We start from the raw sequence: 57671 nt of genomic DNA on the forward strand, positions 1-57671 counted from the left end.
CCGCCTCCGCCGCCGCCGCCCCCTCCCTCGGTCACGTCGAGCGAGTATCTGCGGAACTACGGCTTGGCCAATATGAAGGTCCAATCCGCCTGGCAGGCTGGTGCGACCGGAGCCGGCGTCACCGTCGCCGTCGTCGACTCCGGCATTGCCAATACCTTGCCCGAGTTGGAGGGGCGTATTTCCAGCGCCTCGACTGACGTGGTCGTCGGACGCAACACGCCCTATGTGGCGTCAAGCAGCCACGGCACGCGCGTGTCGGGCGTGATCGCCTCGAACTTCAATGGGTTCGGTACGATTGGCGTGGCGTACAACTCGACCATCCTGTCGATCCGCACCGATATCTCTGACTGCACGGACAAGAATACGGACGTCTGTTTCAGCAGTTCGGATCTGGTGCGCGCGCTGGACTACGCCGTCGCCAATGGCGTCAAGATCATCAACATGTCGCTGGGCGGCGATGGGCGGCTGGGCTCGGCGTTTGAGGCGGCGCTGCTGCGCGCGGTCAACTCCGGCGCCGTGATCGTGGCTTCGTCGGGCAATGACGGAAACGCCAATCCGGGCTGGCCCGCGCGTTACGCCATCGACCCCCGGTTCGCCGGCAGCGTCATCGCGGTCGGATCGCACGGCGCGACCGATGCGATGTCCAGCTTCTCGAACCGGGCAGGGGATACGGCGGCCGGGTATATTTCAGCGCCGGGCGAGGATGTGATCACAGGGTGTGAGGGCACGTCGTGCTGGCGCGTCAACGGCACATCCTTCTCGGCTCCGCATGTCTCCGGCGCGCTCGCTTTGCTGATGCAGGCCTTCCCCAATCTGTCGGCGCGTGCGGCTCTGGATATCTTGCTGACGACCGCACGCGACGCCGGCGATCCCGGCACGGACATCGTCTATGGGCGCGGCCTGCTGGACATGGCCGGCGCGTTCAGACCGGTCGGAACGACCTCGACGCCGATGGCTGACGGGAGTTCCATTGTCAGCATGAGCGAACCGGGCAGCTTCGTTGGCGCCGCATTCGGGGACGCTTTCGGTCGGCAGACGGCGCTGAATACGGTGCTTTACGACGCCTACGATCGGATGTTCGCCGTCCAACTGGGCGGCGCCTATCCGACTGCGCCGAGCCGATCCTATCAGGCGGCGCCGTTCGAGCAGAATACCACGGCGACAACCAGCCTGGCTCTGCCGGGCGGCGGTCGATTGAACCTGATCGCGGCCCAACCCAGCGCCCGACCTGACCCGATCGCGCCTCGTTACGATCTCTATGATGCGCCCTGGATGGGGGACGAGCCGCGTCAGGAGGCGATGCTTGACGTCGCCACGGGCCGGATGAATTTCTCGGTCTGGCAAGGCAAGGGCGGGGCGACATCGCCGTTCAACGGCGCGGCGGGCGACGGTTTCGCCGCCCTGGCCCAGGCCGATCACGCCGTACGCGGCGCGATGCGGTTCGGCCCGGTGACGGTCTCGGGCGAGAGCGGCGGCGGCGATCGCCGGATGCCGCTGCGTCGTGTCGAGCAGGACGCCTCGACCTATAGTCGCGCGGCGATCGGATGGCGCGGAGCGGACGGCGGTCTGTCGTTCAGCGTCGGCGCCCTGGATGAACGTCTCGGGCCTTTGGGCGCCTTCCTGCCGGGCGGGTCCGACTTCGCCCTGCCGTCACGAACCAGCTTCTATGCGCTGGGCGGCGACTGGACCCTGCGGCCGGGCCTGCGCCTGGTTGGCGAGGCGGGGATGGGGTCGACCCGGATCGAGGGTCGGTTCCTGTCGATGGATCAGGCGGCGATCAGTTCGAATTGGCGGCTGGGGCTCTTGACGGGCTGTTCGATGATCTGTGACCGGATCAGCTTTACCCTGGCTCAGCCGCTCAGGATCGAGCGCGGAACCTTCTCCGCCATGCTGGCGGATGTTCCTGTCGAATATTTCGATCCGCTGACCTACTCGCGCCGCAGCTTCTCGGCGACGCCCAGCGGCCGCCAGATCGACTTCATCCTCGGTGGCGAACGTCGGCTGTGGGATGGGTCCAGCATGACGCTGCAAGCGGTCGCCAGCCGCGAGCCGCGCCATGTCGCAGACGCGCCGCCGGAGTTCGCCCTGATCGGAGCCTGGCGGCGTCAGTTCTGACCGACGCCGCCTGACGACTGCGGATCAGGCCTTTCCGTCGAAGGCTTGACCGTCGGCGGCGGGGGCGGCGCCATAGGGGTTGGGAGCCTGGGCGCCGGATCCCTTGGCGGCGACGACGACCATTGCGGGGCGCACGGTGCGGCCGAACAGTTCGAAACCGGACTGCATGGTCTGGATCACCGATCCACCGGGCACGGTCTCGGACGGCTGTTCCATCATCGCCTGGTGGAGATGCGGGTTGAAGGCCTCGCCGGCCTGGGGCGCAACGCGCTTCAGGCCGTTCGCGTCGAAGGCCTGCAGCAGGGCCTTCTGCGTCAGTTCCAACCCGGTCACCAGACCGGCGGTCGCGCCCTCGGCGTCCTTGGGCGCAGCCATCAGGGCGCGTTCCAGATTGTCGGCGACGCCCAGTAGGTCCTTGGCGAAGCGCTGGATGGCGAAGGCGCGGGCGTCGTTCTGCTGCGTCTCCGAACGGCGCTTCAGATTCTCCATCTCGGCGGCGACGCGCAAGGCGCGGTCCTTCCATTCGTCACGCTCGGCGATCACGGCGTCCAGCGGCGCCAGATCGTCTGACGGATGGGCGTCCAGACCGTGTTCGGCGTTGGTTTCGGCCATGTCGGCGTCCACGTCGTTCAGTTCGTCGTTAAGGGGCTTGTCGCTCACTTGTCGTTCCCGTCCAGCATCCGGCCCAGCACCCGGGCGGTATAGTCCACCAACGGAATGACACGGGCGTAGTTCAGTCTTGCGGGGCCTATGACGCCGATGGCGCCCAGAACCCGCTGTTGGCCGCTCATATAGGGCGCCGCGATCACGGCGGAACCCGAAAGTGAAAACAACCGTGTCTCGGCGCCGATGAAAATGCGCACGCCTTGGGCTGCATCGACGCCGTCCAGCAGGCCGATCAGCTGTTCCTTCTGCTCCAGATCATCGAAAAGGACGCGGACCCGCTCCAGATCGGCTAGGCCTTCCCGGTCCTGAAGCAAGTTGGCGCGACCCCGCACGATCAGGGCCCGCTCGCGATCCTGGCCGCCGGACCACGCAGCGAATCCGTCCTCGACCAGGCGGGCGGCCGTCTGGTCCAGTTCACGCCGTGCGATTTCCAACTCTTGGGTCATCTCTCGCTTGGCGTCGGCGAAGGGGCGGCCGCGCAGGCGGGCGTTCAGGAAGTTGGAGGCCTCGACCAGGGTTGAAGGCGTGACGCCGGCCGACAGGGTCATGATCCGGTTCTCGACCGTGCCGTCGTCGGCGACGATCACCGCCAGGGCCTGATCCCCGCCCAGGGCGACGAACTCGACATGTTTGACGCCGGAATCACGGACCGGGCTGGAGACGACGCCCGCGCCGCCGGCCAGACCGGACAGCAGGTTCGAGGCCTCGTCCAAGGCGGACTCGAAGTTCCGGCCGCGCCCGGCGAGCCGGCCGTCGATCTCGCGACGCTCTTCCTTGGTCAGGTCGCCGACCTCCAGCAGGCCGTCGACGAACAGGCGCAGGCCCGCATGGGTCGGGATGCGCCCGGCCGAGGTGTGGGGCGCCGCCAGCAGGCCCGCGAGGGTCAGATCCTGCATGGTGTTGCGGATCGAGGCAGGCGACAGGGCGATGCCGCCCAGCGACAGGGTCCGCGACCCGACCGGCTCACCGGTCTCCAGATAGGATTCCACGATGCGACGGAAGATGTCGCGCGCCCGCGCATCCAGCCCCGCCAAACCCGCGAGGGACTGGCCGGCGTCGAACGGCGGGTTTTTCGGGGCATACAGGCTCACGGTTTCAGGATAAGCACCGCCGCCACAGCTTCCAAGGTCAGACTTCCAGGATCCCTCCCATGCGCCATTCGCAACGCACCGACGATCAACTGCGTCCCGTGACCATCGAGACCGGCGTCAACCGTTATGCTGAGGGCTCGTGCTTGATCAGCTTCGGCAACACCAAGGTGCTGGTGACCGCCTCGATCGAGGACAAGGTGCCGGGCTGGATGCGCAACACGGGCCAGGGATGGGTGACCGCTGAATACGGCATGCTGCCCCGCGCCACCCACACGCGCGGGCGTCGTGAAGCCGCCGCCGGCAAACAGTCGGGCCGCACGCAAGAGATTCAGCGATTGATCGGCCGCTCCCTGCGCGCCGTGGTGGACCTCAAGGCCTTGGGGGAACGCCAGGTGTTGATCGACTGCGACGTCATCCAGGCCGACGGCGGCACCCGCACGGCGTCGATCACCGGCGCCTGGGTCGCCATGAGCCTGGCCCTGAACTATCTGCGCGACGAGGGCGTGCTTAAGGCCGACCCGATCACGGATCAGGTGGCGGCCGTGTCGTGCGGCGTCTGCGACGGCGTGCCGGTGCTGGACCTGGATTACGAAGAGGATTCCGAGGCCGAGGCGGATTCGAACTTCGTCCTGACCGGCTCGGGCCAGATCGTCGAGGTCCAGGCCACGGGCGAGAAGCGCGGCTTCTCACGCGCCGAGTTCGACCGGCTCTTCTCGCTGGCCGAGATCGGCTGCACCGAACTGTTCGCCCTGCAGAAGGCGGCCTTGGCGGCGGTGAAGCGATAGGGGGTTTCACCTCGAGGCGCGGACGGGCATCCTCGTTCGGTCAGTCCTGACCGGAGACAAGTCGATGCGTCGATCCCCCTGGCTTTCAATGGCCGCCTGCGTTCTGTTGATGGCCGGATGTCACCGCGCTGATCCAGCCGATCAGCCTGCGCCCGGAGACACGGCGGCAAGCAGCAACGTCATCGACGCGGTTCCACTGGCGCCGGACGCTCCGCCGCCTGCCGCGCCCGTCAAGCCGGCGGCTGCGGAGAAGGAAGCCGCCAAACCGGCCGAGGACCCTGAGGCCAGCATTCCCGAGGGTCCAGACATGCCCGCTCAGCCGGTGCCGATCAGCGAGGTCCCCTGCCGCGAAGCCATCGGCGCCGCCGCCTCTGCCCGGCTGGTCGAGCGCTGCACCCAAGTCAGCCCGGCGACCCGCCCGCCCTGCAACGCCGCCAACCCCTGCGACCTGATCCAGGGAGAGATCGACCGGTCCTGCAAACTGTGGGAACGCGACGGAGACCCGCCGGCGGCGTGCAAGCCCTAGGCTGAGCGCACCGCGCCCGCCACATCGGCCACCACCCGCTTGACCAGCGCCTCGTCGTCGCCCTCGGCCATGACGCGGATCAGTTTTTCGGTGCCCGACGGCCGCACCAGCAGGCGGCCCGAGCCGTTCAGCGCCGCCTCGGCCTCGGCGATGGCGGCCTTGACCGTGTCGGTCTCCAGCGGCTTGTCGGCGGTGAAGCGGACGTTCTCCAGCTTTTGCGGAACGGGGTCGAACTGGCGGGCCAGTTCGCTCATCGGCTTGCCGGATTCGACCAGGACGGCCAGCACCTGCAGCGCCGCCATCAGGCCGTCGCCGGTGGTGGCGTGGTCGTGCAGGATGATGTGGCCCGACTGTTCGCCGCCGATGTTGAAGCCGCCTTCGCGCATCCTTTCCATGACATAGCGGTCGCCGACCTTGGTCCGCTCCAGCGTCAGGCCTTCGGACTTGAGTGTTCGCTCCAGCCCCAGGTTGGACATGACGGTGGCCACCACGCCCCCGCCGGTCAGGAGGCCGCGCCTGGCCCAGTCCAGCCCGACCAGGGCCATGATCTGATCGCCGTCCACGACCCGACCCGTCTCGTCGCAGATGATCAGTCGGTCGGCGTCGCCGTCCAGGGCGATGCCGATATCGGCGCGGTAGCGTTTGACCGCATCGGCCAGGGTCGCCGGATGAGTCGAGCCGCACTCGGCGTTGATGTTGGTGCCATTCGGGGTCACGCCCACGGGGAAGACTTCGGCGCCCAGTTCGAACAGGGTGGTGGGCGCGACCTTGTAGCCGGCGCCGTTGGCGCAATCGACGGCGATGCGCAGCCCTTGCAGCGTCAGCCGCTTGGGGAAGGCCTGCTTGGCGATCTCGATATAGCGAGCCTGGGCGTCGTCGATGCGTTTGACCCGGCCCAGTTTGTTCGACGGCGCCAGGCCCTGGTCCAGACTCTGGTCCATCATGGCCTCGATCTTCAGCTCGATCTCGTCCGACAGCTTGTAACCGTCCGGCCCGAACAGCTTGATGCCGTTGTCGGCATAGTCGTTGTGCGAGGCCGAGATCATCACGCCCAGATCGGCGCGCATCGACCGGGTCAGCATGGCCACGCCGGGCGTCGGGACGGGACCGAAGGTGCGCACGTCCATTCCGACCGAAGCGAAACCGGCGACCAGGGCCGGCTCAATCGTATAGCCGGACAGGCGCGTGTCCTTGCCGATCACCACAAGATGGCGGCGGTCGTCGTCGGTGCGGAACAGTTTCCCTGCGGCCAGACCCACGCGCAGCGCGACCTCGGCCGTCATCGGATAGGTGTTGGCGCGGCCGCGAATGCCGTCGGTGCCGAAATATTTTCTGTCGCCCAAGGTGCGGTCCTTTGTTTCGGGTAACGTTCCGAAACCCCTTTTTTGATGCGGCCCGCCTTAAGATTGCATAGACGGCCGATGGGGCTTGATGTGTGGCTTAGCCCCGGATCGCCGCCAGTGCAAAGCGGCGCCCTTTTCCTGACTTCTCGGAGCCTTCGCTCATGTGCGGCATCATCGGCGTCACCGGCAACGGACCTGTCGTTCCCCGGCTGATCGACAGCCTGAAACGGCTGGAGTACCGCGGCTATGATTCCGCCGGCGTCGCCGCAGTCGTGAACGGGTCGGTCGAGCGCCGCCGCGCCAAAGGAAAGATCCGCAATCTGGAAGCCGTCCTGGCCGAGGAGCCGATGACGGCGACGGTCGGCATCGGCCATACCCGCTGGGCCACGCACGGCGCGCCGACGACGGAGAACGCCCACCCGCACAAGGCTGGGCGCGTCACCCTGGTCCACAACGGCATCATCGAGAACTTCGCCGAGCTGAAGGCCGAACTGGCCGCCGAAGGCCATGTCTTCGAAAGCCAGACCGACACCGAGGTCATCGCCCACCTGCTGGACGCCGAACTGAATACGGGTCGTGCGCCGCTTGAAGCCTTCAAGATTACCCTGGACCGGCTGACGGGCGCCTATGCGCTGGCGGTGCTGATCGACGGGACGGACGACCTGATCCTGGGCGCGCGACGCGGCAGCCCTCTGGTCGTCGGCTGGGGCGAGGACGAGATGTATCTGGGCTCGGATGCGCTCGCGGTCGGTCCTTTCACGCAGAAGATTTCCTATCTGGAAGAGGGCGATTACGTCGCCGTGACCAAGGCCGGCGCCCAGATGTTCGACGTCGCGGGCAAGCCGGTCGAACGCGCCATCGTCCAGGTCTCGGCCTCATCGGCCATGGTCGAGAAGGGCGAATATCGCCACTTCATGGAGAAGGAAATCCATGAACAGCCCGACAGCGTCCAGCACACCCTGTCGGAATATCTCGACCTGGTAACCGGCAAGGCCAAGACCAATCCTGTCGATTTCGCCGCCATCGACCGCATCCAGATCGTCGCCTGCGGCACCGCCTTCTACGCCGGCCAGATCGGTCGTTATGCGTTCGAGAAACTGGCCGGCCTGCCCTGCGACGTCGAGATCGCGTCCGAGTTCCGCTATCGCTCGCCTGCCGTGTCGCCCAAGACGCTGGCGGTCGCCGTCAGCCAGTCGGGCGAGACGGCCGACACCCTGGCCAGCCTGACCTGGTGCAAGGCGCAGGGGTTGCAGACCGCTGCTGTCGTCAATGTTCACTCGTCCTCGATGGCGCGCGAAGCCGCCGTCCTGTGGCCCACCCATGCCGGACCCGAGATCGGCGTCGCCTCGACCAAGGCCTTCACCGCCCAGGTTGCCGCGCTCTTGGCTCTGGCCGTGGCGGCGGGCGTGGCGCGCGGCCGGATCGATGCGGCTCACGAGGCCGAACTGGTCAAGGCTCTGTTCGAAAGCCCGCGCCTGATCGCCGAGGCCCTGACGATGGGCGACAGCATCCGAGCGGTGACCCACGATCTGTCAAAGGCGGACGACGTCCTGTTCCTGGGGCGCGGGGCCATGTTCCCGCTGGCGATGGAAGGCGCGCTGAAGCTGAAGGAGATCAGCTATATTCACGCCGAGGGCTATGCCGCCGGAGAGTTGAAACACGGCCCCATCGCCCTGATCGACGAAGAGACCCCGACCATCGCCCTGGCTCCGCTTGACGATGTGTTCGAAAAGACCGCGTCCAACCTGCAGGAGGTCGCCGCACGGGGCGGCCCGGTCATCATGATCGCGCCGGAAAAGGCACCCGATCCGCACGGCGCCGGCATTCGCCGCATCCACGCCCCCGACTGCCATCCGCTGATCGCGCCTCTGGTCTATGCCGTGCCGGTGCAGCTGCTGGCCTATTACACCGCCGTGCAGAAGGGCACTGACGTGGATCAGCCCCGCAACCTGGCCAAATCCGTCACGGTCGAATAGGCCTCGTCCGTCATCCGCCGCAGGGCGTCTGCATCGGTGATCTGGATCGCGCCGCGCCGCAGCCGCACGGCGCCGGCGGCGCATAGTTCGGTGCAGGCGGTCGATATGCTGGCGCGCCGCACAGCCATCAGATGCGACAGCTCTGTTTGACGCAGAGCGAGGACGTCGCCTCCATTTCGGTCGTGGACGTCGAGCAATAGGGCGGCCAGGCGCTGGCTGACTTTTAATGTGGCGTGGCGCGAAAGCTCAGCCTGAAGGGCGATGTTGCGACGGCGAAGATCAATCAGCGCCATCTCGACCAGACTGTTGCGATCGATCTTTTGCGCCAGCTTGCGAGCGGAGACGGTCAGGTATCGTCCGGTCGTCAACCAAACGGCCGACTCTGGCCCACCCCCGCCCAATACAGCATCAAAGTTGATCACGTCGTCGCTGGACGCCAGCCCATGCGACAGAGCGCCGTCGAGCCCGATCCGCGCCAAAACGCCGGACAAAATCAGCGTGACGACGGCTTCGCCATTCTGTGTGGTTGAGGTTCGCGCACCAGCCTCGGCGAAGAACGCGTCGCCTTCGTCCAGGCCCTGAACTGCGAGGGCAGACAACAGAGCGTGCGCGAGGTTCGACTGGGACATGCCCCGTCTAGACGGCCGATCGCCGGTGTGTGCGATAACATGCGTTAAGCGATCAGACGGGCTCTGATTGCAAGCGCAGATAGGTGGGGTCGAATTCAGCGATCTCGGCCAAGCGGCGCCAGTCGAGAATATCGATCCGCCCACCCGCCCAGGCGACGACACCTTCGCTGCGGAGCTCGGAAATCAGACGGCTGACATGGACAGTCGAAAGGCCGAGCGCGTCACCCAGCGACGTTTGCGTCAGGGGAAGATCGAATGACAGATCACCCGTCTGTCCGACGGCCTGGAGGCGAAGGTAAAGCTCGCACACCAGATGCGCCAGATGGCCCAGACCGCTCCGTCGGCCCATGGCTACCAGCCATTGTCGATGGATGGCGGCGTCGATGATGGTGTCCAGCCAAAGCAGTCGGCCCAGGTGTGGATGTCGTTCGGTGATATCGATCAAGCCGCTGTGCGGCGCCTCTGCGATCACGCAGTCGGTCAGGGCGACGACGCCGTGATCCATCTGCTTCATCAACAGGCTGTGCAGGTCGATGAAGTCGCCCGACACATTGATCTCGGTGATCTGACGCGCCCCATCTTCCAGAGTGGAGTAACGCGCCGAAAAGCCCGAAATCAGAAGGGTGCTGTGAAGCGGGCGGGTGTGCTCGCGCACGATATCGCATCCGGCGGAGACGGTTTTGGGCGCATCGAGGACAGCGCGTAACGCCTCTATTTCTTCGGAATTGAGCCGGTCCCGGAGCGACAACTTATCGACCAGCGTGGTGATCTTTGAGGCGCTGCCAGCCTTGGTCATCACGCGTCCCCCGTCAATGTCCAGCCCTCGGGCGCCTGATCGGATGCGGAGGCCGTGACGCTGACGACCGTTCGACCCTCGGTGTCCGTGACGATGACGCTGAAGGCGCGGGTCGTCCAGAACGACGCGCCCCGGTAGCGAAGGATTTCGCCCAGCACGGCGACGGCTTCCTCGCGCGCCGCGTCAATGCTCCTCAGTTCCTCGCCCTGATCGTCGCGGATGCAATCTCCGTTCTGGGTATGGAAAAAGTAGCGCGGCAATCTTCCCTCCTGGCCTCAGCCGAGAGGGAAGCGGTCATGGGCGCGATTGGTTCAGATCAGAGTTTGTGATCTAGGACGAAGACCAAATCTTCGGTGCGCCACACTGCCAGATAGCCATCTTCGTAAATAGGTGTCGGGAAGCTGAAAGGTTCAGTTCTGAGATTTAGAAGCCGAGACATGCCGCCAACATTTCGGGGCAAATCTTCGTTCGGAGTGGACACGCTGTTAGACGTGATCATCAAATAGGTCGCGCCAGAACGGATCATGTTGGCTAGAGCTTTCCAAACATCCCTGTCTAGAAGGTGATTCACCAAATCCTTTGAGAAGATCAAGTCGGCACGGGGTGGAACCTGCTCTGTAATATCGAGGACATAAAATTTAGCGGCCGGATGTGACTTGCGGTTTTGAGAGATCAGGCCGCCAACGATGTCATACCCCGCGTAGGCTACTGAAGGATGATTTTCCAAAAACTCGGGCATCCAGTTAAAATCTCCGCACGGAATGTCGGCCACCGAACGAACTTCATATCTTTCGACAGTTTGGGAAAGCGCAATCAAGGCTTGGCGAACCGAGCCCGAATTCCGCTCAGAACCGGGCCCCGAAAGAGATTCTGATGATCCCCAAGCAGCGGATCTGTAAACGCCTGTAAAGCGAGCCCTGAGACTCTCGGCACCATTGCCTAGCTTGGCTTTTCTTAAAAATTTCCTGATTCGACGATATGATGTTTTCAAGAAAGCGATCATCTTGATTTCCGTCCCAAAAACATGCTCGCGGCAAGCTGATGCTCAGATTTCTTGATTGAAAGCGCCGATTTCCGGGTAGGCGGCCAAGCGCGGCTTGATCTCCATGCGGAACAGATCGCGCATATCGTGCTCTGACTGCATGCTCTCGACCACCACGACCAATTCCGGCTTGTTGGACGAGGCGCGGACCAGGACCCATGAGCCGTCGTCCAAGTGCACACGGACGCCGTTGACGGTGATGGCCTCGACGATCTTGCGGCCAAGGATTTCGCCGCCCGCTGCGGCCAGATCGGAATATTCCTTCACGATCCGCTCCAGCACGCCGTATTTCAGCTCGTCATCGCAATGGGGCGACATGGTCAGGCTGGTCCAGGCGTCCGGCAGGGCAGTCTTCAGCTCGCTGAGCTTCTTGTCCGGATTGCGATCCAGCATGGCCAGCACTGCGCCGGCCGCGACCAGACCGTCGTCGTAGCCGTGGCCCAGATCGCCCGCCATGAAGAAGTGGCCCGACTTCTCGAAGCCGGCCAGGGCGCCCAGTTCGGCGGTCTTGCGCTTGATGTAGGAGTGGCCCGTCTTCCAATAGACGACCTCGGCGCCATTGGCTTTCAGGACCTCGTCGGTCTTGTAGAGGCCGGTCGACTTCACATCGACGACAAAGGTGCTGTCCGGATAGACCTTGGACAGGTCGCGGGCCAGCATCAGGCCGATCTTGTCGGCGAAGATTTCCTCGCCCGTGTCGTCCACCACGCCGCAACGGTCGCCGTCGCCGTCGAAGCCAAGGGCCAGATCGGCGCCCGTCTCACGCACCCGTTGGGTCATCTGCACCAGCATGGCGTGATCTTCCGGGTTCGGATTGTATTTCGGGAAGGTGTAGTCGAGGTCGGTGTCCATCTCGATCACCTCGACGCCCATCCGGCGCAGAGCGTCGGGGGCGAAGGTGCCGGCTGTGCCGTTGCCGCAGGCACAGACGACCTTCAGCGGTCGCTTGATCTGCACCTTGGAGGCCACGTCGGCGACATAGGTTTCGCGGAAGTCATCGACGCGCACCAGCTTGCCGCCGGGGCGGGCCACGCCCTCGCCGTTCAGAACGATCTCTTTCAGGCGGCCCATCTCGTCGGGGCCGAAGGTCAGGGGCTTGTTCGCCCCCATTTTCACCCCGGTCCAGCCATTCTCGTTGTGGCTGGCGGTGACCATGGCGACGCACGGCGCATCCAGTTCGAACTGGCCGAAATAGGCCATCGGCGACAAGGCCAGGCCCACATCCAGAACCTCCATCCCGCCTTCCAGCAGCCCCAGGATCAGGGCCTGTTTGACGCTGAGGCTGTAGCCACGAAAGTCATGGCCGGTGACGATCTTGGGCGCGACGCCGATCTCGTGGACATAGGTGGCCAGGCCAAGGCCCAGCGCTTGAATGCCGAGAAGGTTGATCTCTTTTTCCAGGATCCAGCGCGCGTCGTATTCGCGAAAGCCTGTCGGCTTGACCAAGGCTTGGGTTTCGTAAGCAGCCGTGTTCGGCCTCAGGTCCTGACAGGGTTTCATCATGGCTTGTCCTAGGGGGGCGGCTCGACGGGCCGATCGATCAGGCGGCGGCGCGTTTGCGGATGCGGGCGATGCGCCGCAGGCGACGCCAGAAGCGGCCGCGCTCAGGTTCGGGATAGGGTTGCAGGTTCTCGACGAACTGCTCGGCCGAAGCGCGCCAGCTGAACTTTTCCGCATAGGCCCGCACAGCCTTGCGATCGAGATCGAGGCACTGCAGGCAGGCGGTCTTGAGGTCCTTATCGATTGCGCCTGCGTTCGATCCGGGAATGATGTCGATAGGGCCGTGAGCCGGATAGGCGGCGACCGGCGTCCCGGCCGCCATAGCTTCGAGGATCACCAGACCGAAGGTGTCTGTCCAGCTGGGGAAGACGAAAACGTCGGCGTCGCGGAAACAGCGGGCCAAGTCGTCGCCGAATTTGGCGCCGAGGAATTTGGCGTCCGAATACTTTTCTTCGAGCTCGGCGCGGGCCGGGCCATCGCCCACGACGATCTTGGTGCCGGGCAGGTCGAGTTGCAGGAAGGCCTCGATGTTCTTCTCGACCGCCACACGGCCGACGTTCAGGAAAAAGGGCCGCGGCCAGTCCTTGCCGCCAAGCTCGTCGTAGATGCGCTCCAGGTCGGGATTGAAAACATCCGTGTCCACGCCCCGCGACCAGGGCGAGACATTCTTGAATCCGTGCTCGACCAGTTCGTCGCGCAGGGTCGGCGTCGCCACCATCAATCGGCCCGACGGCTTGTGGAACCATTTCATATAGGCGTAGCCGACCTGAACCGGGATCGGGAAACGCGCCGAGACATATTCCGGGAATTTGGTGTGATAACTGGTCGTAAACGGCAGCTTCCACTCCACGCAGATACGCCTAGTGGCGATGCCGATGGGGCCTTCGGTGGCGATATGGACGGCTTCGGGTTCGAAGGCCCGCAGCATCTCGCGGATTTCTTCTTCCGCTCCGAGCGCCAGCCGGATTTCCGGATAGGTGGGGCAGGGGATGGTCTTGAACAGACTGGGTTCGATGACCTCGACCTCATGGCCCATGCCGCGACATTCCGCGACGGTGCGCGTCAGGGTGCGGACGACGCCGTTGACCTGAGGTTCCCAGGCGTCGGTGGCCAGAACGATGCGCATTGAGGCGGGCGGACCCTGAGCCGTTGAGTAAGGGGCGAACTTCTAGACGGTTCGAATGACGAAGGCGAGACGGACTTATGTTAGGCGTTAGTGCCCTTGAGGCGCCGCTGACCGCATCTCAGAACAGTCGGAGTGACTGAGCCGTGTCTGGCGCAAGCAGGCTTACGGCTTCGCTGATCTGAACGTATGCCGCCATGATGTGGTAAAATGAGCTAGCGGGAGCGGGTTCGTCGATAAAAATCCCGTTTTCCAACATCTTGTCATGCCAGAGGCCTTGTGGCGTCAGGTATAGCCATAGCGCCCGCTGCGCGTGAGCCGCCTGATCGAGACAATGGACGCGTCGCGCATCGTCGCCAAGCGCAGCGAAGATGAGCGACGCTTTCAGCCATTCGGTCTGAGGCCACAATCGGGAACGCGGGCTACGCACGCTGCCGTCGATATTCATCGCGTCCATGGCGATGCCGCGTTTTGGATCGACTCCCTTAAGTCCGGCTTCATATAGCCGCCAAGCGTCACCGATGACCGTTGTGTCTTTCCGGCTTCGGCCATAGCGCGCCATCAGCCAAGCCCATTCGAACTGATGTCCGGGCTCGACCAACCAGCCGTCGGCACCGGCGGCGGGTCGCCAATTCGAGTCGAAGTATTCTCGCAGGTTCCCCGTTTCAACGTCTATAAAATGCGTTCGCGCCAGATGCACGATTTGGTCGGCCAGCGCTGTCCAATGATCGCCGCCGCCGACGTCCTCCCAAGCTAGGGCAGCTTCTAGGAGATGCATATGGCAATTGGATTGATAGGGATGGCTTCCGGCCTCCTTCAGCCCGCCCTTGGCATCCGCGCCTTGCATCAGCAGATCGCGGATCCCGGCGGCTTCGACTTCCAGCGCTAGATCTTCCGTGACGCTTGAAATGCACGCTAGCGCAAGGATTAGGAAGGCCTGATCATAGACCATTGCCGTAGCGTCCAGCGGTGCGCCGTCCGCCGCCAGCAATGTGCGTATCTGGCCGTCGGGGCGTCGGTAGGCAGAACTAAGGTGCACAAGTCCGCTCTCTACGACTGCTTTCCATGGCCCCTGCCAGCCTTGCCGTCCGGCTTCGGCGTAGACCTGCAGTTGGCGTGCCTGGACACGCGCGCGGCGGGAGGTGGCGATGCGCCGGCCATCAAGCGCAAGGACCTCTTCGAAGGCGCCCATCTCATTTTGGCCCAGGCTAGACCAGACGGGCAGCGCAGCCTGCCTCAGCCAAGTCGCAAAGCGCGTGGCTCCAGTTTCGAGCGTTTCGAGCGGCTCGGCCGAGGGAAAGTCGAGATGTTGCGGCGACAGCTTGCGTAGTCGGTCGACCACCTTCTTGACGTCCTGACTCTTCTTCAGATCCGTGACCAGCACCGCATCGCGTTCGACGATGATACCGACATCGGTGAGGCCGATGGCCGCGACCATCACTCCGTCGCACGCTCTAATCAGGCAACCTTCGGAGTCCTCTAAGATGTGAAGACCGACGTTGCCTTCGCCAGAAGCATGGACTGAATCCCAGGCGCCGAGGTCCGACCACATAAACTGCACCGGCAAAACCGACGCGACTGAAGTCTTCTCCATGACGGCGTAATCGATGGAAATCTTGGGGGCCGTTTTGAAGCCTGCGCCAAGAGTCATGCAGGGTCCGTCGATCTCTGCCTGATCCAGAGCAACCTGAACCGCTTCTCCTACAGCGGGTGCTCGATCAGTGATTTCTTGGCCGAGCACATCAGCACGAACGATGAAGTTGCCGCTGTTCCAGAGATAGCCTTCGGAAATATATCGACGGGCCGTTTCATGATCAGGCTTTTCGACAAAAGCGGATACCTCCGACAGCCCTGAGCCGAGAGGCGCGATATAGCCGTAGGCTGAAGAGGGTGCGGTGGGCACGACGCCCAAGGTGACGATGCGACCCTTCGACGCGGTGGCAACGGCCTCTTTTACCGACTGTCTGAACGCTTCGGCGTCGGGGATGTGATGGTCGGACGCGACGAAGAGGTTGACCGCGTCCGGCGAGCGACGCGATGTCCACAACGCAGCGGCGGCCATGGCGGCGGATGAGTCGCGACCTTCGGGTTCAAGCAGGATGACGGCGGCGACGCCGATCTCCTCAAGCTGTTCGAGGATGGATCGCTTGTGAGCAACGCCGCCCACGACAATCAATTCACCGCCGTTATCCGCGAGCACCGATACGCGAGAAACCGTTTCCTGAAATAGGGACCGGTTTCCGGAGAGTGGGATAAACTGCTTGGGTAGCGAGGGCCGTGACGCAGGCCACAGGCGCGTTCCGGATCCTCCGCACATGATGACGGGATAGATGGTGACCATTTATCATCGCTGTGATCAGTGAGGTTGATCAGCCTATTAGGTTAGACGACTGACGTCGTCATCTCATTTGCTGATCCGAAATTGCGCGTTGTGCGGGGCGCCGGATGTTGGGCGTGGCAGATGTCTGATCACAAAGGCAACACCGTTGTCGATTTCACCTCTTCCAGCACAGCATAGGTCCGGGTTTCCCGAACCCCCGGCATGCGCACTAGCACGTCGCCCAGAAAGGCGCGGTAGGCGTCCATGTCGCCGACGCGGGCCTTGATCAGATAGTCGAAGCCGCCGGCGACCATGTGGCACTCCAGCACCTCCGGCTGACTGCGAACGGCGGAGGCGAAGGCTTCAAAGACGTCGCCGGTGGTGCGGTCCAGCAGGACCTCGACAAAGATCAGCAGGTCTCGGCCGACCTGAGCCGGGTCGATCATGGCGGCGTAGCCGGTGATGATCTTTTTTTCGCGCAGCCGTTTGACCCGTTCGAAACAGGCGGCGGGCGACAGGTTGCAGCGTCGCGCCAGTTCGGCGTTGGAGATGCGGGCATCGGTCTGAAGCACCCGCAGGATGCGGCGATCAACAGCGTCTATATCGATCATCGGAAATCACAGCCTCACACCGAACGATCTTCGGTCCAGTCCTGTATCATACGAAGCACCTTCAATGAACTTCGGCATATACGGCTGAAATCCACAGGATCTGTCGCTAATGACCATTCCCGCCTTCATGCCTTCGAGCCTGGCCGCCTGGGACGGTCTGGATACGCATAAGTTCCGCGATGAACGCGAGGCCGTCGCCGCAAATCTGGCGCGCATGCCCCTGGATGCGATCGAACGGGCGGATGTGGTCGCTGAGGCGACGGCCCTGGTCGAACACGCGCGTCGCAGCCAGAAGAAGCAGGGCGTCGTCGAAAGCTTCCTGCAGCAATTCTCCCTGGGCACACGCGAAGGTCTGGCCCTGATGTGTCTGGCCGAAGCCCTGCTGCGCGTGCCGGACGAGGACACCCGCGACCGCTTGATCGCCGAGAAGATCGGCTCGGCCGACTGGGCCGCCCACCTGGGTCAGTCCGACAGCCTCTTCGTCAACGCCTCGACCTGGGGTCTGATGCTGACCGGCAAGCTGGTCGATGTGGATGACGAGGCGCGCAGCGACCTGCCCGGCTTCCTGAAGCGGATCGCCGGTCGTCTGGGCGAGCCGGTCATCCGCCAGGCGGTGGCCACCGCCGTCAAGATCATGGGCGAACAGTTCGTCGTCGGCCGCACCATCCAGGGCGCGTTGAAACGGTCGAACAAGGAGGGCTGGCTGTGCAGCTTCGACATGCTGGGCGAGGGTGCCCGGACCATGGCCGACGCAGACCGCTACGAGAAGATCTACGCCGACGCCATCGAGGCGGTGGGCAAGACGTCGAAGGGTCAGGGGCCGGAGCATGGCCATGGCGTCTCGGTGAAACTGTCGGCTCTGTCGCCCCGATATGAGGCGACGCATGAAGATGACGTCTGGGCGACCCTGTATCCCCGCATCCTGCGCTTGGCTCAGATCGCGGCCAAATACGACATCAACTATACGATGGACGCCGAGGAGGCAGACCGTCTGGCCCTGTCGCTGAAGCTGCTGGACCGGCTGGCGCACGAGCCGTCGCTTGGCGGCTGGACCGGCCTGGGTCTGGCGGTTCAAGCCTATCAGAAACGCGGTCTGGAGACGATCGAACGCGTCGCTGACCTCGCCCGTAGCTCGGGCCGTCGTCTGATGGTGCGCCTGGTCAAGGGCGCCTATTGGGACACCGAGATCAAGCGCGCCCAGGTGTTCGGCCGCGCCGACTATCCCGTCTATACGACCAAGGCGGCGACCGATCTGAACTATCTGGTCTGCGCCAAGGCCATGATCGAGGCCGCGCCGGCCATCTATTCCCAGTTCGCCAGCCATAACGCCCACACCCTGGCGGCCGTGCGGCGTATGGCGCGTGATCACGGCGTCACGGTCGAGCACCAGCGGCTGCACGGCATGGGCGAGGCGCTTTATGACGCCGCTCAAGAAGCCTGGGCCAATGAAACCGTCATCGTCCGCGCCTACGCCCCCGTTGGCGGGCACGAGGAACTGCTGCCCTATCTGGTGCGTCGCCTGCTTGAAAACGGCGCCAACTCCTCCTTCGTCCATGCCCTGTTGGATGAGCGCGTGCCCGCCTCGGCCGTCGCGGCCGATCCCATTTCCCTGGTCGAGCAGGCGCCCGACCGTCACCCCAAGATTTCGGTTCCGAAAGACATGTACGGCGATCGTCAGAACTCCCTCGGCCGCGATTACTCTCAGGCCGCTGACCGTGAAGCCCACGCCAAGGCGCTGGAACTGGTCGACCGCGAGAAGTTGACCAGCGGTCCGATCATCGGCGGCAAGCTGCGCGCCGGCCTCAACGCTCAGGACGTGACCAATCCCTTCGATCGATCACAGGTGCTGGGCCATGTCTCGGAAGCCGAGGCGGCTGACATCGACGCCGCCGTCCAGGCGGCCGCCGAGGCTCAGGTCAAATGGGACCGCCAGGGCGGCGCCAAGCGCGCTATCGTCCTGCGCGCCATGGCCGACGCGCTGGAGGCCGATCTGGATCGGCTGGTCGCTCTGCTCAGCCGCGAGGCGGGCAAGACCCTGAACGACGGCGTGGCCGAGGTGCGCGAGGCCGCCGATTTCTGCCGCTATTACGCCCTGCTTGCCGAACGCGACTTCACCGCCCCCGAGACCCTGAAGGGTCCGACCGGCGAGACCAACCAGCTGTTCCTGCACGGACGCGGCGTCTTCGCCTGCATCTCGCCGTGGAACTTCCCCCTGGCCATCTTCACCGGCCAGATCGCCGCAGCCCTCGCCGCCGGCAACGCCGTGCTGGCCAAGCCCGCCGAGCAGACGCCGCTGATCGCCGCAGAGGCCGTGCGCCTGTATCACAAGGCCGGCCTGAACCCCGATCTGTTGGCCCTGGTCCCAGGACGTGGCGAGACGGTCGGCGCAGCGCTGGTCACCCATCCGGGCATCGACGGCGTCGCCTTCACCGGCGGCACCGACACGGCCGCCGCCATCAACCGCTCCATCGCCGCCCGCCCCGGCGCCATCATCCCCTTCATCGCCGAGACCGGCGGCCTGAACGGCATGTTCATCGATACGACAGCGCTCAAGGAACAGGTCATCGACGACGTGATCCAGTCGGCCTTCGGCTCGGCCGGCCAGCGCTGCTCGGCCCTTCGCGTCCTCTACGTGCCCAAGGATTCGGCCGACGCCCTGATCGAGGGCCTGAAGGGCGCTCTGGCGGTCCAGACCGTCGCCGACCCTGCCGATCCTAAGACCGACATCGGCCCGGTCATCGATCCCGAATCCCGCCGGGCGCTCGAAGCGCACGTCGAGCGCCTATCGAAGGAAGCGAAGATCATCGCCCGCGCCGCCCTGCCGATGGGCGCTGAAAAGGGCGACCTGTTCGCCCCCACCATCGCTGAAATCCCTACGCCCGACTTCCTCGAACGCGAGGTCTTCGGCCCCATTCTGCACATCTACCGCTACGGTCCGCCCGACCTGAAGTCGGTCGCCGGCAAGCTGGCCGCGCGCGGCTACGGCCTGACCCTGGGCGTCCATAGTCGCATCGAAGCCTTCGCCGCCGAAGTCGTCGACCTGGTCCCCGCCGGCAACGTCTACGTCAACCGCTCGATCACCGGCGCCGTCGTCGGCGTCCAGCCGTTCGGCGGCGAGGGCCTGTCGGGCACCGGCCCCAAGGCGGGCGGCCCCAACAGCCTGATCCGTTATGCGGCGGAGAAGGCGGTCAGCGTGAACATCGCCGCGCAAGGTGGGGATCCGGCGCTGCTGAACCTGTAGGCGGTCGGAGTCTAACGCTTGCCGGTGTTAGATTGAGCGGGTATGGACCAGCAGCGCATCTCGCGCGGTGGTGCATGCAAGTGTGACGATCCTTGGCTTACGGCTGGCTCGAGACCTTTAAGACTGGAGCGGCACTATTTTGTTGAGCGCAGTTCGATCACATAGCAACATTATCATCGCTCTAATGTTGCGCGAGATCATTACCCGTTATGGCCGTAAGGGCCTTGGTTTTGTCTGGCTAGTTGGCGAACCTCTTCTATTCATATTTGGTGTCATACTGGTATGGTCTTTCATTAAGGCACCTTACCAGCACGGTTTGCCCGTGGGACCGTTCATCATGACGGGCTATGTTAGCTTGCTAATGATGCGTCATCTTATTTCCTACAGTATGGGGGCCGTCACTGGAAACGCGGGTCTATTGTTTCACCAGAAGATAAAAATACTTCATGTCTACATATCTAGGTACCTACTAGAATTTGCTGGTTCGACAGCCGCGTTTGTCATTACCTATGCCGTGTTGATGGCATTTGGCCAGGTAGGTTTTCCCCACAATCTCATGCTTGTATATTGGGGTTGGTTTAGTCTTTTTGTGTTCTCTTCAGGCATGGCGATGGTCATCAGTGCCCTTGCTATGGAATTCGATGTTCTTGAACGCCTCGTCCCTGTATTTATGTATTTAATTTTGCCTTTTTCTGGCGTTTTTGTAATGGCCGCCTGGTTTCCGCCAGCTTATCGCGACCTTTATCTTATCTTTCCGCTGCCCCACACAATTGAAATGATACGTGCTGGTGTTTTTGGCGAGTTTATCGAGACGCACTACGATCCACTCTATCCGGTTTTCTGGGGTGGTGTGCTTGTTTCTTTAGGGCTCATCATGCTGGCCCGCGCCAAGGATCACTTGGATGTCGATTAAGATGTTCCAAGGCCGATAGGATTTTAAGATCATGAACGACTCACGTCTGAATTTTCTTGGCCCGCTGCTCGGAAGACCACAGGGTCAACCTGAGCCTACCTCGAAGAAGTTTTCGGTTCGCTCCTACCTACCTTTTGCTCTAGTTGTGGGGGTGCCGACGCTTGTCGCCGCGATCTATTACCTCGGCATCGCGAGCCCGCGTTATGTATCCGAGGCCAAATTCCTGGTGCGATCGGCCTCGAAGGAGCAGCCGTCCTCTCTGGGTGTCGCCCTACAAGGCGTGGGGTTATCCACAAATGCGACTGACGCTTTTTCGGTGCATGAATACATCAAATCGAGAGACGCAGTTCGAGATCTCGAAAAGAAGCTTCCTCTGGCCAATATCTTGTCAGCGGCCGGCGCTGACCCGTTTTCTCGCTATCCAAGGGTGGGCCAGAGCGCCAGCAGCGAGGGTCTTTACAAGAGCTTTCAGCGTTTTTTGACGGTAGGCTACAACACAAGCTCGGGCATTAGCACCCTCCGGGTTGAGGCGTTTACGCCGCAAGATGCAAAGCGAGTTGCAGATAGTTTGCTGGATGGCGGCGAGAATCTCGTTAATGCGCTGAATGAGAGATCTACAGCTCGAGCTGTTACTGATGCCGAAGCAAATCTTGTAGAAGCTGAATCCCGTTTAACTAATATTCAGAGTCGTCTACAAAATTTCAGAAATCGCGAAGGGATTATCGATCCTATAGTCTCTGCAACTGAAGGATCGGCGCTGATTGGTGAGTTGCTGGCGAATATATCTAGTTTGAGGGCTGAACGCTCTCAACTCGCTAGCCAAGCGCCGCAAAGCCCACAACTGTCTATTTTGGATGCACGTCTCGCCGCCTACGAACAGCAAATCGAATCCGAACGAAACAAACTGGCGGGGGGGCCAAACTCTTTAGCCAGCAAAATCAGTGGCTATGAGTCCTTGGCCTTGGAGCGCGAGATGGCTGATAAGGCGCTGGCCACCGCTAGCTTGGGGTTGGACGCGGCGCGTGTAGAGGCGCGTCAGCAGAAACTCTATCTTGTGCGCGTCGTGAATCCTGGCCTGCCTGACAAACCCTCGGTGCCAAATCGGTGGGCTGCTATTCTCGCTGTCTTCATCTCCACACTTTTGATTTATAGCATAGGCTGGCTCATCTGGGCCGGACTACGGGAGCACAGGCAGATTTGATGTCTTCCCCCAAGGATAGCGTGGGTCTTGAGGTCATCGATCTCGGCAAGACCTATCTACATGCGCCGGGCGCCAAACCCCTGTTCAAAGGTCTGAGCTTCAACGTGCGTCGCAATGACCGCCTTGCAGTCCTCGGACGCAATGGCCAAGGCAAATCCACGCTGATTAAAATTCTGGGCGGGGCCCTAGCTCCAACGACAGGCAGGGTGCGCTGGCATATGTCTGGTTCATGGCCTATCGGGTTCGGCGGCGGTTTCCAGGGCAGTTTGTCGGGCTTGGATAATATTCGGTTTCTATCGCGTCTGTATGAGCGTCCCTTTGACGAGTTGCTGGAGCGCGTGGATGATTTCGCTGAGCTTGGTTCAAAGTTATCTCTTCCCGTCAAACATTACTCTTCAGGTATGAGGGCGCGTCTTGCATTCGGATTATCGATAGCCATCGAGTTCGATTGCTATTTGGTTGATGAGCTTGTCGCTGTAGGAGACGCACGTTTCCAAAGAAAATGCAGAGAAGAGCTTTTCCAGCGAAGATCAGATCGAGCATTTATCATGGCTTCTCATGATATGAATCTCATATCCAAGGTCTGCGACCGTGTGCTGATCATTGAGAGTGGCAAGGCCCGAATGTTTACCGACGTGGAACAGGCTGTGGACATTTATACGTCTCTTCGGGCCGCTTGATGGCGGTGCGGTCTGTAGGCCTGTTGTTAATGCCGTCACATCGTGAAGCGGCATGGCGTGGCGCTATTGGGGTGGCGGCCAAGGAGCGTGGTTGGACAGTGACGAAGGCGCGGGGGGACGAAGCCGTAAGGACGCCCTGCCCGAAGATCATTCTGGTCACAGATTTCCAAGCGGTGCCATTGGATGCCGTCGATGCCTGGGTCGTTATAGGAGGCGGGGCTTTAGAAGAGGTGTTGAACAGCGCCCTTGAGCGAAGGTCGGATCAGTTGGAAGCTCAACGCTTCGCATCCGTACGCTTGGGGACCGCCTCTGCTCTGATCGAAGCGGGCGCGGTTGTTCTGGACCACGAAGCCTACGCCGCTGATTTGCCGGGTCTAGGTCTGATTTCTCCGGGGGTATCCGCGCTGAGCACCGCACCATTCAGTGTGGATCCCGCAATGGCCGCGCCATTGGCCTTCTATCGGAATATGCCTCCAACCCCTGGGTTCAGCATGGTCTGGCCAACCTCGATCTTCAGTTATAGCCTACGCCGAGAGCCCACAGGCGGTTCGCCCGATATTGATCTGACTGGCGGTGCTCGCGTATTGATGCACGGTCCATGTTTCGCCCTTCCGTTAGGATGGTGGCGTGTCACGGTGCGATTTTCGGTCGATCCGGACGAGGCGGCTCACCTGATGTTCGAATGGGGGGCGGCCGACGATACCACCTTGTACGTGGGGGCATTTGACACGCCAGGCTACTACGAGCTTGTGCTGGACCATTTCTGGAATGAGCCAGCCCCTGCAGAGTTGAAAATCTCCAGCGAACGAGCCCATTTTATGGGACGGGTCGTCATCGAGGAGTGCAGGGTGGAACTTCTCCCTGAAATGACCGATACATTCCCCGGTAAAAGGTAGGGCGACCAAGGCTCCGACAGGGTGGTATTCAGATCCGGATCATGTTCCTGAGATACTGGCCGTAGGCGCTCTTACCGAGCTTGGCGGCCAGTTTTTCTAGCCGGGCTGCGTCTATGAAGCCCTTTTGGTAGGAGACCTCCTCGGGACAGGCGATCTTGAAGCCCTGACGTTTCTCCAGAACGCTGACGAACTGAGCCGCGTCGATCAGACTGTCGGGGGTGCCGGTGTCGAGCCAGGCATAGCCGCGTCCCATGATCTCGACCGACAGCTTGCCGCGTTCCAGATAAATGCGGTTGACGTCGGTGATCTCCAGCTCGCCCCGCGCCGAGGGCTTCAGATCGTGAGCGATCTCGACCACGTCTTTGTCGTAGAAATACAACCCCGTCACCGCCCAATTGGACTTGGGTGTCTGGGGCTTCTCCTCGATCGACAGGGCGCGCATTTGCTCGTCGAACTCGACCACCCCGTACCGTTCGGGGTCGTTGACGTGATAGGCGAAGACCGTCGCCCCGTCCGGTCGGGCCATGGCGCTGGTGAACAGGTCGTTGATCCCGTGGCCATAAAAGATGTTGTCGCCCAAGATCAAGGCCGACGGACTGTCGCCGACGAAGTCCGCGCCGATCACATAGGCCTGGGCCAGGCCCTCGGGGCTGGGTTGGACGGCGTACTGGATCTCCATGCCCCACTGCGAACCATCGCCAAGCAGGGCCTGGAAGCTAGGCACGTCGCGCGGAGTCGAGATGATCAGCACCTCGCGGATGCCCGCCAGCATTAGGGTCGACAGCGGATAGTAAATCATCGGCTTGTCATAAACCGGCATCAGTTGTTTCGAGGTGACCAGGGTCATCGGATGCAGGCGGGTGCCGGAACCTCCGGCCAGGATGATACCCTTCATGCGGCGGCCCTTTCGGCGTGTAACTCGTTGACGATCTCGGCGACTGCGGCCTGCCAGTGGCGAGGAACGACGCCGTAGTCGCGGGTCAGTTTGTCGGTCGACAGGCGCGAGTTGGTCGGGCGCTTCGCTGGAGTAGGGTATTCAGACGAGGGGATGCCCTCGACCGCAGCCGACGGCCCGCCGGCCGCAGCACTCAGGACAAAGATTTCGGTCGCCAACTCAGCCCAGGTGGTCTCGCCCGCGTTGACAAACTGATAGACGCCGGTCGGCGCATCGACGTCGGCGATCATCTTCAACGTGATGGTCTTCAGCGTCGCCGCGATATCGCGCGCCGAGGTTGGGCAGCCGTGCTGATCGGCGACCACCCGCAGAACCGGCCGATCGGCGCCGAGCCGCAGCATAGTCTTGAGGAAGTTGGCGCGATGCACGCTCAGCACCCAGGCCGTCCGCAGCACGACAGAGCGCGGATTGCCGCTGCGCACCGCCAATTCGCCGGCCAGCTTGGACGCGCCGTAGACACCAAGAGGCCCGACTGGGTCGGTCTCGACATAGGCGCCGTCCTTGGCCCCGTCGAACACGTAGTCGGTCGAAACCTGGATCAGCGGAATGCCCGCCTCTCGCGTGGCATCGGCTAGCACCGCCGGCCCTATGGCGTTGGCGGCGAAGGCCGCGGCTACCTCTGTCTCGGCCCTGTCGACGGCGGTGTGGGCCCCTGAGTTGATCACGGCGACGAACGGAGTGGCGGTGAAGGCGGCCCGGACCGAGGCGGCGTTGCCCAAATCCAGCTCCGCACGCGTCGGCGCATGCAGCACGACGCCATCGGGCCAGTCAGCAGCCAGCAGTTCCAGCCCGACCTGCCCGGTGCCGCCGGTTATTAGGATGTGGATGGGATCAGCCATTGGCCACGCCTAGGCGTTGGGTCGAATAGCGGGCGTCTAGAATGTCCTGCCACCAAGCCTGGTTCTCCAGATACCAGATCACGGTCTTCTCGATCCCTTGTTCGAAGGTGACCGATGGCTGCCAGCCCAGGTCGTCGCGAATCTTTGACGCGTCGATGGCGTAGCGATGATCATGACCCGGGCGGTCGGTGACATAGGTAATCTGGTCGGCGTACTGGCCTTCCGCCTTGGGCCGCAGCCGGTCTAGGATCGAACATATGGCGGTGACCACCTCAATGTTTTTGCGCTCGGAATTGCCGCCGATATTGTAGGTCTCGCCCGGCTCACCTCTTTCGAACACGGCCTGGAGGGCGTGGGCGTGGTCGTCGACGAACAGCCAGTCGCGCACGTTCGACCCGTCGCCATAGACCGGCAGGGGCTCGCCGTTCAGGGCGCGGATGATGATAAGCGGGATCAGCTTCTCGGGGAAATGATAGGGGCCGTAGTTGTTCGAGCAGTTGGTCACTAACACCGGCAGGCCATAGGTATGGCCCCAGGCGCGCACCAGATGGTCCGACCCGGCCTTGGACGCCGAATAGGGCGAGCGCGGATCATAGGGGGTGGTCTCGGTGAAGAAGCCGTCCTCGCCCAGGGATCCGAACACCTCGTCGGTCGAGATGTGATGGAAGCGGAAGCCGGCCGTCTTCGTCTCCGGCAGGCCACGCCAGTAGCCTAGGGCCTGGTTCAGCATGACGAAGGTGCCGACCATATTGGTCTGGATGAAGGCGCCCGGCCCGTCGATCGACCGGTCGACATGGCTCTCCGCCGCCAGATGGGCGACCACGTCCGGTTGGAAGTCGTACAGGGCCTTGGACACGGCGTCGGCGTCGCAGATGTCAGCCTGCACGAAGCTGTAGCGGTTCCTGGAAGCCACCGGCTCCAGCGAGCCCAGCACGCCCGCATAGGTCAGCTTGTCGAACACCAGAACCTCGTGATCGCTTTGTTCGATCAGGCGTCGCACCAGGGCCGAGCCGATAAAACCGGCGCCGCCGGTAATCAGAATACGCATCAGATGTCTCTTGGTCCGAGTTCAGGTCAGGGCGTGGGCAGCGGTTCGAGCGGCCGGCCGTCGTATTCAAAGGGACTGTCAAACTCGGCCAGGGTCGGCAGAATCTTATCCTTGTCCGACAGAACCGCACCCGAGGGTGGCAGGGGCCAGTCGATGGCGATGGCGGGGTCGTTCCAGACGATGCCGCCGTCACAGTCCGGCGCATAGACATCTGTTACCTTGTAGGCGATCTCAACGTCCGGTTCGAGGGTGACAAAGCCGTGGGCGAAGCCCACCGGCACGAACAGTTGCTCTCCGCCTTCGGCTGTCAGTTTGGCGGCGACGTGTTGGCCATAGGTCGGAGAGCCGCGTCGAACGTCCACCGCATAGTCCATGATCGAACCACGCACGCAGCGCACCAACTTGGCCTGGGCGTGCGGCGGACGCTGAAAATGCAACCCGCGGATCGTGCCTTCGAAGGCCGAGAACGACTGGTTGTCCTGAACGAAGCGCGCCTCGATACCCGCCGCCTGCGTCGCGGCTTCCGAATAGGTCTCCATAAACCAACCACGGGCATCGCCGAAACGACGAGGGCGGAGAAGAACGACGCGACTCATATGCAGATTCCCCTTATGCCACAGTCCTATACCGCGACCTTTCTTTCCTGCCACGCGAAACCTATGACGCTGCAATTGTGACCCTCTTTCTCTATAGAAAGAGGGCGGTTGAATATGGGGCGCACGTGCAGCAGGGCTGGCTTGGATTTTGGCGTGGTTTCGCGAACCTTTGGTGTCGTCCGTCCGATTTGCGGCGTGAGGGCAATCGATTAAGAGATAACGGGCTTTGGAACGAAGCGGCTCGAGCCTATCGTTATTATCTCGCCAAACGCCCCCACGATCACGGCGTCCGGATTCAGTACGGCAATATGCTGAAGGAGGCTGGCCGGTTTCAAGAGGCGGACGCCGCATACGCCAGGGTGCAAGCTGAAAATCGCGACGTCGAGGTGCTCAAGATGCGTGGTCATCTTGCCCTTCGGATGGACGCGCCTTCACGTGCCGCCGATTATTTTTTGCAGGCTTGGCTCGAAAACCCAACGAAGAACAGCGCCTCGGATCTGTTTGAAGCCACCTGCCTACCGTACGTGTCCGATGCATTTAACCGCGCCGGCTTGGACCTGCCGTTGGGACGTATTGAAACGGGCGGCGGCCGCATGGTCGTCGGTTGGGTCCGCGTTTTCGATTCCGATGAACCTTGCGAGGTCGAGTTCGTCCAAGATGACGTGATGCTCGGGCGTGTGATCGTAGATATTCCGCGCCCCGAGATTGAGAGGGAGGGGTTGGCGCGCCTCAATTGTGGATTTGCTGCCGATGTCGCCTGTTTGGACAAGGTTCCAAACTGGGATGCTCCGATTGAAGTGAGGGTAGCGCGGCGGGGCGGCGATCTGATCGGTTCTCCGTTCCGCATCGAAATCCAAGATGCAGTTCAGAAGTGGCTGCTGAGATCTGCTCTTCTTCCCGGGAAGGCTGCGGAGACGCCGCGTCTGACCTTTATAATGCCTGTCCACAATCCCGAACCGTCGTGGTTGGTTGAAGCGCTCTCAAGCGTGTGCAGTCAGGATCGAGGTGATTGGGAACTGGTCTGCATCGACGATGGATCGGCGCCTGAAGTGGCGAATATCCTCGATGAGTGGCGGGCGCGAGATTTAAGGATAAATTTGTGTCGCAACGAGAAGTCGCTTGGTGTGTCCGCCGCGACAAATAGAGGTCTGCAGGCGGCCAAGGGCGAAATTGTTGCGTTTGTAGATCATGATGATCGTGTTGAGCCGGAGGCCGCAAGGCGTATTATTGAAGCCTTCGATCTTGGAGCGGATGTTGTCTATTCTGATGAACTTCTTACGGAAGAAAATTCTAGTATAGTGAGAAGTGTTGAGCTTCGTGGAGATTTTTCGCACGATTATTATCTATCTCATCCTTATTTCGTTCATCTTGTCGCTGTTAGGCGATCTATTGCAGTAGAAATTGGCGGTTTAGATGAAAATCTAAACATATCTACGGACATCGATTTTGTTTTGAGAGTTCTTGAGCGCTCTAAGAGTGTCTCTCATGTTCCTTCGCTTCTCTATCGATGGCGGGTCCATGGTAAGAGCCTGGGCCATGCAAAAAAGCCGCTAGTCATGCGAGAGACCGTAAGCGCCATTGAGCGGCATCTACGCCGCCTCGGGCTATCGGCCGAGGTTGTTGAGGGGGCGTCCTTCAATACATATAGTATTGAGTGGCCAAAATCGAAAGAGAGAACGCTAGCAGTGATGCCTACGCGTGATGGTATTGATTTTTTATCCAAGGCCGTTGGAAGTGTTCTTAAAACGACTGGTGATGATTTAGATATTGTAATAGTAGATAATCAGTCTGTTAAAGAAGAAACTCTTTCTTATTTCTCAAATCTTCCTGCTAGAGTTAAGGTTGTTCGCCATGAAGGTAAGTTTAATTTTTCTGTTATAAATAACCGCGCTGTTCGGTCGTGCGGAGATGGATACGGTAGAGTCCTTTTTCTAAATAATGATATAGAAAGTACTGAGAAGGGATGGCATGAGCGCCTTGCCGGCTTGGCGGACCGGTCCGATGTAGGGGTTGTGGGTGCCAGCCTCATGTATCCGGACTGGAGAGTCCAGCATGCTGGTGTTGTTCTTGGTCTGGGTGGCCCTGCCGAGCATGTTTTCAAGTTCGCTCAACTGCACCCAAATTCAACACAAAAGAATGTTGGGCCAGGATGTGCGTTCGCTGCCACGCGCGATGTTTCCGCAGTCACGGCAGCTTGTATGATGATGCGTCGATCTGTCTTTCTCGAAGTAGGCGGATTCGATGAGGCGCTGGTAGTCGGCTTTAACGATACGGATCTTTGTTTACGTGTTGGAGCGGCTGGCTATAAAATTTTGAATGATGGCGGTTGCTGGCTGGTTCACCATGAGTCTGCGACACGCAAGGTGACCAACCAAGTGCTGCATCCTGACGACGCCGCACGCTTTAGATCTCGTTGGGAGGCTTCGCTGCAAGCGGGCGATCCGTGGTATTCGCCTCTGGCCAGTCTGGATCCGTCGACGCTTGAGCCTGTGTCGCTTGACCGTGAAATACCGCCACGCGTGTCTCGGGTCCGTCTTGTTGGAGACCGGCATGTCTGATTGGCGCGGGGGCGTGCGTCGGTATTTTCGCGAGCTGCGTAAGCCCAGGCCAGCGTCGGACAAGGCTTGGGCTCGACGTCTCGACTTGACTGCACGAGCCGAGCTCAAGGCCGGCAATATCGCCCGGGATGCCGGGCGTTGGGAAGAGGCGGCGGGACATTATGCGGCGCATCTGCGTCTCAAGCCTGACGCCCATGCGATTCATGTCCAGCACGGCAATATGTTGATGGAGCTCGGAGAGCTTCACCTGGCTGAAGCTGCTTTCCGTCTGTCTTTACAAGCGCATGAAACTGCAGGCGCCTATGTGCAGCTTGCAATGAATCTGTCTACGCAGGGCCGCCGCGAGATCGCGCTGCAAAGCCTTGCGCATGCGCACAGCCTTGAACCCCGCAGCTCTGAAGTTGCGACTGCGTTCGATATTTTGCGCAATCGGACGCAATGGCCAAGTCGTCGTGCTCTGGGGCTGGATAGCGCGGACGACTCGCAGTTGTCTTCCGAAAGGGCGCTGTGGCTGCTGCGAGACTATGACGTCTTTCGCCGACACGTTCCCACTCCGCCGGCTCCGGTGAAGTCCCCGGCCAAGGTTCACGTGTGGATCGATGCGGTGAACGCGGGGCCCGCAAAACTGAGGGTGACCATTCGATCGCTTCAACAGCAGGATCACCAAGACTGGCAGGCCACCATCTTTGGGGCTCCCGAGCTGATCGATCATCCGGTCGGCTCTCTGATCGTGGCGGACGAGAGGTTCTCCACAGGCGGCCGCATAACGTCCGAGGAGCGTATCTCGACGCCGCTGGTGTTACTGTCTGCCGGGCTGGCTTTGGATCCCAATGCGCTGTCCTGGCTAATCTTTGCGCTCGAACGTACAAATTCTGATGTCGCCTATTCTGATCATGAGTACGGATTTTTCGACTGGCGTGACGGCCTGGCGCGGCGGGACCCGGTATTGTTCGCCGAGGCCGACCCTATAGATATCCAAACGACAGGCTACCCGCCTGAGATCGTCATTCTGGCGCCGTCAACGACTCTCAGCGGCCTTGACGATCGCCTAGGCGAGGTAAGGCGCAACCTTGTGCGGGACGCAACAACGAGGGGGGGGGCGGCTCATATTCCTCTTTTCTTGGGCGCGGTGATGGAAGTGCAAATTGAAGTCGATGCGACTCCAAAGGTTGTGGTTCCCTCGGCATGGAAATGCGCTGTCGTGGGAACGGATAATGAGGAAGCGGAACGCGGCCGAATTCAGGTGATCATCCCGACCCGAAACGAATCGGCGATGCTGTCTGCATGTGTGGAAAGTTTGCTAACCAAGGCAGCCGACCCAGAAGACCTGTCCTTTATCATAATAGACAATCGCAGTGATGAGCCCGCTATGAGCGCTCTTTTGGAGAACTTAACTGGACGAGGTCATGAAATATTGAAAATGGATGAGCCCTTTAACTGGGCGCGTTTCAATAATCATGCTGCACATGGACGAGACGGCGTCCTGCTATTTGCGAATAATGATCTTGAGATGTTGACCCAAGATTGGGACGCATTGTTGAAGGATCATTTGCGGCGTCAATGTGCTGGTGTGGTGGGGGCGAGGCTGGTTTATGCCGATCGCACAATCCAACATGGCGGAATCGCCTTTGGCGGCGGGGAGAGCGGGCTGACGCATGAAGGGGTGGGCGCGCCAAAAGAGGCGGTCGGCCCTCTGCAGCGTTGGACTCGTGCGCGTGGAGCTGCAGCGGTCACTGGCGCTTTTATGGCCGTATCTTCGGAAGTCTTCCAACGAGCCGGAGGGTTCAATGAGAGCCTAGCCGTCGCCTATAACGACGTCGATTTTTGTATGCGGGTCCGTGCGCTTGGATTGATGGCGATCTATGCGGGAGACATTGAAGCCATTCACTTCGAATCTCGATCGAGGGGGCGTAATGACACCCCCGTGAAAATCTCCTGGGACCTGCTTGAACGTCACGAAATCTTCAAAGACTGGGGGCGCGAGCTCCTGCATGATCCAAGTCGAAATCCCAACTGGCGAGGTGTGGACGCCAACCCGTTTCTTGGTCTGGCTCAGCCAAGCCTGCCTGAAATCCTGCGCCACATTGACCGCAGTGCGCGTCCCCGATCTTGGACGGTCGCCGCCCCTTCATTTGGGTAGAGATGCGGTGAAGCCAAACGTCCCGATGGTCGCGTGTCGTTTCGGCAAGACACTAGTCCCCCGCGAATTGCTGCAGTGATCATCACGTCATAGATGACCCGCGTGACGTATTGGATCAACTCGAAGAACTTTCTTAGTTCCGCTGAGTTTGTGCGCGGTACCTAGCGGATGTCATCGGGCTGAAGGATAAAATTGTTCGCCCTAAAGAAGCCAGAGGGGTCTGTCAGATTAAGTCTGGAAATGACGGGCACGCCTCTGCGGTCTCAGGCGCGTTGGTGCCGATTGATCGCGCGATGTTCACGCATTCGAGCCGGAAGAAAAAAAGAGCGCGCATTGACGCTGTTGGTGTCCAGTCCGCCTAGGCGCTGAACGCGGCAGTCAATGTTACGTAACCTGTGGGCACTTCTGAAAGCGTAACAGCTCCGACAGCCTCGAAGCTGCTGTAACGTCGCGGCTGGGCCGCCAAATTGATCTGATCCCCCGCTTAAGTATGATGTTTTCGCCATGGTCGCTGTGGATGGCCTTCAAAGTCGTCGCACACGTCTGGCCATCTGAAATTAGGTGGATAATGGCGTTCTCGGGCAGACCCTGAACGCCGCCTGCTCCGGCTAGTATGTCCAGTATGTTGCTGACACCGTAGATCAACTGGACGCGCCAAGGGGTGGCCACGTGACCCAAAACCGTCACGCCATTGGTGGGCCACAGCGCCAGAGACACGACCACCTGAGGGCTCACGACCTCGCCTCGAAGCGCCGACAGAATTTCTCTTTCGGCCTGCTGTGCCGACAGGTGCCGCGAGGCGCACCTACCCTGCGAATGGCAGGGTGATGTTGCCGTCTTGGACAACGACGAATGGAGGCAGTCCTGCTGTCGCAACCGCTGTAGCGCCCGCGGCTTAAGCTCCGCCTACGCCGCCACCGAAAAGAGCGCCGTCCGGCTAAAAAGCGCCATGCTGACGGCGTCGCGTGCGGTTAGAAAAAATGCGACGAGTGGTCATGACTTTCGCAGCTTGTGGCGAGGCGAATCTGTTCGAGTAGGCTGGGCTGGAGTCGAAGACGCTGGCCGTCCGAAAATTGGAATGGATCTAGGATCCGTGCTTGATCTGTGGAGCCTGTTCGGCGGCGAGATAAAGGTCGCGTTCCGCCTCCCACAAATCCCCGTAATCAACGCCTTGCCACTGTTCAAACCAAGGACCGCCGTTTGTGTAGTGTATGGCGGCGGGCGTTTTGGAGAGGGGCTCGTATTCGCCGACTAGGAAGTTCCATTCCAAATCCAGGCCGCCGATGTCCCGATCGTTCGAGATCCATTCAAACCGATGGAGAAAAGCGGGCGCGGCGTCGTTGACCGTGTCTGGCCGAAGGTCACGGACACTTTTGTGGCGACCATTAAACGCCATGAATGACGACCAATTCTTGCGCGGATATACGGTTTGAGCCTTGCCGTCCATTTTAATCTGGTGGCTCGGTTCGTAGGTGTGCTGGACCACGTACAGGGCCTTCTCGTTGTCGAGTTGATCGATCAGATCGTTGATGTCCTGAGTGAACAGGAAGTCGCAATCGACGAAAACAGACCATTGGTCGTAGGCGGCGAGGTAAGGCGTCAGAAATCGGGTCAAAGAAAATTCGGTCGAGGCCGTCGCGTCCGGAGCGCGATTGTACAGGCCGATTTCGCGCAGCGTCGGCTGCCGTAAGGGGGTCACCTCAATAGGGCGTTTGGCGTGCCGTAGAAGGGAGTGGCGGCATACCTGCCAAGCGATATCTTCGCGCGAATCGTAGCCGACAAAAATCTTGAGGGGACGAACGGCGTCGAACATCAGCAGGCTCCTGGTTACCTTCTGCCCAAACTATAGGCCATGGGCATGATGGTCGAGCCCGTTGTATGTTTCGAAGGCTGTTTCGGTCGGACGCCTTCGCAGAAGTTGGGTTGCGGGGGTGGCCGAGGGCCGCGGGGATGGTAGGCTCCAGAGTGGTTTTGGCGGAGGCGTTAGTGCCCTACACGATTTCGGTTTTTGGAAACTGTCAGGCAAATGGTGTTGCGGACTGTCTGGCGGCCATGTTGCCGACGGCCCGGATCCTCCCTGGTTTCGCTAGAGACATCCGAGAGGGCGTGGTTGACCTAGATAAAATCCTGTCGAGTAGCGATGCTGTCGTCACGCTGACTTCAATGCATGCGCGCGTAATGTCTGCGCTGAAGGCTCTCGGTCGTGATGCTATCCCCGTCGTTTCGTTGCCGACCATTTACTACACGGGATTTCATCCCGATTTCATCCATGCGACGGTCGATGGACAGGGGGTAAAATCTCCCGTTGGAAGCGGAAATTCGGCCATCGCCCTAGCTGCGTGGCGAGCAGGGTTAACGGTCGAGCAAACCTTGTCGCTGTTTCGTCGAGAGACGTTCGAGTATCTCGGCTATTTTGACTATGACCGCCGAGCGCAAGAGGGCTTCTTGGCGCAGGCGCTGGCTCTGGGTTTTGATTTCAGTGAAGATGTCCAGCGTTGGCGTGCGTCGGGATGTTTCGTTCATACGCCGAACCATCCGAAGCTTTCGGTCCTCGCCTCACTGGCGCGAGCGGCGCTGAAACGCCTGGGTATAGCTCCTGCGTTTCAAAACGTAGAACATCTTGTTCCAGATATATTCTCAACTAACGTAAGTTGGCCAGTGTACCCAGAAATAAGCGATAATCTTGGTGTTTTGGGTGAGTATGTATTCAAGCCGGCGGCGGGCAGTCGAAAATTAGCTGCGCCCTTGAAGGTGTTTGATCTTAGGGGGTTCGTCGAAGGATCGTTCGAAAATTATAAGTTGCTAGAGCCTAAAAAAATTGAGTCGGCTAGGTTCGATGATTTGAGATATGGTAGTCTCGCTGAAATTCTGAAGCCTTCGGGTGGTCATCCTTATAAAGGGCTTCCCGATCATCAGTTCTGGAACAAGTCCGTTCTTGGAGATTTCAAAAGAATCGATCCTGTCGCTCTGCCTGGTCATGCCCTTGAAAGGGACGATTTGATCGCAACTGCGGGAAGTTGTTTTGCGCAGCACATAGCCCGTGCTCTCTCTAAGAGCGGCTACTCCTATTATGTTGCTGAATCCGCCGATGGCCTCTCCGAAGATGAGGCGACGAGGCGGCAGTTTGGAGTGTTCTCAGCTCGCTATGGAAATGTCTACACTGGTGAGCAACTAGCGCAGCTTTTTGATCGTGCAGATGGCAATTTCGTCCCGGCCGACGACGTCTGGAGGCGCCCGGATGGAAAATTCGTCGACGCCTTCCGACCTCAGGTAGAGCCCGATGGTTTTGACAGCGAGGAGGCCGTTCTGCGGGCTCGGGCTGTGCATTTCGAGGCTGTTCGTAAAATGCTGCGAGAACTCGATGTATTCGTTTTTACCCTGGGTCTCACAGAGGCGTGGCGATCTCGCGCGGATGGTGCAGTCTATCCATTGGCCCCGGGGGTCGCGGCTGGGGGCATGGACCCTGAAAAATACGAGTTCCACAACTACACCGTCGAAGAAACCATCTCGGCGTTGGAACGTGCTTTAGACCGGCTTTGGAGCGAAAATCCGAATGCCCGGGTGATCCTCACAGTGTCGCCGGTTCCTTTGGCGGCGACCTATGAACCTCGTCATGTGCTTCAATCGACAACCTACAGTAAATCTGTGCTGAGGGTGGTAGCGGAAAAATTGAACCAAAAATACGAACTGATTGAATACTTCCCTTCTTACGAAATTATAACAGGCTCTTTCAATCGAGGTGCTTACTTCGAGGATGATCTTCGAAGTGTAACCGCCGACGGCGTGTCCCATGTGATGGAATTGTTCATGAAGCATCATGCACAAGGTGAGCGCATGGATGAGCAGCAAAAACTATCAAATGCCCCGAGTTCGAGAGAGCAACAGGAAGGTGAGGCTTTGGTCTGTGAAGAGGAGCTTCTCTCTCGCGTTTAAAGTAGAGGCTGGCCTGCGAAGTTCATCTCGTGTCGAGGCCAGCCTGCCGATACCTGCGGGCGTTTTCTATTTGTCATGCTCTGCCATGGCCCACTGGGCGAGGAGGCTCGCGCCTTTGGCGAAATCCGTCTGGGGAGACCAGCCGAGGTTTGCCTTGGCGGCGGAGATGTCCGCGATTGCGTGGCGAATATCACCTGCCCGAAATTCGCCGGTGATTTCCGGAGACGTGGTGTTCCCAAGCGCCTCGAGAATGCGTTCGGCGGCAAACCGGATCGAGATGCGCTCGCCGGAGCCGATATTGAAAACTCGGTTCGCCGCCTCTGCGCTGACACATCCCAAGATGAAGGCCTCGACGACATCGTCGACAAAAACGAAGTCGCGATAGATTTCTCCATCTTCAAATATGCGCAGCGTTCTGCCTTCCAAGACCTGCTGGCAGAAGATGGACAGGACGCCTGTATAGGGATTCTGAAGCGATTGGCCTGGCCCGTAGACGTTTTGTAAGCGCAGACGCACAGTCTCCCAGGGCACCGGTGTTTGCTGCAGTAGATATTCCTGCATCAATTTACTTGAGCCATACACCGAGCCGGGTCGCAGAGGGCAGTCTTCCGGAGTGGGGATGGGTGTCAGCCGGTCGCCCATTTGGTCGAAGAGATCAAACTCTCCTCGCGCCATTGCTGCTGAATCACGCGGTTGGGGGACGACAAGCTCGCCCTTTTTGTTCTGATAGGCTCCTTCACCGTAAGCGGCGCGGGTCGCGGCTAGAACGATCCGGCGCGGAGGTGTCGGAAGTCGTTTGAGGCTCTCGAGCAGATAGGTCGTGCCCATGACGTTGACGTCACAGTAACGCGCCGGTTCGTCCGCGGACTGGCCGGTGCCTGTTTCAGCCGCCAGATGGATGACGACGTCCGGGCGAGATGCTTGAAGCGCATCGTAGAGCGCCGCGCGATCACGAACGTCGCCGACCACCAAGTCGCACGCCGTAAACGGGGCAGGATTTTCGCCGTGCACCTGAGGGTGCAGGTTGTCGAACGCCGTCACCGAGGCGTCGGCCTGCGTCAAACGCTTGCAAAGGCGAGAGCCGATGAAGCCAGCTCCGCCGGTCACGAATATTCTGAGATCAGAGAGGTTCAATAAAAGTCCTTTCGCGATCCTCGTCGCGCTGTTTCGTGCGGAGCGATTCTGCCTGATTGAGAACCGATTTTACTTGGGCCATCAGCCGATGTGATGTGTAGCGGTCAGCAAGTCGAGTTTCGGCCTTCCGGAGCGTTGAAGTGTGGAGATCATCATCCGTGATGAGTGAGCGGATTGAAGAAGCCCACTCCTCCTTCCGAGACGCCAACAATCCGGCGCCGCCAGCGCATGCAGACGCATAGACAGGCAGATCGGAGGCCACGGTGGCGATGCCGGCCGATGCATACTCGACCCATTTGGTGTCCGCTTTGCACCGGTTGAAGCTTGAATCTTGAAGGGGCGCCAAGCCAACGGTCCAGCCCAGAGACGCCAGCTTCTCGAGAAATCCAGTGTAATCGCCAACACCTTCATGGTGGCGGACGCGAGGCCCAAAAACTTCCAGACCCTTTGGCGGGCGAATGCTGCCAAAAGTTTCAAATCTCAGGTCAGGAAACTCGCCCATTAGATCGTAAATCACCGGCAGCACCATGTCCAGGTCGGCGCTGTGTCCGCCGGTTCCCATGTAGCCAATCACTCGGGGGATGTTCGGGCGAGCGCGATCAATGAGGCCTTGCGAAGCGCAGTAGATGTCGCCTGCAACGATGGGGGTGCTTATTCCGTGCTCCCCAAGCACGCGCTTGAGTTCGGGCGTTGAGGCATAAATTAAATCTGACGCTTCCATCGCGAACCTCAGCGCGGATAGGCGTTCCGGTGCATTGTAGCGTGCGTATTTGGCCGGCCCCAAGCTCAGGGGCACGTTCAACAGGTCATCATCAATGTGGAAAATGACAGGAATGCCCTTTCGCCGCGCGCCGGCGATCAAGGAGGTTCCATTGTCGCCCGTATAACGGGAGAGCACCATCCATGATGCATTGGACCGTTCCAGCAAGGCATCGACTACATGCCCGTCCGCCCAATCGGCCGAGTCGCTGACCATGGTCAGGTGGTGATCGTCGGATAGCGAGACTGGGCGCTCGAAGCTTATGACCTGGGTCGCGGAGACAGGATCCGCCACGACCAGAATGTTCTGCCTCGTTGTCGGTACGACTGGTGAAACGCCGATATTGAGCAAGGCGCGGAAGCGTCGCGCTACGTCTTCGCTCTCGCAGGGCAGATCGATTTCGCGCAGAAACGCCTCTTGGCGTTTCAGCAGAGCGCTTCGTTCATGCAAAGCTTTCTGGCGAAACTCGAGGACGTCGCCTGGGAGGCTGACCGCAGGCAGGCCGCGGTAGGCGTCCACGTCCATTATCCCGTCCGGATCTCGCCATACCGCGACAGGAATGCCTGCGGCGATCATGTCGATCAGAACGGATGAAGGCGGCGATATTCCATAGAGGAAAGAAGACAGATCCAGCCGATAGATGGGCTGGTCCGCAATCTGGAAATCCAGACCGATTGCCCCCAGGGAAAAACCACGCTTGCCGCCGGGGTGGGGGCGCAGGGCAATGGTCTTTCCAGCGGCGTTAAGCGCGCTGACGAACCCCACGAACATTTCCATGAAGGAGTCGCGCGACTTGCCGGACGAGTTGAAGCGAACCGAATGAAGGTTCTCGCAAATCAGACCTTCCGCCATGACGGGTGTGCGGACATCTCGCGAGGGGAGAAAGGCGGTGGGCCCGCTTTGATAATACTTCGGCCTCTGGCTTGCGGCCATGGAGTGCTGCTTATCGAGCGGCGTCCATCCGGCCACGATATCTGCGGCAAAGCGCACGCCTTGACCATGAGCGGCATTGTGGTCGCGGTTCTGAAGAAACCCTACGCACTCATAGCCATGCTGGAGTGTGATGCAGACATAGGTCGAAGGCGCCGCACGCATGACATCATGCGTTTCCGAATGCGCCGAGAGGTTCGATTCGCTCGCCGCAATTATGAGACCCTCTCCGCCATAGAGCGGGATCACGGCATCAAACGGCGTTGCATAGAGTTTCACGCTGCCGAGCGTCTCCTGGCGCAGCGTCTCCAGTTCCTTCTGCCAGAGCCCGGAGCGGTCGCGACCGCCGAACTTCTCGGAAACAAGGAACAGGATCTTGTCGTCGCGCTCAGCCGCTGCCATCAGCGCAAGGGGCCGTAGGATGTTCACGTCCTGCAGAAGGTTGATCAGGAAAACGAGGCGGCGTTTCATTGAGCCTTCTCCTGCCAAAGGAGTGCTGTGAATGCGGCGTCGCCTTCGGACACCATCACGTCCATGGAAGGCGCCAACCGCTTACAAGTCTCCGTCATTTTAGCCATGACGGTCTTGTAGCCCGGTAGTGCAGACGTGATCCTCTCGAGAGGGTGGGGCTTCAACAGATCGCTCTCTGTCTCGCTGGCCAGGGCGGACAAAGGAATCCGGCATATGATTTCGTCACGCCCTTCAAGCGTGTGAAACGTAAGATAGGCGCGAAATTCGTCTTTCAGGTGAGGAAGGAGCCGCTCAGAGAAATTGATCGCTGAAACTCCCTGCTCTCCCTCGATCCACAGGTCGTAACGAGGTCCAGGTCGACTGAATGGTCCGGCGATTGAGAAATGCCCAAGCTTTTGTATCGATCGATGGCAATCGTTGGGGCTGCTGACGCCATGCAATACGCCGAGCGGCGATATGGGGGCGGAGGTGTCGGAAAGAGTCGGCTTGAGCGCCAGCAGGGATGACAGGAAGGTGGCGAGCTGTGCGGCCTCGATGGCCGGGTTGCCGAGTTGCGTCATGCGCTTCGCAAGCTCCGGAATGACCCGCGGCCTCATGCGTAACTCGCCTCTGGCAAGGTCGCTCACAAGTGCTTTCGAACTTTCGTAGATGAAGTCGTTCAGAGCTTCGTAAAGAGGGTAGCCCGTCGACAGAATCTGGGCCCCGGCGGTGAGCGCCGTCAGAGCCCGGTTCATGGATTTTGCGATACTGAAAGGCTGTGCATTGACGGGGATGAAGGCGATCAAAGCCTCGTCAAGAAGTTGGTGTTCTTTTGCTTCGCTCCACTCTTGGACGGAAACGGTGGCGGGAAGAGAGTTAATTCTCTCGAAGCCGGCAGCGGTCAGGCTGCGGCGGTTCGTCAATACGGTGACATCCACGACATGGGAGCCGGCGAGTTGGCCGATGGCTTCCCCAAACGCATCAAGGTCGCGCAAGCCAACAGGAAAGCGTGGATTGTCTCCCTGACCAAACCATGCAACGCGAAGGTGCTTTGACTCAGCGGCAAGCTGGAATTTGCGCCCAAGCTTGGCTGCCAGGTCGTCCATCTCTGTGATGATGAAGGGGTCATTCATCACGTGACTGGGCTTGCCAGGCCAGAAATGAGCGGCAACCCCCGCCATTGTGGGGGTAGAGCAAAGGGCAAAATCGACCGACGCGTTTATTGCGCTCATCCAACTGCGCTGTTGGAGCAGACGACTATCCAATATCTGGGAAAAATTATCGTCGAAAAAGTCGATTCCGACGATTTTCCCGGCAGCATGTATGATTTTTGCGGTGGATAATCCTCGCGTATCATAGCATTTGCTTAGGATGAATGTATCGAATTCTCCAGTATGCTTCGATTTGAACTCTTCTATTGGGAGTAATGTCAGGGAGTGGCCTAAGGCCTGTAGCATTTTTTCAATGCGAAGATAACGTATCCGTGATCCTGCGCTTGATCTGTATTTTACTGATGGGGTGAGGACACAAATCTTCATCAGGACAGGCTCTTCAACACCGATAGGCCCGAGAGCAGGCGCACCCATTCTGTTGCGGGGCGAGTATCGCTGTAAATCGGGTCGATCGACTGGTTGAAGGTCTTCTGTTCAGGCGCCAAAGCGGTGATGGCGGTCGTGCAGACATTGAGCTCGCCATTCATGATCGCGTGAAGGCCAAAGGCGATGTCCTCGTCGCCAGGTTTCGATCTGTCGACCGGGAAGCCGCCGGCTGCGTCCCATGAGGACTTCTTATAAGCGGTAAGGCGTCGACGATTGGCTGCAACGGAGAAGGTCGAGAGGGGAAGGGCCGATGCAGCGAGCGGCTCGTAGAAGGTCAGGGTCGGCGTTCCCGAAAAGCTAATCTGCATAGGAAATACTCCCGAGCTGAAGAATCGGAGCATTCTGTCGCCGCGGCCGATGGAGGCTTGGACGACAGCGCAGGACGCTGTCGCGATGTTGTCGAGCGTTGCGAGAGAGGCCAGTCCCGCTAAGGTGCGGACATCGTGCAGCATCATGCCTACCTCAAGTGTGAGGAATAGTGGCGTCTGAACCTTCTCGGCGGCCATGTTGATGCTGTGCGCGACGGTTCTGCCAGCCTCCATCACCAAAAGGTCTGGGAAGATCGCTTGAAGCGGCTCAGGCACGCTGTCGACAGAGGGCGCTGCTATGATGACGCTGACTCCAACCCCTTGCTGAGCTCGAAGGGCTTCCATTGTAAGTCGCAGGCTTTCCATGTCCGTGTCCGTCTCCACCACCAGGATCGCGGTGACGATGTGAGGCAGTGGAGATGTGTCCGAGAACAAGGCGCCCGGCGCGTCGGGGGAGATCGGGAACAGCAAGGTGGCGTCTTCGGCCGTTTCGTTCTCCATGAAGCGAATCGTCAGGGCGCTCGAATGAGGGGGCGAAACAAATTCTGTGTCGGGGCCGATAGGTGACAGGCGCGCCAATGAGGAGGGGCCATGTGTCGGCTGCGCCGCAGCGGGAACTTCGACATCCCCCGGAGCTATCATCCAGCGCGGTTTGCCGCGTATCACATCTGCGATCAAAAACGCCCCATGATCGGCTGGCGTCGAAATTAGTGCGCCGATAGTCGGTAACTGGTCGTGGCCAATTTCCAATGTGCGCCCCTGTGGTCGAGGAGTCGGTGCCGCAGGTTGGGAGGGTAGCCTGACTTTGCCGTTTTCAGTGGTCGTCAGCTCGATGCCCAGCACGCCTCGGGCCCAGTCCGAAAAGGCCTGCGTCAGGACGCGCTCGCCGCCCAAGGCGTATGCGGTGTCGATCTTGATGGTTGAGATCATGGTCGTGGGATGAACTTTCGCCAACTGACGATCGGCCAAGCTCTGGTTCAACCCGCCGAGCGTCTCTGTGACCGAGGCAAGCTCGGCGTGGTGATCCCCATTTCTGGCCAGTGACGGATAGGCGATGACTTGTGCGTCGATCCAGGCTCCGTCGCCGTCATCCAGTATGATCAAGAGCGGACTATAGGGGTTCGCAAGACGGACGTCGGCGATCCCGAGGATATCGATGGCTACCGATTGCTCGGAAAGCAGGCGGAGTTCGCCACCGGTCATGTCCCATTGGAAGGCTCGGAGAGCAACATTTGAGGGAGAGGTTGACGTCAATCTCAGCCGAAGATCAAAGCGAGTGACGAACCACGCGTCCGAGATCGGGTGAGAAGACTGGAGGGATAGTGTCGCTTCCTGATGTATTTGCGGGCGCTGGCCTCGGCTTAAATCTTCAAACGTCCGCAACAAGTCTTCCGACTGCTGCTCTAAGTCTGAGGTAGTGGGAAGAAAGCCGATGGCGACGCCGCCTAGCGTTCGCAAATTATCAGTCGCAAACTCAGCAATTTTGCGCCACGGCCACGGTTGAGCCGTAGGGGAACGTGAGGTGATGGCTTTGGCCGGCGTTTGATCCTGGCGAGTGGAAGGCGGCGTATGTCTTCGCGAATTCGATCCACTGGCCGGCGTTATCTTCCTGCCTTCGTTCTGGCCGTGTCTAATAAAGTGCAGGAGCGGATTGGCCTGAGCTTCCGCAACATCGGGGTTCTGCGCAAGGTAGGCAGCGGCATCGAATTGTGGGCCGGGATTTTTTCCCTGCTTCCAGCCATGATCGAGATAGTGGGCGGCGACGTTGTGATTGCCTTTGGGTAGGCCTGGAACCTGTGCTCGATACCAGGCGGAATCGAACAGGGGCGTGGACAGCAACTCCATCACGTCCTTGCGACGTTCAACGAGCATGGCGTTGGCAGGGGGAGCGGGCTTGTGACCTTTCGCGCGCCCCTGCGTGACGAAATGAATCAGGGGATTGAGGCCTGACTTCGATATCCCTGCGTCCTGGCTCACATACCAGTGAGTATCGAAGTCGGGGCCCGGCGATCGCCCCTCGCTGCCGCCGTGGTGAAGGAAATGCTCGAGCGGCGCGGCCTTGGCCTCCCGGACATCGCGATATTTGGCGAGGTACCACTCCGCATCGAAGAGGCCGCTGGCTAGTATCATGGCCATGGCTTCGCGTTCGTTCTTCGGGGGGGATTGAGGTTTTTCCGCATGGCGCTTGAGCAGTCGGTTGGCCCAGGCCTTGAGGCGTCTCTTGATCGACCGCCTTGATGCGGCGGGTTTGGATGCTGACTTGGCGAGAGGGCGCTGCGCGGTGGAGGGGGGCCGTGGAGCGTCGCCGACTGCGATTGACTGATCCGTCGTCCGCGCGGACGCCTTTTCGATCCTCAGTTCGTTTTCAGCCGTACTCAGCTTCGCGGCCAGCGAGGTCAGTTCCCGCCCGAAATTGAGCGCCTCCTTCCGGCGGGTCTCCACTTCTTCGTTTACAGCGCGCAGGCGTTCGTCGCCCCGGGTCGCCTGTTCCCGCGCATAAGACAAGGCGGCGCGTTCGGACGCCAGGGTAACGCGCAGTTCCGCTACATCTTCGCTGAGGCGATCCGCACGGGCGATCCGGTCGGCCAGTTGGTGCTGCAGGTCCAAAATGCTCGAGACTTCACGTTCGGTGATTTCGCTGGACGAGCCCAATTTCTTGTCGTTGCCCATGAATTTCGTCTACGTCTTTCAGCGTGTGGTGGTGCTGGAGGCACTACTAAAGAATGGCTTAAGTGTGTAAACCCTGCAGGTCGCCCTGCAGCAACCTGAGACGACCTTTGCCTGCTTCCGGATCCTTTGCAGCCCCCCTGCCTCTGCCGATCTATCCAGAACGTAAGGCCTTCCACGGCCCGGGCGAATGGACCTTCATTACGCCTCGGGATTCAAAAGGTTGGATACTGGATGCGATATGTCGAGAGATCGGCGGTCGACAAGAGGGGGCTTGGGAAGTTGTCTATGGGTTAAGTTCTATACCTGAGGCGAGGAATTATTTCTTTTCTCATTACTGGAACTATTTGGATGCAATAAAGAAGCATACTCATATTTTGGATGGAAATGTCCTTGTATGGTACACGCATCCGCGGGATATTCCGTACAGTATTGATGAGCAAGTGGTTGGGTTTAATAAAGCCCACAAGGTGCTGTTTACCTGCAGTGAGTATAGGGATCTTTGGTTGAGGCGAGGGGTGAGGCCTGAGAAGGCCGTCGTGATCCTCGGCGGTGCTGACCCGCATTTGTTCTTGGGACATGAGAGAAGGGGCGGGAATGTCGTCGGGCTTTCCGCGTCCTTCTACGAGCGGAAAAATCCAGACGCCTTGCTTGAAGTCGTTTCGAGAATGCCGGAGCGCGACTTCGCCCTTGTCGGCCGGAAGTGGGAGGAATATTCGCGATTTTCAGAGCTTAAGGCGCTGAAAAATTTCACATATATTCAAGCTACATACGAGCAGTATCCAAGCCTTTATCGCGAGTTCGATGTCTTCCTCTCCATGGCCATGCTGGAAGGGGGGCCGATCCCTCTGATCGAGGCCATGATGGAGAACGTTGTTCCTGTCGCCAGCCGAACTGGTTTCGCGCCTGATCTTATCGATCACGGCGTTAACGGATATCTGTTCCCCGTGGGGGCAGGCGCCGATGTCGTTGCGCCGTTGATCGACGCCGCATTCTCGAACCGTGCCGATATCAGGCGCACCGTCCTTCCCTATAGCTGGGATGAGTTCGCTCTTGCGATCCACGCCCTTTGCGAAAAGCATGATGCGGCTGCCTCTGCTGCAGGGGGGGCTGAGCTGTCTCGACGGGACGCGAGCCCGGCCAACGCACGTGAGTTTCCTGCGCCAGACCAAGGCGATGTAGAAAAGGTGCGGCGGTTTTCGAAGCTGAGCCAAATTGAGCGAAATTCGGAAGCGCGCTTGGCCGCCGCCCTTTCTCGTGTCGAGCCTACAGGGGCGAAACAGGTCGTGGTCGTGACCGGAGCGTCGTCATTGCAAGACATAGGCAGGACGCCGGCCCTGTCTCAACTCGCTGAGGTCGGTTTGGACCTGGACCTGCTTGTCGCGACCGGCAACCAAAAGTCGGCGAGTTTGTTTGAACGCGATTTGCGGTTCTCAGCGCTGGACGGTCTGGTCGAGGTATCGGCCGCCGACGTGGAGGCTTGCATCGCCAAGGTCGTCGACTATGGCCCTGTGGCCGTGATTCCGTCTGGCGCGGAGCTGTCGCCAGAAACTGCGTCCAAGGCCCTGGCCTTGGTTGAGGCTTGGCACGCGGGTGATCATCTCTTGGAGCATGATGGCGCGCGGCTGAGAATTCCTGCTCGTTCGGCTCATCCAAAACCGAGGTTAGAGCCAATTGTGCGCGAAATAGCTCCCGCGTTGCGGTTGGAGGCCGGGGGGGGGCTTAGGATCGCTGTTGATGGTCCCGCTGGGCCGCGCACAATCGTGCGTAGGAGCGGGGGGAGGCGAGGGCGCGTTCTTGAACTCCCTACGCCGTTGGATCTTGTAAAAAATACGCCCTCTCGCCTCCGTTGGGCTGCGGGGGATGAAAGTTCGATGTTATTTTCAGGGGTTGCCGGAAATCTAGCCCCCGATATGGTGCGAGCCTATCTGAACAGGGGAGGGGCGGGCAATCCCATTGTCGAGGCGTTCGCCAACGCTATCGGCGCCCAAATTTCCCACGCAGAAGACCAAGCGGACGATGACGCCACTGGCGTGTCTGTTGTTTGGGGGGTTCTAAGAGGTAGTGACAAGGTCATCGCGCGCGCTCGGCGGGATGGAAAGCCTTTCTACTATATCGACCATGCGTATTTTGGGCGTGGGCACGGGCTGAACTACCGGATTTCGCGCGATTCTTATGATGCCGGACCGGTTCGAGTATGTCCGCCGGACCGTCTCGAAGCTCTTGGCGTTCAACCGAGATCATGGCGCAGCGCGGGAGATACTATTCTTGTGTGCCCGCCTACACAGTTCTTCTGCGATGCTCATGGCTGCGCTGATTGGCTTCAGCAGACGATGAGAGAGATTCGGCACGCCACGGACCGACCGATCGAGGTCCGGGCTAAACCAGTAGCCGGCCAACCGGTCGAGCCGCTTGATAATGCCTTCGAACGCGCTTGGGCAATAGTCACTCATTCATCGAATGTCGCCGTGGAGGCTGTCGTAGCCGGCGTGCCCGTTTTCGTTTCGGAGGCAAGTGCTGCGGCGCCAGTTGGAGAAACTGATCTCTCGAGAATTGAGGTGCCGCGTCGTCCGGATCGGAGCGCTTGGTTGGCCCATTTGGCCTATAGTCAGTTCTCGGCAGCTGAGATCGGGGATGGTCGTGCGTGGCGGCTGCTTCTTGAAAACGAATCCAGGGAGCTTCACCGTTGAATGCGAAAGGCGAGTTTCTGCTTATCGGCGTGTCGGCCTGCGCGGCCGATAATGAATCGATGGCTCGACGATTGACCGAAACGGCATCGAGGGTGAATGGCGAGGGGGTGGCCTACACCTACGGTAAATTTCCTGTCCCCGGGACGAGTCGTCAAAATCTAGATCCTGCTTCACCCGACATGTTGAGGCTGAGAGAGATTTTGGTCGCCACTAAGGACGGATCGTACCATTACGACGGCTGTGTCCTCGTTGCCCTGAATCGCACGCTGAGTTCCGTCCGTGGAAAGTCATTGGCGGTTTTGGGGCGAGACGATGATAGTATGATCGTCTTGCCTCCCTATGTGACTGAGAAGGCGGTTCGTTTGGTTCTTGCTTTGTGGTTGAGTGGCGCTGCATTGAGTCTGTCCGCCTCGACTTGGAGTGCGGCTCTCTCGAGTGCGGGTCGTGCTCTCGACATTTGAAAATTCTTAATGATAGGACGATGAGCTTCGGCGGCATGTCCAGATTGGTGATTTATGACCTTTCCCGTTTCTCCATCGATTTTTTCGGATAATCCGTATCGAGCCGAGTGGTTTGAGGAAAACTATGTTTTCACTCCAGACGGCCCCACTAACTCTCCCACGCATCATTGCAAACTCACCTTCGATATCACGAAGCCATTTATCAATAAAGCGCGCACAGCTGTGGATGTGGGCTGCCGTATGGGTGAATACACAAGGTTTTTGAGCAAAAATTTCGACAATGTTTTCGCATTCGATGCGAATCTTCATCCGAGATTTCCTTGGAACGTAGATCTATCAAATACCACACACTTCAACTGCGCTCTGGGTGACGCTCAAGGAACGATCGAGATGTTTGGGGGGACGCATCAGACCGTTGAAGGACAAATGAAGGAAGTGCCGGTGTTTCGACTCGACGACTTTGGTCTAGAAGATGTCGACTACATCAAGGTCGATGTTGAAGGTTTCGAGAGGAAGGTACTTCTTGGTGGCCAGAAAACAATCTCCGCTTTCCGGCCGCTTATCGTGATCGAACAAAATGATGTCCGGCTGGCGGATGAAGAGCCTTATGCCGCGAAGACCTATCTCGAGAGCATCGGGTACAAGCATGTGGCCACCTGCCCCAGAGGGTGGGACCTTGTCATGATGCCTGAGTAGAGCTGCTTGAACTAAAGCTTGGCGTAGGCTTCTGCTATGCGTTGTCTGTGCGCCGCGGGACTGAACTTCGACGCCTGCTGCTGCCCCGAACGTTCCAGATGGTTCACGAGATCGGTGTCCGCATCCAACTTCACGATGCCGGCCTTGATTGTGTCTGTGTCGTAGGGATCGACCATTAAGGCCGCTTCTCCCGCCACCTCGGGCAGAGATCCGGCCGTTGACGTCAAAACCGCTGTGCCCAGCAACATGGATTCCAGTACAGGCAGCCCGAATCCTTCGTAAAGAGAGGGAAACAGTGTTGCCCTGGCTCCACGTATCAGAGTGTTCAGCATCGCAGCGCTTAGGAAGTCGTGCTTTATTATTCTGCCTCTACGCAGATCGTTGTCGCTTTCTATGACTGAAGCGATGAGCGAGCCTTCGCCACCATCGAGCCAGGATCGACCGCCCACGATTACTAAGGGCGTCCGAACTCCGGAGGACAGGTAGGCTTCAACAAGGCGGTTGACGTTCTTCTTCGGCTCAATAGCTCCGTAGAAGAGAAAATATCCTTTCCAGTTCAGGTCAAAGACGTCGGCGACATATCGCTCCGCCTCTATTTCAGGCATGCTCAGTATTTCTGAAGGGATGCTGACGGACTGGTAGGTAGTGGTGATCTTGTCGTCGGGTGCCGAGAGCATAGTGACAAGGTCGTTTCGCGTGGTTTCGGAAACCGTCAGTATATGGTCTGCTCTGTCGACTATTTCACGGCACATCGACAGATATGCCGCCTTCTGCTCATTGGTTGTGTGGGGCAGCTTGAGAGGAATTAGGTCGTGAAATGTATAGACGTTCGCCTGACCTCGAGCGTGCAGGGGAAGAGGGCACGTCCAGTGCATTATGTCCGGTGCGTACCGGTCCGGAAAGAGGACAGGTGTAAAGCGGCCGTTGAGGCGATGAGCGCGCAGCGCATAGTCGAAGAGTTTCTGGGAGGCCCAGTGTTTTGATGCTCGAGGGCGGCCGCCTCCAAGCGTGGACCAAATTATCTCTTCGCTGACTTCAACCTTTGTCGGCGTACGACCTCGATGGGTGGTTCTTGTCATCCACCAACGTGTGAACTTGCCGGCGCCTGTTTTGCGAGCCGTGATGTCGCTCAGGCTGATTGTATTTAGCAGGTTGTCTTTCGAAACTTGGCCTTGGGGGCCATAGAGAACTTCAGCTGAATGGCCGAGATCGGACAGCGCATCAAGCAGATTTCGCCCATATGTTGCGATCCCGGAGCCCTTGGGCAGCGAGAGGTTGAACGCGTCGATGCAAACCTTGGCCATGCTGCTGTTTTTCAGATCGTTAAGCCACCGGCGCCTTGGCCCCGATCTTGATGGCCAGGTCGTCGAAGGCGATCAGTTCGGCGGCCAGGGCTTCGAACTGGCTCAGCGGCACCATGTTGGGGCCATCCGACGGCGCATTATCCGGGTCCTGGTGCGTTTCCATGAAGACTGCATCGACGCCGACGGCCACCGCCGCGCGCCCGAGCACCGGCACGAACTCGCGCTGACCGCCCGACGACGCGCCCTGCCCGCCCGGCTGCTGAACGCTGTGGGTCGCATCGAACACGACGGGGCAGCCGATCTCGCGCAGCACTGGAAGCGCCCGCATATCGCTGACCAGAGTATTGTAGCCAAAGCTGGCGCCGCGTTCACAGGCCATGACGTTGGGATTGCCGGCGCCAACCACCTTGGCGATCACGTTTTTCATGTCCCAGGGAGCCAGGAACTGACCCTTCTTGATGTTGATCGCCTTGCCGGTAGCGGCGGCGGCCAACAGCAGGTCGGTCTGGCGGCTGAGGAAGGCCGGGATCTGCAGTACATCGACGACCTCGCCGACCGGGCCACACTGAACCTCGGAGTGAACGTCTGTCAGGGTCGGCAGGCCGGTCACCTCGCGAATCTCGGCGAAGATCGGCATGGCGTCTTTCAGACCGATGCCCCGCGCGGCGCTGGCGCTGGTCCGGTTCGCCTTGTCGAAACTGGTCTTGTAGATGATGCCCACGTTCAACCGCTCGCCGATTTCCTTCAGGGCATGGGCCGTCTCCAGCGCGTGCTGGCGGCTCTCCATCTGGCAAGGACCGGCGATGAAAGCGATTCTTGCGCCGCCGCCGATGACGACAGGCGTCCGAAGACCTTCGGACAACGTAATGACAGCGTTGGGAGTTTTCATGTTGGCGGCCTAACATGAGCGAGGACTGTGTGGCCATAGTACAAGTTGTGACGGGCCGCGGAGCATCTGCTTAATGCGTGACACCGCCCCCATCCCCCGCTATCTCGCGCGCGTGATGAACGAAACAGAACGCCAGTCGGAAGAACGCAGCTGGGAGACGGCGAAGACGCTCGCCGAGGCCTTGCCGTATATTCAGGTGTATGACCGCGAAACCGTGGTCATCAAATACGGCGGTCACGCCATGGGCGAGAGCGCGGTGGCGCGTCAGTTTGCGGCCGATGTGGTGCTGCTGAAGCTGATGGGCGTGAACCCGGTGGTGGTGCACGGCGGCGGGCCGCAGATCAGCGCCATGCTGGACAAGGCCGGGGTGAAGTCCAGCTTCGTCGACGGGCTGCGGGTTACCGATCCGGCGACGATGGAGGTCGCCGAGATGGTGCTTTCGGGCGCGGTGAATAAAGAGATCGCCCACTGGATCACCATGGCCGGCAAGGAGGCGGACGTGCGCGGCGTCGGCCTGTCGGGCAAGGACGCTGGTCTGTTGACGGTTGAGAAGACGCGCCGCACCAAGCGCGACCCGGACAGCATGATCGAGCACGAGGTCGATCTGGGCTATGTCGGCGAGCCGACGAAGGTGGATCCCAAACTGATCGCGGGCCTCATCGCGTCCGAGACGGAGGACTGGGTGCCGGTCATCGCCCCCATCGGCGTGGCCGAGGACGGTCAGACCTACAACGTCAACGCCGACACGGTGGCCGGCGCCGTGGCGGGGTCGCTGAACGCCAAGCGGATGCTGTTGCTGACGGACGTGCCGGGGGTCAAAGGCGCGGACGGCGACATCATCCGCCAGATGACCCTGGACGAGGCGCAAAACCTGATCGACACCGGCGTGGCCACCGGCGGCATGATCCCCAAGCTGGAGACCGCCATGGCCGCCGTTCGCGCGGGCGTCGAGGCGGTGGTCATTCTGGATGGGCGTCGGCCGCACGCCATGCTGGTCGAGTTGTTCACAGAGTTCGGCGCCGGCACCCTGGTGAAGGCGTCTTGAGCGACCCCCATTCCACATCCCTTGGGCATGTGCGCGCCTGGGTGTTCGACATGGACGACACCCTGTATCCGCGCGAGCAGGGTCTGATGCGGCTGGTCCAGGCGCGCATCAACGCCTTCGTGGTCGAGGCCGTCGGGCTGGAGCCCGAGGCCGCAGCCGCGATGCAGCGTCAGTTTCTGGACGAGCACGGCACGACCTTGGCCGGACTGATGGCCAACTATGCAGTCGATACCGAGCGGTTTTTGCGCGAGGTGCACGACGTGCCGCTGGACGGTGTCGAGCCCAATCCGCGTCTGGCCGAGCGGCTGAATGCCCTGCCCGGTCGTTGCTATGTCTTCACCAACGGCGCGCGTGAATACGCCCACCGTGTGCTGGACCGGATAGGCGTCGCTGACTGTTTCGAAGGCGTTTTCGCCATTGAGGATGGGGATCTGACGCCCAAGCCCAATCCCGCGACCTTCCGCCGGATGATGGAGCAGTTCGGCATCGATCCGCACCGATCCGCCTTCTTCGAGGACACGCCCAAAAACCTTGAGCCGGCCAAGGCGCTGGGCATGGCCACGGTCCTGATCGGCGACGGCCATGGCAAGCCGATCGGGCCGCATATCGACCATGTGGCCCCGGACCTTTTCGACTTCCTTTCTGATCTGAGCTTCAAGGACGCCGCATGACCGATCTGTCGCATCTCGAATCCGTCGTCGAGGCCGCCTGGGAACAGCGCGCCGAGGTGTCCGCCGCCACGCATGGCGAGGTGCGCGACGCCGTTGAAACCGCCTTGGCCCTGCTGGATTCCGGGCAGGCGCGCGTCGCCTCGCGCGGCGCGGATGGCGTCTGGACCACGCATCAGTGGCTGAAGAAGGCGGTGCTGCTGTCCTTCCGTCTGAACGACAACCAGATCATGCGGGCGGGCGCGCCGTCCGTCATGCCGCTGTCGGTGGATCATCCCGTCGCCGTTGGTCCCTTCTGGGACAAGGTGCCCAACAAGTTCGGCGACTGGACCGCGTCTGATTATCAGTCGGCCGGCTTCCGCTCGGTGCCCGGCGCCATCGTCCGTCACGGCGCGCATATCGCCAAGAATGTGGTGCTGATGCCGTCGTTCGTGAACATCGGCGCCTTCGTCGACGAGGGTTCGATGGTGGATGCCTGGGCCACGGTCGGCTCTTGCGCCCAGATCGGCAAGAATGTGCACCTGTCGGGCGGCGCGGGCATCGGCGGCGTGCTGGAGCCGCTGCAGGCCAATCCGACCATTATTGAGGATGGCTGCTTCATCGGCGCCCGCGCCGAGGTGGCCGAGGGCGTGATCGTGCGCGAGGGCGCGGTCCTGGCCATGGGCGTCTACTTGTCGGGCTCGACCAAGATCGTGGACCGGGCGACGGGCGAAGTCTTCCGGGGCGAGGTGCCAGCCTATTCGGTGGTCGTGCCGGGGTCGCTGCCGGATCCCAATGGCGGGCCGTCGTTGTACTGCGCCGTCATCGTCAAGCGTGTGGACGCGCAGACGCGGGCCAAGACCGGCGTCAACGAACTGCTGCGCGACTGAAAACACGCTCATCTAAAGCCCCATCTCGCGCAAAACCAACGCGACGGTTGCGTCGGCCAAGGGCGAGATGTTGAGATGGGCTAACTAGCTTTCTGGAGTAATAAGATGCCGGTCGTTCGTATCCCTGCCGATGACGCCTTCGCGAGCTTAAGACGTAATCGCGTCGCTGCCTGGCCCGACGGGCGGAAGAATGGAAAGCGGTTAGAGGGCGTGGCTCAGGTCGCGGTTACGCCGACCTTTTCGTTTGGCCTGGATACGCCTGTCCTGACTATCGGCTCGTGTTTCGCACGCAACATTGAGCGGCACCTTCAGGAGTTGGGTTTTGACCTGCCAATGACGAAGGTCGATATCCCTCGAGATGAGCGTGTCAGCGAAACTCCAAACGATATTCTCAACAAATACAGCGTTCACTCCATTGAGAATGAGATTCGGTGGGCGTTCGAGGGTGTGTCGATCAAGCCGGAAAAGCTGTTCCTAGAGCTTGAGGATGGATTCTGGCACGATCCTCAACTGGCACCAAATCTGTTGCCCTCATCGTTCGAGCGGGTGAAAGCCAGACATGATCAGGTTATGGCCGCGACGCGAGAGCTGGCGCGCTGCGGTCTGGTGATCATAACCCTAGGGCTAGCCGAGTCGTGGTTCGACCTCGAAACCCAACTGTATCTGAACGGCGCGCCTCCTCCCGCAGCGCTTAAACGTTACCCGGGGCGCTTTACGCTCGACGTTCTGACCCACGACGAAATTTTGGACAGTCTTGAGCGCATTCATGCACTGGTGGCGAAATACTCAAATATGAATGCCAAGATGTTGATCACAACATCGCCGGTGCCCTTCAAGGCGACGTTTAGTGGGGAAGACGCCCTTGCGGCGAATTGCTATAGCAAGAGCGTTCAACGCGCAGCCTGTCGGGTCTTTTCCGCCGCTCATAACGACGTAGATTACTTCCCAAGCTACGAAGTCGTGACCTTGACTGATCGCGCGCGCGCGTATGAGGTAGACAATATTCACGTCCGGCCAAATGTTGTGCAAGGGATCATGAATTCGGTGGTCAAGGCTTATTGCCCCGATGTCGTGGTCGAGGACGAAGTCCGTATAGAAGTCGAGGAACAGCCGAAAAGTCGTGACGAGCTTCGTCGCTGGGCCGACAAGCATTTCAAGTTGGCGAACTATGATGATGCGGCGGCAGGATTCGGCGCTTTGTTCGACCAATACGGCCATGAGATGACTGACGAGGAGCGCGGCGATGTTCTGACGTCGAAGGGCGTCGCCTACCTTCGGGCGCGGCGACCGATCGAAGGCGTCTCCGCCTTGAAGGCCGCCCTGGCAGAGACGCCGCTTGACGCAAGGCTCCACTATAAGCTTGGCCTAGGAAACGCGCGTTTGGCACGCAGAGATCGGGCACTCGTTTTCTTCGACAATGCGTTTCGCTTAGCTCCTGATGCCCCAGACCACGCCTGGCGTTATGGAGAAGAGGCGCGTCGAGCGGGGCTTTTTGAACAGGCCAAAGCGCTGTTTCAAAAGGCACTGACGCTCGCGCCGGACGACCAGCGAGCAGCCGATGGATTGGCGCTCGTTGAGCGCCAATCCATCGGCGCATAAATTAAGGAGGCGGCCTTGCGGCCGTCTCTCGTAACTATCAGGCGATGTGGTCATGACGGCGTTGCCGGCGATTCTGTTCAAGTCTTTGCTGGTTCGGATTTTTCCTACAACCTATCGTCGTAGTTGTCGGATTATCAGTCGGCCGGCTTCCGCTCGGTGCCCGGCGCCATCGTCCGTCACGGCGCGCATATCGCCAAGAACGTGGTGCTGATGCCGTCGTTCGTGAACATCGGCGCCTTCGTCGATGAGGGCTCGATGGTCGATGCCTGGGCCACGGTCGGCTCCTGCGCCCAGATCGGCAAGAATGTGCACCTGTCGGGCGGCGCGGGCATGGGCGGCGTGCTGGAGCCGCTGCAGGCCAATCCGACCATCATCGAGGACGGCTGTTTCATCGGCGCCCGCGCCGAGGTCGCCGAGGGCGTGATTGTGCGCGAGGGCGCCGTCCTAGCCATGGGCGTCTATCTGTCGGGCTCGACTAAGATTCTGGACCGGGCGACCGGCGAAGTGTTCCGAGGCGAGGTGCCGGCCTATTCGGTGGTCGTGCCGGGGTCGCTGCCGGATCCCAATGGCGGGCCGTCGTTGTACTGCGCCGTCATCGTCAAGCGTGTGGACGCGCAGACGCGGGCCAAGACCGGCGTCAACGAACTGCTGCGCGACTAGACCTTGATCGGCTGAGGAGGGATCGCTTCGCGATCCCGCTGAGGCCGTGAATCAAGGTCCAAGTTGAATCTCGAGCCTGATTCACCGCCTTGTCGAAGCGCGAAGCGCTTCAACTCAAGCGGATCAGGCTCTAGTCAGGCGGCGACGCGAACTGCCTCGATCTGAGGCGTGTCGAAGGTCGCGTGCAGGGTGAAGGTCGATCCCTTGCCGGGGGTCGACGTCACCGTGATCTCGCCGTCCATCAGGGCGGCCAGGCGCTGACAAATGCTGAGGCCCAGACCGGTGCCGCCGAACTTGCGGGTGGAGGACCCGTCCACCTGAGAGAAGGGCTGGAACAGGCGCGTCAGATCGTCGGCGGCGATACCGATGCCGGAATCGACGACACCAAGTCGCAAGGTCGTGCGGCCCTCGCCTGCCGGCTCGCTGTCGATAATCAGGCGAACCTCGCCTTGCGGCGTGAACTTGATGGCGTTGGCCAGCAGGTTATGCGTCACCTGCGCCAGGCGCAGCGGGTCCATTCTGAGAAGCGGCGGCAGCGCGCCGCGTATGTCGGTCGTGAAGGTCAGGCCGCGCGCCTCCGCCTGCGCCTTGAACGGGCCCGTCAGCCGGGCGGCGAGGGTCTCGGCTTCGACATCGACGAAGTCCAGTTCCATCTTGCCGGACTCGATCTTGGTGATGTCGAGGATGTCGTTCAGCAGCACCATAAGCCCTTCGCCGGAGTCGCGGATGACCCCGACGAACTCCTTCTGGCGGTCGCTGAGTTCGGACATCTGCAACAATTGCGCAGCCCCCAGAACCCCGTTCATCGGCGTGCGGAGCTCATGGGAGATGACGCCCAGGAAGTTGGACTTGGCGGCGCTGGCGGCGTTGGCGCTATCGCGCGCGGTTTCGAGTTCGGCGATCAGTTCGGCCTGCCGGCGGTTGACGGCTTCCAGATCGCTGTCCTTCATCTGGGTGATGGCCACCTTGATCAACAAGGCCAGCGCCAGGACCGGGATCATGCTGACGACCACCCAAAAGCCCGGTGTGCCCCACAATTTCGCGAACAGCAGCACCACGACCACCGAATAGGGCGCTGATGCGATCAGGGCCTCACGGGGGGCGGCGCGCATCTGGGTGAAGACCAGCACATAGCCGGCCATGAGAAGGGCGACGCCCAGCGGCACGCCATAGGCGCCGCCGTAGAGGAAGGCGAGCAGAGGCGCCGCTGACCAAGCGATGCAGGAAATGGTGGCGGCCATCAGCTTGATCCGGCCGTGGAGCCCCTGATCCCGCAATACCAGCACACGTTCGGCGAACGTCCGAAGCAGACCTGACGCGGTCGCGGCTGCAAACCACAACACTGCGGTCGCCCAATCGGTGACGGTAAACAAAGCGACCGCCCAACTGACGATGATCAGATACCGCATATGACCGTTGGCAATCAGATGCTGCAGCAATGAGCGATCTTGGCCTGGCGTGTGGTTCGTCATCGTCGGATCTCGGGGTTCGATGACGCATCGTCGCCCAGATCCGACTAAGAGACTATGAACGCTAAGCTTTATGCGTGAAGTGCCCGGCGTCGGACATAGCGAGGATTGAGCGGAAAGGCAGGAAGCGGTCGTCAGCCGCCTCCCATCTCTGTATCAAGCGGCCGTCTTCATGGCGTCCGCATTGACAGCCGCGTCGGCGATGCCGGTCAGGTCTTCGTCCGTCTGGGCTTCCTCCTGAAGCGTCTCGTCCAGAAGAGCGGCGGCGTCCTTCAAACCCAGCACCAGCGCCCAGCGTTTCAGTGTGCCGTAGCGGGTGATCTCATAGTGTTCGACCGCTTGGGCGGCGGCCAGCAGGCCGGCGTCCAAAGCCGGGGTGTCCTTATATTCTTCCATGATCTCGTCGCCTTCGGCCAGGATGCCCTCAATGGCGTCGCAGGTCTTGCCACGCGCGGGCTTGCCGATCAGCTCAAAGACCTGTTGCAGGCGTTCAATCTGGCCTTCGGTCTGACCTTTATGCTTTTCGAAGGCGGCCTTCAGCTCTGGCGACTGAGCCGCACGGGCCATCTTGCGCAGGGATTTCAGGATTTTGCGCTCAGCGTAATAGATGTCTTTGAGCGTGTCGTGGAACAGGGTGTCCAGGGTCTTGTCGGCCATGGTGAGGTCTCGCATCTGTGATGGAGCGCAGGCGCGCGCCCCATCACAAGCGATCCGTCCCATTAGTGTTCCTATGCGCGAATTCGCGCGCGCAGCGGCTCAGCCCGCGCGCTTCAGATCCGGCGGGGTCGCTTCGTCGGTCAGGATGCGAATGGCTTCCTCGACCGTGACCAACGTCTGGGCCTGAGAGCCGAGGCGGCGGATGGCGACCATGCCGTCTTCCGCTTCCTTCCTGCCAACCACGGCGATGACCGGGACCTTGCCGACCGAGTGTTCACGCACCTTGTAGCCGACCTTTTCGTTGCGCAGATCGATCTCGGTGCGCAGGCCGGCGGCCTTGAACTTGGCCATCACGTCGCGGGCGTAGTCGTCGGCGTCCGAGGTGATGGTGGCCACCACAGCCTGGGTCGGGGCCAGCCACAGCGGGAAGGCGCCGGCGTAGTTCTCGATCATGATGCCGATGAAGCGCTCGAACGACCCCAGGATCGCGCGGTGCAGCATGACCGGGCGGTGCTTCTGGCCGTCCTCGGCGATGTAGGTGGCGTTCAGACGTTCGGGCAGGACGTAGTCCAGCTGGATCGTGCCGCAGGTCCATTCGCGGCCGATGGCGTCCTTGACGATGAAGTCCAACTTGGGCGCATAGAAGGCACCGTCGCCCTCGGTGACGACCGGCTCGGTTCCGGCGGCGCGGGCGGCCTCGGCCATCAGGGTCTCGGCCTTGTCCCAGAACTCGTCCGTGCCGGCACGGTTCTCGGGCCGGGTGCCAAGGCTGATATAGGCCGTCTCCATGCCCAGGTCGGCATGGACGCTGCGGGCCAGTTTGATGAACTCGGCCGTCTCCTCGACGATCTGGTCTTCGCGGCAGAAGATGTGGGCGTCGTCCTGGGTGAAGCCGCGCACGCGCATCAGGCCGTGCAGCGATCCGGACGGCTCATAGCGGTGGCAGGCGCCGAACTCGGCCATGCGCAGCGGCAGTTCGCGATAGGAGCGCTGGCCCTGGTCGAAGATCTGGACGTGACCCGGGCAGTTCATTGGCTTCAGGCTCAGTTCCTCGCCCTCGACCGTCTCGCAGACGAACATATTGGGGCGATACTTGTCCCAGTGGCCGCTCTGCTCCCAGAATTTGCGGTCCAGCACCTGGGGCGTCTTGACCTCGACATAGCCGGCGGCGTCCAGGCGGCGGCGCATATAGGCTTCCAGCACGCGCCACAGGACCCAGCCCTTCGGGTGCCAGAAGACCATGCCCCGGCCCTCTTCCTGCATATGGAAGAGCTCCATGGCCTTGCCGACCTTG

43 protein-coding genes and 1 pseudogene (1 of these 44 running past the window's edge) are annotated in these 57671 nt (G+C 60.4%); 19 read left to right on the top strand and 25 right to left on the bottom strand.

The features are described 5' to 3' along the window. Positions 1-2115: S8 family peptidase (locus tag GGC30_RS11955; protein ID WP_370451980.1), on the top strand; the 2115-nt coding region annotated here is incomplete at its 5' end. A 24-nt stretch (positions 2116-2139) separates the two neighbouring features. On the opposite strand, the gene grpE is transcribed toward GGC30_RS11955, so the two are convergent. After that, positions 2140-2727, bottom strand: a complete 588-nt coding sequence (grpE, locus tag GGC30_RS11960) for a nucleotide exchange factor GrpE (RefSeq protein WP_153924513.1) — start codon at positions 2725-2727, stop codon at positions 2140-2142. A gap of 44 nt (positions 2728-2771) precedes the next feature. After that, a complete protein-coding gene (hrcA, locus tag GGC30_RS11965) occupies positions 2772-3866 on the bottom strand; it encodes a heat-inducible transcriptional repressor HrcA (protein WP_153924516.1) in 1095 nt (364 codons plus the stop codon). Positions 3867-3931: 65 nt separating this feature from the next. On the opposite strand from hrcA, the gene rph reads away from it, so the two are divergent. Beyond that, positions 3932-4657, top strand: a complete 726-nt coding sequence (gene rph, locus GGC30_RS11970; protein ID WP_055754224.1) for a ribonuclease PH — start codon at positions 3932-3934, stop codon at positions 4655-4657. A 64-nt stretch (positions 4658-4721) separates the two neighbouring features. Further along, complete coding sequence (locus tag GGC30_RS11975) at positions 4722-5183, top strand: hypothetical protein (protein ID WP_153924416.1); 462 nt, start codon at positions 4722-4724, stop codon at positions 5181-5183. Here GGC30_RS11975 and glmM read toward each other — a convergent pair. Continuing rightward, the gene (gene glmM / locus GGC30_RS11980) at positions 5180-6526 is read right to left on the bottom strand and encodes a phosphoglucosamine mutase (RefSeq protein WP_153924417.1); all 1347 of its coding nucleotides are present in this window, start codon (positions 6524-6526) and stop codon (positions 5180-5182) included. The two genes, GGC30_RS11975 and glmM, sit on opposite strands and share 4 nt — an antisense overlap. Before the next feature lie 161 nt (positions 6527-6687). Between glmM and glmS the strand changes: the two genes are divergently transcribed. After that, a complete protein-coding gene (glmS, locus tag GGC30_RS11985; protein ID WP_153924418.1) occupies positions 6688-8502 on the top strand; it encodes a glutamine--fructose-6-phosphate transaminase (isomerizing) in 1815 nt (604 codons plus the stop codon). Here the strand turns inward: glmS and GGC30_RS11990 are convergent. The 8 genes from GGC30_RS11990 to GGC30_RS12025 all read right to left on the bottom strand — a co-directional run bounded on the left by GGC30_RS11990 (position 8463) and on the right by GGC30_RS12025 (position 16523). Then, complete coding sequence (locus GGC30_RS11990; protein WP_153924419.1) at positions 8463-9131, bottom strand: Crp/Fnr family transcriptional regulator; 669 nt, start codon at positions 9129-9131, stop codon at positions 8463-8465. The two genes, glmS and GGC30_RS11990, sit on opposite strands and share 40 nt — an antisense overlap. A 52-nt stretch (positions 9132-9183) precedes the next feature. Beyond that, the gene (locus GGC30_RS11995) at positions 9184-9927 is read right to left on the bottom strand and encodes a Crp/Fnr family transcriptional regulator (protein WP_153924420.1); all 744 of its coding nucleotides are present in this window, start codon (positions 9925-9927) and stop codon (positions 9184-9186) included. Beyond that, complete coding sequence (locus GGC30_RS12000) at positions 9927-10187, bottom strand: hypothetical protein (RefSeq protein ID WP_055807099.1); 261 nt, start codon at positions 10185-10187, stop codon at positions 9927-9929. The genes GGC30_RS11995 and GGC30_RS12000 overlap by 1 nt, the downstream gene beginning before the upstream one ends. 56 nt (positions 10188-10243) lie before the next feature. Next, positions 10244-10930, bottom strand: coding sequence for a trans-aconitate 2-methyltransferase (locus GGC30_RS12005; protein WP_153924423.1), 687 nt, complete (start codon positions 10928-10930; stop codon positions 10244-10246). A 42-nt stretch (positions 10931-10972) separates the two neighbouring features. Then, complete coding sequence (locus GGC30_RS12010; RefSeq protein WP_153924427.1) at positions 10973-12472, bottom strand: phosphomannomutase/phosphoglucomutase; 1500 nt, start codon at positions 12470-12472, stop codon at positions 10973-10975. Positions 12473-12509: 37 nt separating this feature from the next. After that, the gene (locus GGC30_RS12015) at positions 12510-13595 is read right to left on the bottom strand and encodes a glycosyltransferase family 1 protein (RefSeq protein WP_153924430.1); all 1086 of its coding nucleotides are present in this window, start codon (positions 13593-13595) and stop codon (positions 12510-12512) included. A 118-nt stretch (positions 13596-13713) separates the two neighbouring features. Continuing rightward, entirely contained in the window at positions 13714-15933 is a 2220-nt protein-coding gene (locus GGC30_RS12020; RefSeq protein ID WP_228763727.1) for an AGE family epimerase/isomerase, read from the bottom strand. A 128-nt stretch (positions 15934-16061) separates the two neighbouring features. Beyond that, entirely contained in the window at positions 16062-16523 is a 462-nt protein-coding gene (locus GGC30_RS12025; RefSeq protein ID WP_153924433.1) for an Lrp/AsnC ligand binding domain-containing protein, read from the bottom strand. A 109-nt stretch (positions 16524-16632) separates the two neighbouring features. Between GGC30_RS12025 and putA the strand changes: the two genes are divergently transcribed. The 5 genes from putA to GGC30_RS12050 all read left to right on the top strand — a co-directional run bounded on the left by putA (position 16633) and on the right by GGC30_RS12050 (position 23454). After that, a complete protein-coding gene (putA, locus tag GGC30_RS12030; protein WP_153924436.1) occupies positions 16633-19764 on the top strand; it encodes a bifunctional proline dehydrogenase/L-glutamate gamma-semialdehyde dehydrogenase PutA in 3132 nt (1043 codons plus the stop codon). Positions 19765-19948: 184 nt separating this feature from the next. Continuing rightward, positions 19949-20677 carry an ABC transporter permease gene (locus GGC30_RS12035; protein WP_153924439.1) on the top strand — a complete coding sequence of 243 codons (729 nt, stop codon included), beginning with the start codon at positions 19949-19951 and terminating at the stop codon, positions 20675-20677. Positions 20678-20708: 31 nt separating this feature from the next. After that, positions 20709-21878, top strand: a complete 1170-nt coding sequence (locus GGC30_RS12040) for a chain-length determining protein (protein ID WP_153924442.1) — start codon at positions 20709-20711, stop codon at positions 21876-21878. After that, positions 21878-22558: an ABC transporter ATP-binding protein gene (locus GGC30_RS12045; protein ID WP_153924446.1), complete on the top strand. Its 681-nt coding sequence runs from the start codon at positions 21878-21880 to the stop codon at positions 22556-22558. The genes GGC30_RS12040 and GGC30_RS12045 overlap by 1 nt, the downstream gene beginning before the upstream one ends. Next, positions 22558-23454 carry a hypothetical protein gene (locus GGC30_RS12050; RefSeq protein WP_153924449.1) on the top strand — a complete coding sequence of 299 codons (897 nt, stop codon included), beginning with the start codon at positions 22558-22560 and terminating at the stop codon, positions 23452-23454. Before GGC30_RS12045 ends, GGC30_RS12050 begins: the two co-directional genes overlap by 1 nt. Before the next feature lie 28 nt (positions 23455-23482). Here the strand turns inward: GGC30_RS12050 and rfbA are convergent, their stop codons facing one another. The 4 genes from rfbA to rfbC are packed head-to-tail and all read right to left on the bottom strand — an operon-like array spanning position 23483 to position 26892. Then, the gene (gene rfbA, locus GGC30_RS12055) at positions 23483-24349 is read right to left on the bottom strand and encodes a glucose-1-phosphate thymidylyltransferase RfbA (RefSeq protein ID WP_153924452.1); all 867 of its coding nucleotides are present in this window, start codon (positions 24347-24349) and stop codon (positions 23483-23485) included. After that, positions 24346-25248 (bottom strand): dTDP-4-dehydrorhamnose reductase, encoded by a 903-nt coding sequence (rfbD, locus tag GGC30_RS12060; RefSeq protein ID WP_153924455.1) that lies wholly within the window; start codon positions 25246-25248, stop codon positions 24346-24348. Before rfbD ends, rfbA begins: the two co-directional genes overlap by 4 nt. Next, complete coding sequence (gene rfbB, locus GGC30_RS12065; protein WP_153924459.1) at positions 25241-26296, bottom strand: dTDP-glucose 4,6-dehydratase; 1056 nt, start codon at positions 26294-26296, stop codon at positions 25241-25243. The genes rfbD and rfbB overlap by 8 nt, the downstream gene beginning before the upstream one ends. 26 nt (positions 26297-26322) lie before the next feature. Next, on the bottom strand, positions 26323-26892 hold the full coding sequence (rfbC, locus tag GGC30_RS12070) for a dTDP-4-dehydrorhamnose 3,5-epimerase (RefSeq protein ID WP_153924462.1): 570 nt from the start codon (positions 26890-26892) through the stop codon (positions 26323-26325). 77 nt (positions 26893-26969) lie between these two features. Between rfbC and GGC30_RS12075 the strand changes: the two genes are divergently transcribed. Then, a complete protein-coding gene (locus GGC30_RS12075; protein ID WP_153924464.1) occupies positions 26970-29450 on the top strand; it encodes a glycosyltransferase in 2481 nt (826 codons plus the stop codon). Further along, complete coding sequence (locus tag GGC30_RS12080; RefSeq protein WP_153924467.1) at positions 29443-31590, top strand: glycosyltransferase; 2148 nt, start codon at positions 29443-29445, stop codon at positions 31588-31590. The genes GGC30_RS12075 and GGC30_RS12080 overlap by 8 nt, the downstream gene beginning before the upstream one ends. Before the next feature lie 1084 nt (positions 31591-32674). Here the strand turns inward: GGC30_RS12080 and GGC30_RS12085 are convergent. Further along, a complete protein-coding gene (locus GGC30_RS12085; protein ID WP_153924470.1) occupies positions 32675-33403 on the bottom strand; it encodes a glycosyltransferase in 729 nt (242 codons plus the stop codon). 173 nt (positions 33404-33576) lie between these two features. On the opposite strand from GGC30_RS12085, the gene GGC30_RS12090 reads away from it, so the two are divergent. After that, positions 33577-35523, top strand: a complete 1947-nt coding sequence (locus GGC30_RS12090) for a GSCFA domain-containing protein (protein ID WP_194943590.1) — start codon at positions 33577-33579, stop codon at positions 35521-35523. A 66-nt stretch (positions 35524-35589) separates the two neighbouring features. Here GGC30_RS12090 and GGC30_RS12095 read toward each other — a convergent pair whose 3' ends face one another. From GGC30_RS12095 to GGC30_RS12110, 4 genes are read right to left on the bottom strand one after another with little or no spacing between them, the layout of a single operon-like run. Further along, positions 35590-36657, bottom strand: a complete 1068-nt coding sequence (locus GGC30_RS12095) for an NAD-dependent epimerase/dehydratase family protein (protein WP_153924473.1) — start codon at positions 36655-36657, stop codon at positions 35590-35592. Beyond that, positions 36644-38818 (bottom strand): hypothetical protein, encoded by a 2175-nt coding sequence (locus tag GGC30_RS12100; RefSeq protein ID WP_153924476.1) that lies wholly within the window; start codon positions 38816-38818, stop codon positions 36644-36646. The genes GGC30_RS12095 and GGC30_RS12100 overlap by 14 nt, the downstream gene beginning before the upstream one ends. Beyond that, entirely contained in the window at positions 38815-40335 is a 1521-nt protein-coding gene (locus tag GGC30_RS12105) for a hypothetical protein (RefSeq protein ID WP_153924479.1), read from the bottom strand. Before GGC30_RS12105 ends, GGC30_RS12100 begins: the two co-directional genes overlap by 4 nt. After that, positions 40335-43373, bottom strand: a complete 3039-nt coding sequence (locus GGC30_RS12110) for a hypothetical protein (RefSeq protein WP_153924482.1) — start codon at positions 43371-43373, stop codon at positions 40335-40337. The genes GGC30_RS12105 and GGC30_RS12110 overlap by 1 nt, the downstream gene beginning before the upstream one ends. Before the next feature lie 107 nt (positions 43374-43480). Between GGC30_RS12110 and GGC30_RS12115 the strand changes: the two genes are divergently transcribed. Both GGC30_RS12115 and GGC30_RS12120 read left to right on the top strand, forming a co-directional pair. Further along, positions 43481-46060: a glycosyltransferase family 4 protein gene (locus tag GGC30_RS12115; RefSeq protein WP_194943591.1), complete on the top strand. Its 2580-nt coding sequence runs from the start codon at positions 43481-43483 to the stop codon at positions 46058-46060. A gap of 515 nt (positions 46061-46575) precedes the next feature. Further along, a complete protein-coding gene (locus tag GGC30_RS12120) occupies positions 46576-47217 on the top strand; it encodes an FkbM family methyltransferase (protein ID WP_153924489.1) in 642 nt (213 codons plus the stop codon). An 11-nt stretch (positions 47218-47228) separates the two neighbouring features. Here GGC30_RS12120 and GGC30_RS12125 read toward each other — a convergent pair whose 3' ends face one another. Together GGC30_RS12125 and kdsA are read right to left on the bottom strand one after the other, a co-directional pair. After that, positions 47229-48521, bottom strand: coding sequence for a glycosyltransferase family 1 protein (locus GGC30_RS12125; protein ID WP_153924492.1), 1293 nt, complete (start codon positions 48519-48521; stop codon positions 47229-47231). A gap of 19 nt (positions 48522-48540) precedes the next feature. Beyond that, the gene (gene kdsA / locus GGC30_RS12130; RefSeq protein ID WP_194943592.1) at positions 48541-49410 is read right to left on the bottom strand and encodes a 3-deoxy-8-phosphooctulonate synthase; all 870 of its coding nucleotides are present in this window, start codon (positions 49408-49410) and stop codon (positions 48541-48543) included. Positions 49411-49525: 115 nt separating this feature from the next. Between kdsA and argB the strand changes: the two genes are divergently transcribed. The 5 genes and pseudogenes from argB to GGC30_RS12155 all read left to right on the top strand — a co-directional run. Next, positions 49526-50455 (top strand): acetylglutamate kinase, encoded by a 930-nt coding sequence (argB, locus tag GGC30_RS12135; RefSeq protein WP_017506718.1) that lies wholly within the window; start codon positions 49526-49528, stop codon positions 50453-50455. Further along, entirely contained in the window at positions 50452-51126 is a 675-nt protein-coding gene (locus tag GGC30_RS12140) for a pyrimidine 5'-nucleotidase (RefSeq protein ID WP_228763729.1), read from the top strand. Before argB ends, GGC30_RS12140 begins: the two co-directional genes overlap by 4 nt. Further along, entirely contained in the window at positions 51123-51992 is an 870-nt protein-coding gene (gene dapD / locus GGC30_RS12145) for a 2,3,4,5-tetrahydropyridine-2,6-dicarboxylate N-succinyltransferase (protein WP_066629134.1), read from the top strand. Before GGC30_RS12140 ends, dapD begins: the two co-directional genes overlap by 4 nt. Before the next feature lie 105 nt (positions 51993-52097). Beyond that, the gene (locus GGC30_RS12150; protein ID WP_153924495.1) at positions 52098-53591 is read left to right on the top strand and encodes a GSCFA domain-containing protein; all 1494 of its coding nucleotides are present in this window, start codon (positions 52098-52100) and stop codon (positions 53589-53591) included. 132 nt (positions 53592-53723) lie between these two features. Next, positions 53724-54251: pseudogene (locus GGC30_RS12155) on the top strand (2,3,4,5-tetrahydropyridine-2,6-dicarboxylate N-succinyltransferase); the annotation flags it as partial. A 134-nt stretch (positions 54252-54385) separates the two neighbouring features. Here GGC30_RS12155 and GGC30_RS12160 read toward each other — a convergent pair. The 3 genes from GGC30_RS12160 to thrS all read right to left on the bottom strand — a co-directional run. Beyond that, entirely contained in the window at positions 54386-55690 is a 1305-nt protein-coding gene (locus GGC30_RS12160; RefSeq protein WP_194943593.1) for a HAMP domain-containing sensor histidine kinase, read from the bottom strand. A gap of 186 nt (positions 55691-55876) precedes the next feature. After that, complete coding sequence (locus tag GGC30_RS12165; protein ID WP_153924500.1) at positions 55877-56377, bottom strand: ferritin-like domain-containing protein; 501 nt, start codon at positions 56375-56377, stop codon at positions 55877-55879. A gap of 99 nt (positions 56378-56476) precedes the next feature. Next, positions 56477-57671, bottom strand: the 3' portion of a protein-coding gene (gene thrS / locus GGC30_RS12170; protein ID WP_153924503.1) for a threonine--tRNA ligase. The gene runs 734 nt beyond the window's last position; 1195 of the gene's 1929 nt are visible here — the last part of the coding sequence; its start codon lies beyond the right edge, outside the window — the gene reads right to left on this strand; the stop codon is at positions 56477-56479.

The sequence above is a fragment of the Brevundimonas sp. SPF441 genome (assembly GCF_009661015.1).
Taxonomy (GTDB): domain Bacteria; phylum Pseudomonadota; class Alphaproteobacteria; order Caulobacterales; family Caulobacteraceae; genus Brevundimonas; species Brevundimonas vesicularis.

Bases quoted from the DNA above. Each gene is read 5' to 3' on its own strand.
- grpE (WP_153924513.1), bottom strand. From the start codon at position 2,727: ATGGCCGAAACCAACGCCGAACACGGTCTGGACGCCCATCCGTCAGAC.
- rph (WP_055754224.1), top strand. From the start codon at position 3,932: ATGCGCCATTCGCAACGCACCGACGATCAACTGCGTCCCGTGACCATC.
- GGC30_RS11975 (WP_153924416.1), top strand. From the start codon at position 4,722: ATGCGTCGATCCCCCTGGCTTTCAATGGCCGCCTGCGTTCTGTTGATG.
- glmS (WP_153924418.1), top strand. From the start codon at position 6,688: ATGTGCGGCATCATCGGCGTCACCGGCAACGGACCTGTCGTTCCCCGG.
- GGC30_RS11990 (WP_153924419.1), bottom strand. From the start codon at position 9,131: ATGTCCCAGTCGAACCTCGCGCACGCTCTGTTGTCTGCCCTCGCAGTT.
- GGC30_RS11995 (WP_153924420.1), bottom strand. From the start codon at position 9,927: ATGACCAAGGCTGGCAGCGCCTCAAAGATCACCACGCTGGTCGATAAG.
- GGC30_RS12005 (WP_153924423.1), bottom strand. From the start codon at position 10,930: ATGATCGCTTTCTTGAAAACATCATATCGTCGAATCAGGAAATTTTTA.
- GGC30_RS12010 (WP_153924427.1), bottom strand. From the start codon at position 12,472: ATGATGAAACCCTGTCAGGACCTGAGGCCGAACACGGCTGCTTACGAA.
- GGC30_RS12015 (WP_153924430.1), bottom strand. From the start codon at position 13,595: ATGCGCATCGTTCTGGCCACCGACGCCTGGGAACCTCAGGTCAACGGC.
- GGC30_RS12020 (WP_228763727.1), bottom strand. From the start codon at position 15,933: ATGGTCACCATCTATCCCGTCATCATGTGCGGAGGATCCGGAACGCGC.
- GGC30_RS12025 (WP_153924433.1), bottom strand. From the start codon at position 16,523: ATGATCGATATAGACGCTGTTGATCGCCGCATCCTGCGGGTGCTTCAG.
- putA (WP_153924436.1), top strand. From the start codon at position 16,633: ATGACCATTCCCGCCTTCATGCCTTCGAGCCTGGCCGCCTGGGACGGT.
- GGC30_RS12035 (WP_153924439.1), top strand. From the start codon at position 19,949: ATGTTGCGCGAGATCATTACCCGTTATGGCCGTAAGGGCCTTGGTTTT.
- GGC30_RS12040 (WP_153924442.1), top strand. From the start codon at position 20,709: ATGAACGACTCACGTCTGAATTTTCTTGGCCCGCTGCTCGGAAGACCA.
- GGC30_RS12045 (WP_153924446.1), top strand. From the start codon at position 21,878: ATGTCTTCCCCCAAGGATAGCGTGGGTCTTGAGGTCATCGATCTCGGC.
- GGC30_RS12050 (WP_153924449.1), top strand. From the start codon at position 22,558: ATGGCGGTGCGGTCTGTAGGCCTGTTGTTAATGCCGTCACATCGTGAA.
- rfbA (WP_153924452.1), bottom strand. From the start codon at position 24,349: ATGAAGGGTATCATCCTGGCCGGAGGTTCCGGCACCCGCCTGCATCCG.
- rfbD (WP_153924455.1), bottom strand. From the start codon at position 25,248: ATGGCTGATCCCATCCACATCCTAATAACCGGCGGCACCGGGCAGGTC.
- rfbB (WP_153924459.1), bottom strand. From the start codon at position 26,296: ATGCGTATTCTGATTACCGGCGGCGCCGGTTTTATCGGCTCGGCCCTG.
- rfbC (WP_153924462.1), bottom strand. From the start codon at position 26,892: ATGAGTCGCGTCGTTCTTCTCCGCCCTCGTCGTTTCGGCGATGCCCGT.
- GGC30_RS12080 (WP_153924467.1), top strand. From the start codon at position 29,443: ATGTCTGATTGGCGCGGGGGCGTGCGTCGGTATTTTCGCGAGCTGCGT.
- GGC30_RS12085 (WP_153924470.1), bottom strand. From the start codon at position 33,403: ATGTTCGACGCCGTTCGTCCCCTCAAGATTTTTGTCGGCTACGATTCG.
- GGC30_RS12100 (WP_153924476.1), bottom strand. From the start codon at position 38,818: ATGAAACGCCGCCTCGTTTTCCTGATCAACCTTCTGCAGGACGTGAAC.
- GGC30_RS12105 (WP_153924479.1), bottom strand. From the start codon at position 40,335: ATGAAGATTTGTGTCCTCACCCCATCAGTAAAATACAGATCAAGCGCA.
- GGC30_RS12110 (WP_153924482.1), bottom strand. From the start codon at position 43,373: ATGGGCAACGACAAGAAATTGGGCTCGTCCAGCGAAATCACCGAACGT.
- GGC30_RS12120 (WP_153924489.1), top strand. From the start codon at position 46,576: ATGACCTTTCCCGTTTCTCCATCGATTTTTTCGGATAATCCGTATCGA.
- GGC30_RS12125 (WP_153924492.1), bottom strand. From the start codon at position 48,521: ATGGCCAAGGTTTGCATCGACGCGTTCAACCTCTCGCTGCCCAAGGGC.
- kdsA (WP_194943592.1), bottom strand. From the start codon at position 49,410: ATGAAAACTCCCAACGCTGTCATTACGTTGTCCGAAGGTCTTCGGACG.
- argB (WP_017506718.1), top strand. From the start codon at position 49,526: ATGAACGAAACAGAACGCCAGTCGGAAGAACGCAGCTGGGAGACGGCG.
- dapD (WP_066629134.1), top strand. From the start codon at position 51,123: ATGACCGATCTGTCGCATCTCGAATCCGTCGTCGAGGCCGCCTGGGAA.
- GGC30_RS12150 (WP_153924495.1), top strand. From the start codon at position 52,098: ATGCCGGTCGTTCGTATCCCTGCCGATGACGCCTTCGCGAGCTTAAGA.
- GGC30_RS12165 (WP_153924500.1), bottom strand. From the start codon at position 56,377: ATGGCCGACAAGACCCTGGACACCCTGTTCCACGACACGCTCAAAGAC.